This is a genomic window from Siphonobacter sp. BAB-5405 (genome assembly GCF_002872335.1).
GTDB lineage: Bacteria > Bacteroidota > Bacteroidia > Cytophagales > Spirosomataceae > Siphonobacter.
The window spans coordinates 57,672-112,322 of the sequence record NZ_NJAG01000021.1 but is presented as its reverse complement, the minus strand read 5'-3'; the positions used below and the strand labels follow the sequence as shown (position 1 = coordinate 112,322).

At 49.3% G+C, this 54,651-nt stretch carries 43 protein-coding genes and 1 pseudogene (1 of these 44 cut by a window edge); 26 read left to right on the top strand and 18 right to left on the bottom strand.

The annotated features are described in order from the left end of the window. The first annotated feature begins 580 nt into the window (after positions 1 to 580). Entirely contained in the window at positions 581 to 3,508 is a 2,928-nt protein-coding gene (locus BWI97_RS16610) for a TonB-dependent receptor (protein ID WP_102201931.1), read from the top strand. Between the two features lie 12 nt (positions 3,509 to 3,520). Beyond that, positions 3,521 to 4,972 carry a RagB/SusD family nutrient uptake outer membrane protein gene (locus tag BWI97_RS16605; protein WP_102201929.1) on the top strand — a complete coding sequence of 484 codons (1,452 nt, stop codon included), beginning with the start codon at positions 3,521 to 3,523 and terminating at the stop codon, positions 4,970 to 4,972. Positions 4,973 to 5,132: 160 nt separating this feature from the next. On the opposite strand, the gene glgB is transcribed toward BWI97_RS16605, so the two are convergent. The 3 genes from glgB to BWI97_RS16590 all read right to left on the bottom strand — a co-directional run bounded on the left by glgB (position 5,133) and on the right by BWI97_RS16590 (position 10,861). Further along, on the bottom strand, positions 5,133 to 7,124 hold the full coding sequence (glgB, locus tag BWI97_RS16600) for a 1,4-alpha-glucan branching protein GlgB (protein WP_102201927.1): 1,992 nt from the start codon (positions 7,122 to 7,124) through the stop codon (positions 5,133 to 5,135). Positions 7,125 to 7,425: 301 nt separating this feature from the next. After that, positions 7,426 to 9,894 (bottom strand): endonuclease MutS2, encoded by a 2,469-nt coding sequence (locus BWI97_RS16595; protein WP_102201925.1) that lies wholly within the window; start codon positions 9,892 to 9,894, stop codon positions 7,426 to 7,428. A 1-nt stretch (position 9,895) separates the two neighbouring features. After that, the gene (locus tag BWI97_RS16590) at positions 9,896 to 10,861 is read right to left on the bottom strand and encodes an NAD(P)-dependent oxidoreductase (RefSeq protein ID WP_102201923.1); all 966 of its coding nucleotides are present in this window, start codon (positions 10,859 to 10,861) and stop codon (positions 9,896 to 9,898) included. A gap of 301 nt (positions 10,862 to 11,162) precedes the next feature. On the opposite strand from BWI97_RS16590, the gene pdxA reads away from it, so the two are divergent. The 7 genes from pdxA to rhaT all read left to right on the top strand — a co-directional run bounded on the left by pdxA (position 11,163) and on the right by rhaT (position 18,558). After that, positions 11,163 to 12,932, top strand: coding sequence for a 4-hydroxythreonine-4-phosphate dehydrogenase PdxA (gene pdxA, locus BWI97_RS16585; protein WP_102201921.1), 1,770 nt, complete (start codon positions 11,163 to 11,165; stop codon positions 12,930 to 12,932). Positions 12,933 to 12,958: 26 nt separating this feature from the next. Further along, the gene (locus BWI97_RS16580) at positions 12,959 to 13,837 is read left to right on the top strand and encodes a YicC/YloC family endoribonuclease (RefSeq protein WP_094809201.1); all 879 of its coding nucleotides are present in this window, start codon (positions 12,959 to 12,961) and stop codon (positions 13,835 to 13,837) included. 373 nt (positions 13,838 to 14,210) lie between these two features. Beyond that, entirely contained in the window at positions 14,211 to 14,609 is a 399-nt protein-coding gene (locus BWI97_RS29240) for a DNA-3-methyladenine glycosylase (protein ID WP_369679103.1), read from the top strand. Between the two features lie 11 nt (positions 14,610 to 14,620). Then, entirely contained in the window at positions 14,621 to 14,830 is a 210-nt protein-coding gene (locus tag BWI97_RS29235) for a DNA-3-methyladenine glycosylase (RefSeq protein WP_369679102.1), read from the top strand. A 114-nt stretch (positions 14,831 to 14,944) separates the two neighbouring features. Next, a complete protein-coding gene (locus BWI97_RS16570) occupies positions 14,945 to 15,892 on the top strand; it encodes a GNAT family N-acetyltransferase (protein ID WP_102201919.1) in 948 nt (315 codons plus the stop codon). A gap of 31 nt (positions 15,893 to 15,923) precedes the next feature. After that, positions 15,924 to 17,102 carry an acetyl-CoA C-acyltransferase gene (locus BWI97_RS16565; RefSeq protein WP_102201917.1) on the top strand — a complete coding sequence of 393 codons (1,179 nt, stop codon included), beginning with the start codon at positions 15,924 to 15,926 and terminating at the stop codon, positions 17,100 to 17,102. Between the two features lie 397 nt (positions 17,103 to 17,499). Next, on the top strand, positions 17,500 to 18,558 hold the full coding sequence (gene rhaT, locus BWI97_RS16560) for an L-rhamnose/proton symporter RhaT (protein ID WP_102201936.1): 1,059 nt from the start codon (positions 17,500 to 17,502) through the stop codon (positions 18,556 to 18,558). A 60-nt stretch (positions 18,559 to 18,618) separates the two neighbouring features. Here rhaT and BWI97_RS16555 read toward each other — a convergent pair whose 3' ends face one another. After that, positions 18,619 to 19,875 (bottom strand): cation:proton antiporter, encoded by a 1,257-nt coding sequence (locus BWI97_RS16555; RefSeq protein WP_102201915.1) that lies wholly within the window; start codon positions 19,873 to 19,875, stop codon positions 18,619 to 18,621. Between the two features lie 151 nt (positions 19,876 to 20,026). On the opposite strand from BWI97_RS16555, the gene BWI97_RS16550 reads away from it, so the two are divergent. From BWI97_RS16550 to sppA, 6 genes are all read left to right on the top strand, one after another. After that, positions 20,027 to 21,787, top strand: a complete 1,761-nt coding sequence (locus tag BWI97_RS16550; protein WP_102201913.1) for an ABC transporter ATP-binding protein — start codon at positions 20,027 to 20,029, stop codon at positions 21,785 to 21,787. Positions 21,788 to 22,364: 577 nt separating this feature from the next. Next, entirely contained in the window at positions 22,365 to 22,997 is a 633-nt protein-coding gene (locus BWI97_RS16540; protein ID WP_094811858.1) for a viroplasmin family protein, read from the top strand. Between the two features lie 35 nt (positions 22,998 to 23,032). Next, the gene (locus BWI97_RS16535; protein WP_233207878.1) at positions 23,033 to 23,752 is read left to right on the top strand and encodes a tRNA1(Val) (adenine(37)-N6)-methyltransferase; all 720 of its coding nucleotides are present in this window, start codon (positions 23,033 to 23,035) and stop codon (positions 23,750 to 23,752) included. Positions 23,753 to 23,869: 117 nt separating this feature from the next. Then, positions 23,870 to 24,853 (top strand): glycosyltransferase family 2 protein, encoded by a 984-nt coding sequence (locus tag BWI97_RS16530; RefSeq protein ID WP_102201910.1) that lies wholly within the window; start codon positions 23,870 to 23,872, stop codon positions 24,851 to 24,853. Between the two features lie 85 nt (positions 24,854 to 24,938). After that, a complete protein-coding gene (locus tag BWI97_RS16525; RefSeq protein ID WP_102201908.1) occupies positions 24,939 to 25,568 on the top strand; it encodes an inorganic pyrophosphatase in 630 nt (209 codons plus the stop codon). Positions 25,569 to 25,721: 153 nt separating this feature from the next. Next, a complete protein-coding gene (gene sppA / locus BWI97_RS16520) occupies positions 25,722 to 27,491 on the top strand; it encodes a signal peptide peptidase SppA (RefSeq protein WP_102201907.1) in 1,770 nt (589 codons plus the stop codon). Between the two features lie 61 nt (positions 27,492 to 27,552). Here the strand turns inward: sppA and BWI97_RS16515 are convergent, their stop codons facing one another. Continuing rightward, positions 27,553 to 28,068, bottom strand: coding sequence for a PPC domain-containing DNA-binding protein (locus BWI97_RS16515; RefSeq protein WP_102201906.1), 516 nt, complete (start codon positions 28,066 to 28,068; stop codon positions 27,553 to 27,555). 180 nt (positions 28,069 to 28,248) lie between these two features. On the opposite strand from BWI97_RS16515, the gene BWI97_RS16510 reads away from it, so the two are divergent. Further along, positions 28,249 to 30,735 (top strand): TonB-dependent siderophore receptor, encoded by a 2,487-nt coding sequence (locus tag BWI97_RS16510; RefSeq protein WP_102201905.1) that lies wholly within the window; start codon positions 28,249 to 28,251, stop codon positions 30,733 to 30,735. A 35-nt stretch (positions 30,736 to 30,770) separates the two neighbouring features. Then, positions 30,771 to 31,835 carry a PepSY domain-containing protein gene (locus BWI97_RS16505; protein ID WP_158242776.1) on the top strand — a complete coding sequence of 355 codons (1,065 nt, stop codon included), beginning with the start codon at positions 30,771 to 30,773 and terminating at the stop codon, positions 31,833 to 31,835. Between the two features lie 136 nt (positions 31,836 to 31,971). On the opposite strand, the gene BWI97_RS16500 is transcribed toward BWI97_RS16505, so the two are convergent. From BWI97_RS16500 to BWI97_RS16485, 4 genes and pseudogenes are all read right to left on the bottom strand, one after another. Next, complete coding sequence (locus tag BWI97_RS16500) at positions 31,972 to 33,324, bottom strand: sorbosone dehydrogenase family protein (protein WP_233207877.1); 1,353 nt, start codon at positions 33,322 to 33,324, stop codon at positions 31,972 to 31,974. Positions 33,325 to 33,386: 62 nt separating this feature from the next. Next, a complete protein-coding gene (locus BWI97_RS16495; RefSeq protein WP_094811838.1) occupies positions 33,387 to 33,827 on the bottom strand; it encodes a GNAT family N-acetyltransferase in 441 nt (146 codons plus the stop codon). Next, positions 33,824 to 34,387, bottom strand: coding sequence for a class I SAM-dependent methyltransferase (locus BWI97_RS16490; protein WP_094811836.1), 564 nt, complete (start codon positions 34,385 to 34,387; stop codon positions 33,824 to 33,826). Before BWI97_RS16490 ends, BWI97_RS16495 begins: the two co-directional genes overlap by 4 nt. 35 nt (positions 34,388 to 34,422) lie before the next feature. Continuing rightward, positions 34,423 to 35,665 (bottom strand): annotated as a pseudogene (locus BWI97_RS16485) (NupC/NupG family nucleoside CNT transporter). A gap of 188 nt (positions 35,666 to 35,853) precedes the next feature. Between BWI97_RS16485 and BWI97_RS16480 the strand changes: the two are divergent. Then, a complete protein-coding gene (locus BWI97_RS16480; RefSeq protein WP_233207874.1) occupies positions 35,854 to 36,690 on the top strand; it encodes a hypothetical protein in 837 nt (278 codons plus the stop codon). Here the strand turns inward: BWI97_RS16480 and BWI97_RS16475 are convergent. The 4 genes from BWI97_RS16475 to gyrB all read right to left on the bottom strand — a co-directional run bounded on the left by BWI97_RS16475 (position 36,653) and on the right by gyrB (position 42,016). Beyond that, positions 36,653 to 37,198, bottom strand: a complete 546-nt coding sequence (locus BWI97_RS16475; protein WP_102201903.1) for a hypothetical protein — start codon at positions 37,196 to 37,198, stop codon at positions 36,653 to 36,655. The two genes, BWI97_RS16480 and BWI97_RS16475, sit on opposite strands and share 38 nt — an antisense overlap. A gap of 138 nt (positions 37,199 to 37,336) precedes the next feature. Next, on the bottom strand, positions 37,337 to 39,475 hold the full coding sequence (gene ppk1 / locus BWI97_RS16470) for a polyphosphate kinase 1 (RefSeq protein ID WP_094811854.1): 2,139 nt from the start codon (positions 39,473 to 39,475) through the stop codon (positions 37,337 to 37,339). Positions 39,476 to 39,678: 203 nt separating this feature from the next. Next, a complete protein-coding gene (locus BWI97_RS16465) occupies positions 39,679 to 39,897 on the bottom strand; it encodes a hypothetical protein (RefSeq protein ID WP_094811828.1) in 219 nt (72 codons plus the stop codon). A 139-nt stretch (positions 39,898 to 40,036) separates the two neighbouring features. Continuing rightward, positions 40,037 to 42,016, bottom strand: a complete 1,980-nt coding sequence (gene gyrB, locus BWI97_RS16460; RefSeq protein WP_102201902.1) for a DNA topoisomerase (ATP-hydrolyzing) subunit B — start codon at positions 42,014 to 42,016, stop codon at positions 40,037 to 40,039. A 268-nt stretch (positions 42,017 to 42,284) separates the two neighbouring features. On the opposite strand from gyrB, the gene BWI97_RS16450 reads away from it, so the two are divergent. Beyond that, complete coding sequence (locus BWI97_RS16450) at positions 42,285 to 43,421, top strand: aminotransferase class V-fold PLP-dependent enzyme (RefSeq protein WP_102201898.1); 1,137 nt, start codon at positions 42,285 to 42,287, stop codon at positions 43,419 to 43,421. Positions 43,422 to 43,480: 59 nt separating this feature from the next. Here BWI97_RS16450 and BWI97_RS16445 read toward each other — a convergent pair whose 3' ends face one another. Further along, the gene (locus tag BWI97_RS16445) at positions 43,481 to 43,882 is read right to left on the bottom strand and encodes a hypothetical protein (protein WP_102201896.1); all 402 of its coding nucleotides are present in this window, start codon (positions 43,880 to 43,882) and stop codon (positions 43,481 to 43,483) included. Positions 43,883 to 44,054: 172 nt separating this feature from the next. Next, the gene (locus BWI97_RS16440; protein ID WP_102201894.1) at positions 44,055 to 45,287 is read right to left on the bottom strand and encodes an alanine dehydrogenase; all 1,233 of its coding nucleotides are present in this window, start codon (positions 45,285 to 45,287) and stop codon (positions 44,055 to 44,057) included. A 319-nt stretch (positions 45,288 to 45,606) separates the two neighbouring features. Between BWI97_RS16440 and BWI97_RS16435 the strand changes: the two genes are divergently transcribed. From BWI97_RS16435 to BWI97_RS16415, 5 genes are all read left to right on the top strand, one after another. Beyond that, complete coding sequence (locus tag BWI97_RS16435; RefSeq protein ID WP_094811820.1) at positions 45,607 to 46,716, top strand: VWA domain-containing protein; 1,110 nt, start codon at positions 45,607 to 45,609, stop codon at positions 46,714 to 46,716. 64 nt (positions 46,717 to 46,780) lie between these two features. Beyond that, positions 46,781 to 46,966 (top strand): hypothetical protein, encoded by a 186-nt coding sequence (locus BWI97_RS16430; protein ID WP_102201892.1) that lies wholly within the window; start codon positions 46,781 to 46,783, stop codon positions 46,964 to 46,966. Further along, positions 46,963 to 47,358: a type II toxin-antitoxin system death-on-curing family toxin gene (locus BWI97_RS16425; protein WP_102201890.1), complete on the top strand. Its 396-nt coding sequence runs from the start codon at positions 46,963 to 46,965 to the stop codon at positions 47,356 to 47,358. Before BWI97_RS16430 ends, BWI97_RS16425 begins: the two co-directional genes overlap by 4 nt. Positions 47,359 to 47,604: 246 nt before the next feature. Next, positions 47,605 to 48,318 carry a Bax inhibitor-1/YccA family protein gene (locus BWI97_RS16420; RefSeq protein WP_094811814.1) on the top strand — a complete coding sequence of 238 codons (714 nt, stop codon included), beginning with the start codon at positions 47,605 to 47,607 and terminating at the stop codon, positions 48,316 to 48,318. Between the two features lie 237 nt (positions 48,319 to 48,555). Beyond that, positions 48,556 to 49,392: a fumarylacetoacetate hydrolase family protein gene (locus BWI97_RS16415; protein ID WP_102201888.1), complete on the top strand. Its 837-nt coding sequence runs from the start codon at positions 48,556 to 48,558 to the stop codon at positions 49,390 to 49,392. Between the two features lie 60 nt (positions 49,393 to 49,452). Here the strand turns inward: BWI97_RS16415 and BWI97_RS16410 are convergent, their stop codons facing one another. Together BWI97_RS16410 and BWI97_RS16405 are read right to left on the bottom strand one after the other, a co-directional pair. Continuing rightward, a complete protein-coding gene (locus BWI97_RS16410) occupies positions 49,453 to 50,847 on the bottom strand; it encodes a M56 family metallopeptidase (RefSeq protein ID WP_102201886.1) in 1,395 nt (464 codons plus the stop codon). Then, a complete protein-coding gene (locus BWI97_RS16405; RefSeq protein ID WP_102201884.1) occupies positions 50,847 to 51,221 on the bottom strand; it encodes a BlaI/MecI/CopY family transcriptional regulator in 375 nt (124 codons plus the stop codon). Before BWI97_RS16405 ends, BWI97_RS16410 begins: the two co-directional genes overlap by 1 nt. Positions 51,222 to 51,412: 191 nt before the next feature. On the opposite strand from BWI97_RS16405, the gene BWI97_RS16400 reads away from it, so the two are divergent. Beyond that, positions 51,413 to 52,966, top strand: coding sequence for a sigma 54-interacting transcriptional regulator (locus BWI97_RS16400; protein ID WP_102201882.1), 1,554 nt, complete (start codon positions 51,413 to 51,415; stop codon positions 52,964 to 52,966). Between the two features lie 215 nt (positions 52,967 to 53,181). Here the strand turns inward: BWI97_RS16400 and BWI97_RS16395 are convergent, their stop codons facing one another. After that, the gene (locus BWI97_RS16395; RefSeq protein ID WP_102201880.1) at positions 53,182 to 54,219 is read right to left on the bottom strand and encodes a GntR family transcriptional regulator; all 1,038 of its coding nucleotides are present in this window, start codon (positions 54,217 to 54,219) and stop codon (positions 53,182 to 53,184) included. Positions 54,220 to 54,393: 174 nt separating this feature from the next. On the opposite strand from BWI97_RS16395, the gene BWI97_RS16390 reads away from it, so the two are divergent. After that, positions 54,394 to 54,651 carry the 5' end (the start) of a family 78 glycoside hydrolase catalytic domain gene (locus tag BWI97_RS16390; RefSeq protein WP_102201879.1) on the top strand. It continues 2,475 nt past the right edge of the window, so 258 of the gene's 2,733 nt are visible here — the first part of the coding sequence; it begins with the start codon at positions 54,394 to 54,396; its stop codon lies off the right edge, out of view.

Here is a 54,651-nt window from a genome sequence, read left to right as displayed (position 1 = left end):
CTTCAGAAATGACCATTCGGGTTAAGAAAAGGCGTTCTGAACGCTTATTCAGAGCTGGCTTTTCCAATGAATTCGATGCTTCTGCTAGCCTGTACCAACGATCCTATGGCAAAAAATCGACTCAGCAATGAACCGGTTCCCGTAAATTACTTTTCACCGAATAAATTATTAGTTTTTGCACAAACGGTTGTTCATCCCGTAGCAAACGTTTGCACATGTTTTCAGGCCCAATTTCCGCCCTCCCAGGCCCTGTGAGGCTCTTTACTTTCCATTTTTTGCGTTGTACTTTCATTCCAGATTCCAGCAGGAACACGCCGCACTTCCTCTTCTTATTTCACAAACGATACTCCTATGAACTGCTTTGGGGACATTCCTTTTTCGTCTGAACACTAATCCAATTCTCGAACGCCATCTCCGGAATCGGCCCTGACTTTCGGGCGGATCTGGCTCCATGACTCCTTTTGCTGGTGAATGTCCTGCATTCACTCTAACCCTACTTTGAAGCGTTTCAAGGGCAGTATTGCTGTGCCCTTTCCTGAAGTTTTAAGTCGATTCATACATTCACTTAGCTAGAAAAACGATGAAACAATTCTCCCTGAGTTTGTTAGGGCTGATGTTCTGCCTGTGCAGTTTTGCCCAGCAGATCTCGCTCACCGGAACCGTGCGTGACGATACGGGCCAGCCCTTACCCGGCGTCAGTGTCGTGGTTCGGGGTACGCTCCAAGGCACGACGACCAACGCCAATGGTCAGTTTACGATTCAGGTCGGACCGACGGCGGTACTGGAGTTCAGCTCTATCGGGTACGAAAACGCTTCCGTACCCGTTGAAAACCGTACCACGCTGGACGTTTCGCTCAAAAAATCAGATACGCAGCTCGACGAAGTGGTGGTACTGGGCTATAGCTCCACCACGCAGAAGAACCTGACCGGATCGGCTCAGGCCATTACGCCCAAAAACCTGAAAGACGTGACGGCGAACAATCTTTCGCAGATGTTACAGGGCAAAGCCGCTGGTGTGCAGGTGGGTTCCAATTCCGGTGATCCGCGGAGTGCTCCGAAAATCATCATTCGCGGCGTAGGTACGCTTACCGCCAGTTCCGATCCCCTGTACGTAGTCGATGGCGTCATTGGCGGAATCCCCAACCCCAGCGATATTGAGTCGCTTACGGTATTGAAAGATGCTTCGGCCACGGCTTTATACGGAGCACGGGCGTCCAATGGCGTGATTGTCGTGACGACCCGGCGGGGGGCAGCGGGCAAAACGAAGCTTACGGCCCGACTTAACAAAGGGATTGGTAAACTGAATCTGGGGAATTTTCGGCTGATGAATGGTCCGGAATTATACGCCGTACAGAAACAGGCCTTCGAACGGGATCGCCCCGGTCAGAACATTAACAGCTTTCTGCCCACGCCCGAAGCTAATGCGAATACCAACTGGTTCGATCAGGCCTTCCGCACGGCGTCCAACACGCTGGCCGAACTGAACGCCTCGGGAGGCTCGGACAAGACCCGTTTTTTCATCAGCGGTAACTATTATCAGGAAGAAGGGATTTTGAAAGAAACGGGATTGGATCGCTTCGGCCTACGGCTCAATTTCAACCACGATGTAACCGAAAAACTGCACCTGACGCTCAATACGGCCGGCACATACACGCGGGGCTACGACAACAGTGGCGGTTCCCTCTACGGAGCCTACACCTATCTACCCTACGATGATCCGTATGTTGAGGGCAAGCCCTACAACCCTATTACGGGAGCTAAAACCTGGTACGGTCGTGATAATGCGAACTTCATTTACAACCAGCAGTTTGAGAAGTTCAAGGAAAATACGCTGGCTGGCGACGTGTTATTCAAAGCGGAATATGAACTCCTGCCCTGGCTGACGCTCTCGACAACCAACCGGGCCCAAACTACCTTTTACGAAACCGAGAGTACCGAAGATGCCCGGGGTAATAGTGCCGCTGACGTACAAGGTCGCCTTTCGCAGTTCAACAGTCGGGATTATACCCTGCTGACTTCCAACCTCCTGCGTTTCAAACACGAATTTGCCGGGGGCCACACGCTCGATGGATTAGCGGGGTATGAGTACCAGACCTATTACTACCAGTCGCTGGGTGCTACGGGAAAGGGTATTTTTTCCGGGCTGGATATTCTGGATGCAGCCTCCCAGCCCGAGAGCATTCAGGGTACCAAAAATGACAATGCGTTTTCTTCGTACCTGTTTCAGGCCAATTACGGCTACAACGACAAGTACATCGTGACGACCTCGTTTCGGCGGGATGGCTCATCCAAGTTTGGCCGCAACAAGAAGTTCGGAAATTTCTACGCCGTTGGTTTTACCTGGAATGTTTCCAACGAAAGCTTTCTGGCGAATCATCGCAACATCAATAACCTGAAACTTCGCCTGAGCTACGGTACTACGGGCAACGCCGACGGCATCAGCGATTACGCAGCTCAGGGCCTGTACAACCTGACCGATCAGTACGCGGGCGTGCCTTCGGCCTATCCCACACGAATTGAGAATCCGAACCTTTCCTGGGAAGTTTCCAATAATGCCAACCTGGGTGTGGATGTAACGCTCTGGAAGCGGTTGTCGGTGACGGTGGATGTGTATAATCGACTGACGAACAATCTGTTGTTCAACCGTCCGCTACAGGGTACGAGTGGGTACGCGTACATCACCGAAAACATCGGAGCCGTTCGAAACCGGGGGCTGGAGGTGGTGTTCTCCGGGGATGTCATTCAGCAAAAGAACTTCAAATGGCTGATGGAAATCAACGCGGGTATGAACCGCAATGAGCTGACGGAACTCTACGGAAACACCAGTTTTATCGCAAACAGCTTACGGCCTTACGCCCTGAACCAACCTCTGAATAGCTGGTACATGCGGCGTTGGCTGGGCGTGGATACACAAACGGGCAATCCATTGTGGGAGAAAGTCAACCCGGACGGTACGGTTGCTTCAACGGGCAATTACAACGAAGCCACCCTGCAATTCATCGGTAGTAACGCCAACCCCAAACTCTTCGGTGGAATCCGGCAGGTACTGACCTGGAAAAACCTGGAACTGAATGCCTTCTTCTCGTACTCAACCGGAGCGATGATTTACAATGGGGATCGTCAGTTGTTCGACAGCGATGGAGCCTACGATCGTTACAGCCTCATGGCTCTGTCTAACGGCTGGTCTCGCTGGCAGCAGCCTGGCGACGTGGCCACGCACCCCCGCTACGTACTGGGTGGCAATAACAACTCGCAGCGGCCTTCGTCCCGCTTTCTGGAAAATGGTAACTACCTGCGACTACGGAACATCAGTCTGAGTTATGACTTCCCTTCAGAACTCCTGCAGAAAGCTAAGCTGGGGGGCCTTCGGCTGACGGCTTCGGCGGATAACCTGTTCACCCTTACCAAGTTTTCGGGCATTGATCCAGACATTCCGGGCACGGGTGAAGTGGGTACGAAGTATCCGTTCAGCAAAAAATTCGTCTTTGGTATTCAACTGAGCTTCTAATCTTTTCTTCGTATGAAGACCTCCTCTCTTATCCGTACGCTGCCGCTTTTTCTGGGGTTGCTGGCTTCGTGCAGTATCGATAAAACGCCCTACGACGGCCTTTCCGAGTCGGAATTATTGACTAATGAACAAGGCCTGCGGGCCGCTACGGATGGTAACTATACCATTATCAAGTCGCTGGATTATACCCGGAATCTCTACATCATGAATGAGTTTCAGGGCGATAATGTGACGCTGAGCGGTACCACCACCGATCCGCTGTTTCTGACCTATACCTACCGCCATACCGCCGATCAGGGCAATGCTTTACAGATTTACCGGAAAGGTTACGCCGCGATTATCGGCTGTAATAAAGTGATCACGGCGACTACGGCGGGGCAGTCGAAAGAACTGGATCAGCTGCTGGGGGAAAACCTGTTCCTGCGGGCCATGATTCACTTCGACCTGGTACGCCTGTTTGGCCGTCCCTACACGCAGAGTCCCGAAAGCAATCTGGGTATTATCATTAAAACCGACCTGACGCCCGACGACAACGCCAGCCGGGCTACGGTGAAAGCAGTCTACGATTTCATTGTGGCGGATCTGAAAAAAGCGGCCTTGCTAATGACGATTGCCAAAAGCAGCAGTTACGCCACGGCGGAAGCGGCCCACGCCCTGCTTTCCCGGGTCTATCTCTACCAGAATCAGAACGATCTGGCAATTGAAGAAGCCAATCTAGTTATCAATAGTAAGCGTTATACCCTAGCGACGCCCACGCAGGTGCCGACTTTCTATACCCTCGAAAACGAGCAGAATCCCGAAATCATTTTTGCCATCAAGCATACGCTCCGGGACGACCGAACCTGGAGTGCCATCGGGTCCATGTACTACACCTCGCCCGGCGGCGTGGGTTGGGGCGAAGTCTACGCTTCACAAGCCTATCAGGATTTGATCAATCAGTTTCCGAATGATCAGCGGCGTTCGTTTCTGGTGCGGAAACTTACCTCGACGGGCCAACAGGAAAAGCGGAATGGCATCGATAAGGTATACATTACCAAGTTTTCCAATCAGGGCGGCATTCCTACGCTAAGTTCTCCCGTCGTTTTACGCCTGTCGGAAATGTATTTGAACCGGGCCGAAGCTTACGCTAAGAAAGGCCAGCTGGAGCTAGCCATCGCCGATGTCAATACCATCCGGACGCGGGCGGGACTGAGCGGTACGGCCTTGTTCAGTACGTGGGATTTGAAAGGATTAGCGTCAGGGTTGGATGTAGTACTACAGGAACGTCGGCTGGAGCTGGCCTTTGAAGGGCATCGGGCCTATGATCTGTACCGCAACAACCGGAGTTTGGTGCGGAATTATCCCGGCTACCATAATATTCAGACCGGTCAGCAAACGGTTCCGGCCACGGACAAACAGGTCGTCCACCTCATTCCCGAATCGGAAATTGTGCTGAATGGGAATTTGAAGCAGAATCCGTTGTAGCGTTTTTTTGGGTTTGGGGTTGTGTGTTTAGGGTTTAGCGTTCGTTGATGCTCACATTCATTATAAAATCCACAGTATTACGTTGAAAAACTCAGCGTAATACTGTGGATTCTCGTTTCACAATAACTCAAAACTCTAAACACACAACTCAAAACGCTCCTCACCAAACCTTCAACACAATCGCTGCCAGCGGGGGAATGTTTACGCTGATGGATTGCTCTTTGCCCTGCCAGGTGATGGCTTCGGACATATAGGTGCCATTTTCGTACTTGCCCGTACCCCAGAAACGAATGGCGTCGGAGTTGAAGATTTCCGTGTACATCCCTTGCATTGGTACGCCAATGCGGTAGTTGGGGCGTGGTACGGGGGTCATGTTCAGGACGATCACCAGTTTTTCGGTGGGTGAATAACCTTTCCGGCTATACACCAGCACCGTGTTTTCGCGATCCGTCGTATCAATCCATTCGAAGCCTTCGGCTGAGAAGCTATGCTCAAAGAGAGCTGGTTCTTTCTTATACAAAGCATTCAATTCCGTCACGCAGGCTTTCATACCCAAATGCGGCGGATACTGTAAGAGATGCCAATCCAGCGATTGTTTGAAGTTCCATTCCGACGTCTGACCGAATTCGCCACCCATAAACAGCAGTTTGGTTCCGGGGTGCGTAAACATGTACGTGAATAACAATCGCAGGTTCGCAAAACGCTGCCATTCATCACCGGGCATTTTCGAAACCAGAGCCTCCTTCCCGTAGACCACTTCGTCGTGCGAGAGGGGTAACATGAAGTTTTCGGTAAAACCGTAAACCGTACTGAAGGTAAACTGATCCTGATGATATTTACGATAGGCCGGATCTCGTTCGAAGTACTTCAGCGTATCGTTCATCCAGCCCATCATCCACTTCATCCCAAAGCCCAGTCCGCCCGTATACACCGGACGCGATACGCCGGGGAACGCCGTTGATTCTTCGGCAATGGTTTGCGTATCGGGGTATTCCTGATAAATGATGGTATTGAGGTCGCGGAATAGCGAAATCGCTTCCAGATTTTCGCGGCCCCCAAACACGTTGGGTACCCACTCACCCGCGTTCCGGGAGTAGTCCAGGTACAGCATGGAAGCGACGGCATCGACCCGCAGGCCATCGACGTGGTAACGGTCCAGCCAGAAAACAGCGTTTGATAACAGGAAGCTTCGCACTTCGTTCCGACCGTAGTTGAAAATATAGGATTTCCAGTCGGGGTGATAGCCCTGCCGGGGATCGGCGTGTTCGTACAGGTGTGACCCATCGAAGTAAAACAAGCCCGTGGTATCACCCGGGAAGTGGCTCGGTACCCAGTCCAAAATGACGCCAATGCCATTCTGATGCAGTTTTTCGAACAGCATCATCATCTCCTGTGGCGTACCGTATTTATTGTTAGCGGCGTAATACCCCGTAATCTGATACCCCCAGGAAGGTTCGTAGGGGTGTTGCATGACGGGCATAAACTCCACGTGCGTAAACCCGCATTCTTTGACGTGATCAACCAGACGATCCGCAAACTCGGGAATGCGTAAACGACGATCCGGGTCCTGTGGGTCGCGTAACCAGGAGCCTAGGTGAACTTCGTATACCGAAACGGGGGCGTTGAGTTTATTCTTCTCCCCTCGCGTCTGCATCCAGTCGGCGTCGTTCCATTCGTACCAGGTATCCCAAACGATACTGGCCGTGGAGGGTGGCTCTTCCCAACGCAGGGCGTACGGATCGCCTTTTTCCAGTTCTTCGCCCGAATTGGCTACGATAAAATATTTGTATACCTCGCCATTGCCCACGTTCGGAATCCAGCCTTCCCAGATACCCGAACTATCAAAGCGTACGTACAGAGCATTCGCTCCGCGATTCCAGTAATTGAAGTTGCCAATCACGGATACGTACTTGGCATTCGGAGCCCATACGGCGAAATACGTACCCGTGACGCCCTCGTGCTCCATGACGTGTGAGCCGAGTTTTTCGTACAGTTTAAAGTGTTTACCCGACGCAAACAAATGAATATCGAACTCAGAAAAGCGACTGAGCGGTTCGACGGCTTTGAAAGAAACAGAGGAAGTCGGATCAGCCGATTGCCCGGACAAACTTTCCTGAGGTTGAGGTTCTAGTTGAATGCTTGACTTCGCCATACGTGGTGTAAAACAAATGATAAAAGGCTGCAAATGAGTAACCTATTTCAGACCTGCCGCAAGGGTTTGGAAATTCCTGAAAGTCGGACTGGGGTTCTGAATACTTAACTAAAAAGCGTTCGTTTGGTTAATACCTGTTTCGATAAAAATTCCGAACCATAGGGTTGTGAAGGACCGCTGCAAAATAGCATTTTTCGACGAATGTACTAGAGAAAAAAGAGCGAAGAACCAGAAAGGAAAAAGGCTCATTCGTTCGCTAGTTTGAACGAATGAGCCTCTGTAAGCTTTGAAATCCGTAAGGTTATTTCATCTGAACTACCGTAACCCCCGCCCCACCCCGGTCGGGATGTTCGTCGGCCATACCGGCCACCTGAGCGTAGGTACGCAGGTGATTGCGAAGGAGTTGACGCAGGATACCATCGCCTTTCCCGTGCACAATTCGCAGTTCGGGGTACCCCAGCATAATGGCATCGTCCATGAAATTATCGACGGCTACCATCGCTTCTTCGCCGCGTTTGCCCCGTACGTCCAGATTGAAAGAAAAGTTAATGGCTTTTTCATTCAAATCTACACCGGTGAGCTTGGCCCGGGGTTTATCGTCGCCCGTAGCGGCTTTGAATTCTTTGCGGGAAACCTTTTCGAGACGGTTCGCTTTCACCGTCGTACGCAGATCGCCAATGGCAATAACGGCATCTTTTCCCTTCAGGTCCAGTACTTCCCCCACCGTACTCTGCCCTTTGATCCGGACCAGTGAGCCTACCGTAATAGTCCCGCCCACAACTTCCACTTCGTTCGTCGGGGTCGGGGCGGCTTTGGGTGGGGCAATCACTTCCTGCGTGAGCTTCTGGGCTGAAAAATCAGTTAGTTGCTGACGGATTTCCTTGGTAGCCAGCTTCTCAGCTCCCTGTTCGCGAATTTCCCGAATGGTATTTTCAATCTTTGCATTGGCTTCCCGAAGCAGTTCTTTCGCCTGAACCTTGGCCTCGTTGAGCAGCCGTTTTTTCTCCGTATCCAGGTAACTTTTCAGCGTCTGGTACTGCTCGGTGAGTTTGTCCAGTTCCTGTTGCCGCTGTAAATTCTGGGCGTTCCGATCTTGAAAGACCTTTTTCTCGATTTCCAGTTCTTTGGATAGCTTTTCAAAATTTACCTGATGGCGGTCCAGCTTCTGCCGGGCTGCGTCGAGTACGGGCTTGGGCAAACCAATTTTCCGGCCAATTTCAAAGGCAAACGAACTACCGGGCTTCCCGATTTCCAGCTCGTAGAGCGGTTCCAAGTGTTCGGCATCAAAACGCATCGCTCCATTCACCAGCCCTTCCGTACGGTCGGCGAAGGTCTTCAGGTTGGAATAGTGTGTGTTGATGACGCCGTAGGCTCCCGAGCGATTCAGGTCGTTGAGGATACTTTCGGCAATGGCCCCCCCCAGACTCGGCTCGGTTCCCGTACCAAACTCGTCAATCAGAAACAGCGTTTTCTTGTTCGAATGCAACAGAAAATGCTTCATGTTGGTCAGGTGCGACGAGTACGTCGACAAGTCGTTTTCCAGGCTTTGTTCATCGCCAATGTCCATGAACAGATTCCGGAAGAGACCAATCGTTGAGAAATCATCCACCGGTACCAGCAGGCCGCACTGGAACATATACTGGATCAGACCCAACGTTTTCAGCATTACCGACTTACCCCCGGCGTTGGGACCAGACACGAGCAAAATGCGTTGCGTGGCATCCAGTTTCACGTGCAGCGGTACCACCGACCGGCCCTGTTTCTGATAGCTCATCAGCAAAAGTGGGTGCCGGGCACCGTGCCAGTCCACGAGGGGTTGCTGGACGAAAAATGGAGCGTTGGCGTTCATTTCCAACGCCAGTTTAGCCTTGGCCCGAATGAAATCCACGATCCCCAGAAAGGTATACGCCCGCTTGAGTTCTTCGGTATGCGGACGCACTTTCGAGGTCAGATCGGTCAGGATACGGATGATTTCCCGGCGTTCCCGCGATTCCAGTTCCCGAATTTCATTGTTCGATTCCAGAGCGTCGGCGGGTTCCAGAAAAACGGTTTTCCCCGAATCCGATTCATCCTGTACGAAGCCGCGAATTTTACGCTTATGCTCGGCCACCAGCGGAATCACCATCCGGCCATTTCGCACGGTCATGGTTGCTCCTTCGGGTACCCATCCGTTTTGTTGGGCCGTCCGTAACATCGAATCGAGCGTCCGCCGCAGACGGGCCTGTTCAGCAATCAGTTCGCGACGAATGTGCTGCAATTCCGCCGAGGCATTGTCCCGCAACCGACCACGATCATCGATGATCCGGTCAATTTCCTTGAGTAACTGCGATAGCTCATCGCTTTTGCTCCGGCGGGGTTTATCCTCATCGTCGGTTTTGCGTTCCTGAAACGCCTGTACGGTCAGTTCCCGCAGGTACGGAAAGCTAGGTTCTTCTTTGTTCTCGAAAAATCGCTGAATGCTCTGAATGGTACGCAGCGAAAGCTTGAGATCGAAAAATTCCTCTTCGTTCAAAAAAGCCCCTTCAATGCGGGCTTTGGCAATCTGTTCGGTAACGTCGATGTAATTAGACTGCGGAAAATCCGGCTCGTGAGCCACAATTTCCTTCATTTCGGCCACCTGACCTACCATTTTCTGGATCTGGTCAAAGCGATCGGAAAAGCGTATTTTCTCCACAAACGACCGGCCCAGCGACGACAGGCAAGCCTCGCTCAGCATCTGACGAATCCGGTCGAATCCGAGTTTTTCTTCTATGTTTTTTGGGTAAAGCAAGTTAGTTTTTGGTTATTGGTTGGTTGTTGTGCGGTTGCCCAAACGCCTCCGCAATCTGCTGCACTAGCACCTCATTAATCCGGACGTAGCTTTCGTGCGTCCAGCCCGCTACGTGCGGTGTGAAGATGACATTCGGCAATTGAATCAGGGAATCAAACACTTCGTCGGGACCGGCGGGTAACTGGTGGAGTTTTTCGTTTTCCAGTACGTCCAGGCAGGCTCCCAGGATTTTTCCAGACTGTAATCCCTGCAACACGGCGGCCAGTTGTACGATTTCTCCCCGCGAACAGTTGATCAGGTAGAAAGGCTTCTGAAACTGACTAATGAAATCTTCGCGTACCAGATAACTCGTTTCTTCCGTCAGCGGAATGTGCAAACTCAGTACATCGGCCTGCTCAAAAAGCTGCTCCACCGTGGCCTGCTTGGCATAGGCATCCGAATAATGATCCCGGTATTTATCATAAGCCAGTACGTTCACGTTGAAGCCGCTCAGTCGTTTGGCAAAGGCCTGTCCGTTATGCCCATACCCAATTAAACCAACGGTTTTGCCGCCCAGTTCGGTACCACGATTGGCTTCGCGTAACCAGATTTTCTGGCGTACTTCCCGGTCGGCGGTATGGATATGGTTGAGCAGAGCCAGTAACATGCCCAGGGCATGTTCGCCCACGGCATCCATATTCCCGGCATTGGCCGCAAACAGGCGTACGTGATGGCGATCGCAGGCTTCCCGGTCAATCAGATCCAGTCCGGCCCCAGCCCGACCGATGAATTCCAGACGCGTGGCGGCCTGTAGAAAAGCCTCGTCCACGCGGGTTTTATTGCGGATCATCAATCCTTCATAGTCGGCAATCTGTTCGAGAATTTCGTCCCGCTTGGCTTTGGGTTGATAGGTATAGGCAAACCCGGCTCCGTCAAGCATTTCGAACAGGCTGGGGTGCATTTCATCACAAACAAAAATTCGTTTCATCGCAGAAGGAGTTAGCCAAAACTGGGCTGGTATTGCTGATAAAAGGTCAAAGTTAAAACTTTCGTATCGCCCATGAAAGTGCGTATTATTCAACCCATTTTCAAAGCCCAGAGTTTCCCTGAGTGAAAGGAAAGGATGGTTTGGGTGGCCCTGACACGCCGGAAATAAGCTTTACCTACTTCGGTCTTTGCCAAAAAAAGACTTCCCGCAGGGCCAATTCCCTGATGGATGCCGTAACTTCGCCCAGTTATCCTGATTTTCAAGGTCAGTATAACCCCAAATCTGACTGGATGAAACGATCATGAGCGAGCAAGCACAGAAACCGGTTATTGGCATCACTTTGGGCGATTACAACGGTATCGGACCCGAAGTAATCCTGAAAGCCTTACACGGAAATCAACTCAATAAACATTTTACGCCGGTGGTCTACGGATCGATGCGGGTATTGAACCGTTACAAGCATCTGTACGACATGAAAGACTGGCAGCTGCATCCGGCCCCCGCTGCTGATCAGATGAATACCAAGATGGTCAACGTCATCACCTGTTTCGATGACAGCCAGACCAACGTTGAACCGGGTAAAGTAGTACCCGAAGCCGGACAGGCCGCGTACCAGAGTCTGGCGAAAGCCGTTGAAGACCTGAAAGCGGGACATCTCTCGGCTTTGGTGACGGCCCCCATCAACAAGTACAACATTCAATCCGAAGAATTTAAGTTTCCGGGACATACCGAATACCTCGCCGAAGCCTTCAGCAGTTCCGAATACCTGATGTTCATGGTATCTGAACGCCTGAAAGTAGGCGTAGTGACGGGTCACGTACCCCTGGGCCGGGTTCGTTCGAACATCAATCAGGACGCGGTTTCCCGGAAGCTGACGCAGATTATCAAATCCTTAAAGGAAGATTTCGGTATTCAGAAGCCCCGTGTGGCCGTATTGGGTTTGAACCCGCACGCGGGTGAAGACGGACTTTTGGGCAACGAAGAAAAGGATGTCATCCTGCCCGTAATCGATCAGTTTCGCAAGAAAAATCATTTGGTATACGGACCTTTCCCCGCCGATGGCTTTTTTGGAGCCAGCAGCTGGAAGAAATTCGACGCCATTCTGGCCATGTATCACGACCAGGGCCTGATGCCGTTTAAGATGCTGGCTTTTGAAGACGGCGTAAACTTTACGGCGGGTCTGCCCATCGTTCGGACGAGTCCTGATCACGGTACGGCTTACGATATTGCGGGTAAAAATGTAGCCGATCCCAGTTCCATGCTACACGCGTTGTATTCGGCTCTGGACATTGTCCGGCACCGTACCGAATGGGAAAGCCTGGAAGCTCAGGGACTTGAGCACCAGAATGATGCAGCCATGACGGAACTACCCGTCACGGATGATCGGGATCCCCGAACGGAAACTTCGACCCGCTCCGCGAAGGAAGATCGTCCCAACCGGGAAGATCGCCCGAACCGCGACGAGCGGCAACCCCGCGAAGAACGAGCGGCCCGGGAGGATCGCTCCAATCGCGAAGAACGTCCCAATCGGGAAGACCGCTCTAACCGCGAAAATCGCCCACCCCGGGAAGACCGCCGTCCAGCTGCCTCACCCGTAGCGACGGACTTGCCTGCATCGGACCCGATAGCCGAACAACCCCTGGAACCCAAAGCCGAAGAGCAACGCACGAATGAACGGCCCCGGCGGGAGGATCGGCAAAATCGAAACAATCGTCCCCAGCGGGAAGATCGTCAGCAACGCCCGGATCGGCGGGAAAATCAAAACCAGCGGCCTCCGCAGGAAGCCAGTGCGGATGCGACCCCTGCCGGAAGTGAAGAACAACGTCCCAATGAACGGCCCCGGCGGGAAGACCGGCAGAATCGGAATAACAACCCCCGTTTCCAGCGAGACGAGCGTCAACCACGCCCGGATCGGCGGGAAAACCAGAACCAGCGACCTAAACCGGACGCTGAATCAGAGCCTTCGGAAAACCGGGAAGCCCAGATAAAATTATTAGCGATTTCTCAATCTTTACTGATTGCCAAAACGCCGCCAACCAACGCTAAACCGGACGAGAACCCCGAAGCCTAGTCGTTCTTGTTCATATTTTCTGTACTATGTTGAAATCGATGACCGGCTTTGGCCGGGGCGTTCTGGAAGCGGATGGCTTTCAGGTAACTGCCGAAATTAAAACACTAAATTCCAAGGGTTTAGACATTTTTTGCAGAATACCCAAAAGTTTATCAAGTCGGGAAATTGAACTGCGTAATCTCCTTTCGGCTGAACTCGAACGCGGAAAAATTGAGCTGAATATCAGTATTACCAAGACGGCCCAAGCCGAAGCCTCCGTTTCCGTAAACCGTCCGCTCGTAAAGGCGTATTTTCAGGATTTACGGGAAAGCTTCTACCACCTGAGCAATAGCTTCGACGACCTGGAAATGTTCAAGCTGGCTCTAACCTGGCCGAACGCCCAGAATACCGAAGTAGTCACAGAAAGCTCGGAAGACGAGTGGAAAACTGCTCTGGAAGCTGTGCGTCTGGCCCTGACCGAATGCCAGGCCTTCCGCGAACGCGAAGGACAGGTACTCGAAGGTATTTTCAGCGACTGCATCAACGGGATTGAAAAAGGTTTACAGCAGGTTGCTGAACAGGATGGACTGCGGATTCCGGCAGTACGCGAACGCTTGCTGAAAACCATTACGGATTTACTCGGGGAAGACGGTTTCGATAAAAATCGCTTCGAGCAGGAACTGGTCTACTACGTCGAGAAATACGACATTTCCGAAGAAAAAGTACGTCTGCAAACACACCTCGATTATTTCCGGGAAATCATCCAGGAAGGCAACGGCAAAAAGCTGGGTTTCATGGCTCAGGAAATTGGACGGGAAATCAATACCATCGGCTCAAAAGCCAATGATGCGGGCCTGCAGCGACTGGTCGTAGGCATGAAAGACGATCTGGAGAAAATTAAGGAACAAACGGCGAACGTGTTGTAACTATTCCCATACCCATGTTCCCCGTATTGCATACGGAGCTATGTACATTGAATCCCTTCGGGTTAAGGTAGTTGGTATAGTAGACGTTTATAGTAATGTAGGGTAGGTTTATACTTTGTACTGGTGCAAGTTTCCAAACCTGTACCTACCATCTGGCAGTTTCCAACTGCCTTTGCAAATCTCAATCCGGCATCCCCGCATTGCATACGGGGCTATTTATATTGAACCCCTTCGGGGTTGAGGAGATTGATAAAAGGTAACGTTTCTAAACTTACAGCTAGACTGCTACTCTTTGTAAACGTCAGAGCGTATCCTACGGCGTATGGAATGGTTTTATTCCGTACGCCGTATTTGTGTTTTATTTCCGTACTCTATGCCGCTCACTACCGAATTCTATCAGCAACCTTCCCTCGATTTAGCCCGTAATTTACTGGGATGTGTATTGGTTCATAACAGTCCCGAGGGCCGCACGGCGGGGATTATCGTCGAAACGGAAGCGTACCTAAAAGACGATCCGGCCTGCCATGCCTACACGCGAAAGACGGTTCGCAATGCCCCCATGTTCGGTCCAGTAGGCATGATTTACGTGTATCAGATTTATGGTCAATATTACTGCGTCAATATTTCCAGTGGTGGCGAAGGTATTGGCGAGGCTGTTCTGATCCGGGCTTTGGAACCGACGGAAGGGCTGGATTTGATGGCGGAACGCCGTATTGCCGCCCAGCAACGAATTCAACAGTTTTTCGGAAAACCTACGCCGATCGGGTACTGAAACCGACGCAGTTGTGCAAGGGTCCGGCGAGTCTGGTACACGCCATGGCTATTACCAAGGAGATGAATTTCTGGATGATTCAGGATAGTCCGTTGTTTATCGAACCGGCCGTTTTACACGATTTCGACGTGGTCCAGACGACGCGAATTGGCATTAAAGTAGGCGTAGAACTCCCCTATCGTTTCTACGTGAAGGGTAATGCGTTTATTAGTAAGAAATAGAGGGCTATACTAGGCTACCTTTAAAGAATCTGTTACCTAATTTCCCTTGGTCAACGTCACAATCAACCAACAACTCGTAACCAGAAACCAGGATTTTTGTACTTTGCTCCTCTTATGGATGCTACGTATACAGTACGGATCGTTGAGTTTTCAGAAGCTATTCCGACCCTCCCCTTTGAACGTTATTTGTTTAATGAACCCCTTCACCTTCAAACCCAGGTACAGCCGGGCGACCGGGTACTGACCTTTTTTTTACTGAAAGCGGAGCAGATACAGGCCCGGCTTACGGTATTTATGACGCCCGAAAAAGCCATCAGTCCCCGCCGGGCGACGTTTGGTGGAATCGAAACGAATACTGACGTTCCGCTTTCAGCGTTGCAGATATTCGTACAGGCTGTTCTTTCCGAAGTTTCAACTGTACCTTTTCTTGAACTCCGCAGTTTTCCAGATGGACTCAATCCCGATTTAGCTTCTCATCTGCATCGTCTGTTTACAGAAGCTGGTTTTCGGGTCACGACCACCGAACTGAATCAGCACCTTCCGGTTTCTTCCTTACCCATTGAACAGCACTTACACACCTCCACTTTACGTCGATTAAGGAAAAGTGAGCGGGAAGGTTTTACGTTTTCTGAATGGGTGGAACCCGACTGGCCGCAGGTACACGCCTTCATAGCCGAAGCCCGGCGGCGGAAAAACCGTCCGATGACCCTGTCGCTGGAGCAATTACAACAGTCAATTCAGCAGTTGCCCGACATTTTTCGGGTGTTCACCGTGCGACAGGATACCGTGCTGGCGGCTTTAATCGTAACGGTTCACATCAATAATCGGATTCTGTATACCCTGTATCCCGCCGATGATCCGGCTTTTTTAAGCTCCAGTCCGCTTATTCTGGCGTATGCGGGTTTGTATCGGCTTTGTCAACGCGAAGGGTACGAACTTCTGGATCTGGGAATCTCCACGGAGAACGGCGAACGCAACGAGGGTCTCATTCGTTTTAAAAACAATCTTGGAGCGATTGAATCAGAAAAACGCACGTACACGTTCTTCTTTCCCAGAAAGTAAATAAATTGTCTTCAAATCATTCAACAATTTCATGGACGCTTACATTGTAGCCGGTTTCCGTAGCCCCGTCGGTAAAGCTCCCAAGGGAGGTTTACGCTTTACTCGCCCCGACGATCTGGCGGCTACGGTTATTAAACATACCCTTTCAACGATTCCTCAACTGGACCCCAGCCGCGTCGATGACCTCATCGTCGGCAACGCCGTACCCGAAGCCGAACAGGGCATGCAGATGGGTCGGTATATTTCGCTACTGGCCCTTCCCGAAACCGTTTCGGGCCTGACGATTAACCGCTACTGCGGTTCCGGTTTGGAAGCCGTGGCCATGGCCGCGAGCAAAATCCACGCGGGCTGGGCCGATTGCATTATTGCGGGCGGTACGGAATCCATGTCGCTGGTGCCGGTGATGGGCTGGAAAACGGCTCTCAACTACGACATTGCCAAGAATCACGCGGACTACTACCTCAGCATGGGGCTTACGGCGGAACAGGTCGCTCAACAGTTCAAAATCAGCCGGGAAGCTCAGGATGCCTTTGCTCTGGCCAGCCATCAGAAAGCGTTGAAAGCTCAGGCAGAAGGGATTTTCGATGCAGAAATCGTTCCGATTCCAGTGCAGGAAACCTTCTTTGATCCCCTGAGTGGCAAGAAAAAAACGAAAGAATACGCCGTAGCTCTTGATGAGGGTCCCCGGGCGGATACGAGTCTGGAAGCGTTAGCGAAACTGAAACCCGTTTTTGCGGCCAATGGTAGCGTTACGGCGGGCAATTCCTCGCAAACCTCCGATGGAGCGGCCTTTGTCGTGGTCATGTCCGAGCGGCTGGTGAACGAACTGGGCCTGCAACCCATTGCCCGGATGATGAGCTACGCTACGGCAGGCGTCGAACCCCGGATCATGGGTATTGGCCCCGTGGCGGCCATCCCCAAAGCTCTGAAACAGGCCGGTTTGAAACTGGACGATATTGAGCAGGTGGAACTGAATGAAGCTTTCGCGGCCCAGTCGCTGGCGGTGATTCAGGAACTGGGGATCAATCCCGAGCTGGTCAATCCCAACGGTGGAGCCATTGCCTTAGGTCACGCTTTGGGATCTACCGGAGCCCGTTTATCGGTGCAATTGCTCCACGAAATGCGTCGGCGGCAGCAAAAATACGGCATGGTCACGGCCTGCGTCGGCGGTGGCCAGGGCGTAGCCGGTATCTACGAGTTTTTAAATTAGACTTCTCTTCATCAAGCCTAAAACCCCGTCCCAGGTACTCGGACGGGGTTTCTATTTTTTAAGGTTTTTGATCGTGCTTGTTCGGCATTCCATCGCATCTTTTCTCTTGATTCATACCCGCTTACGAACGGCCTGCGTTGTATACCCAGTTTGTGTGCTACACACGAACACACGTTTTGCGTGTAGTATAGAAAAAGGTTGAAGGTTCGTCGGAATGCCATGGATTACTGATCCGTGGCATTTTCATGCGACGCTCAGATTCGTTTTATTGACAGAAAAAGTATTCAAATATTTCAAGCAAACACCCGAAAAAGCCTATTCCCCCGACAGTACGGGATGGTTAAAATCCCCGAACTTCCCTAGCTTTGGGAATTACGAATACCTCTACTCTTTCTTTATGCAGGCTCTCTTTGGTGTCATTTTCCACTTCATTGGTGGGTTCGCTTCCGGCAGTTTCTATATTCCTTTCAAACGCGTAAAAAAGTGGGCCTGGGAAAGTTACTGGATCATTGGTGGTCTATTCTCCTGGCTAATCGCTCCTTACGTGGCCGCCTGGCTTACGATTCCTGATTTCATGGCCATCATTCGGCAAACCGATAGCGATACGCTGTTCTGGACCTACGTGATGGGACTGTTGTGGGGCATCGGTGGCCTTACGTTTGGGTTATCCGTGCGTTACCTGGGCCTCTCCCTTGGCCAGTCAGTGGTACTGGGCTTTTGCTCAGCCTTCGGTGCTTTGATTCCCCCGATTTACCGCGATTTCTTTACCCAGGAAACCGAAGGAACGATTACGCAGATGATTAATTCTACGGGTGGCAAAGTAGTACTCCTGGGCGTACTCATCTGTATCATCGGCATTGTGATTTGCGGACGGGCGGGCGTCATGAAAGAAGCCGATCTTTCCGAAGAAGAGAAAAAAGCCAGTGTACAGGAATTCAACCTCTGGACGGGTCTGATTGTAGCCACCTTCTCCGGTATTCTGAGTGCCTGCTTCAACTTCGGTATCGAAGCCGGAAAGCCGATGGCTTTGAAAGCGATCACCGCGGGTTGTAATCCGCTGTTTCAGAATAATGTCATTTTCGTCGTCGTACTCTGGGGTGGTTTAACGACCAACTTACTTTGGTCGTTATTGCTAAATTTCCGCAATAAAACCTTTGGTAACTATACCGATTCCAAGACACCGCTGCTGAATAACTACGTGTTCTCAGCCATCGCGGGAACGACCTGGTTTCTCCAGTTCTTTTTCTACGGTATGGGTGAAAGCAAGTTGGGCAACGGAGCCAGCTCCTGGATTTTACATACGGCCAGTATCATCATCATTTCCAATCTCTGGGGTCTGTACCTGAAAGAATGGAAAGGCGTACAGCCCGCTACGTATCGTACGATTCTGACGGGAATCGCGACTATCATCCTGTCGGTTATGGTCGTTGGCTACGGAAATTATCTGAGTGAATAAAGGCATTTTTCTTTTAACGAAAAGCCCCTTCCGAACGCGTTCGAAAGGGGCTTTTCGTTGTTAACTCCCCGCTGGCAGATCCGAAGTATCGGATAGCTCCGGAGCCGCAATCACTTTTCCGGTTTGTCGTCCGTAGTAAATCAGACCTGCCGACATGATGACATTGGTACTGATGATCGTGAACAATAGTACCCCGCTGAAATCCGGTAGAACCATGGTAGCTGGTATCCCAAAAAAGATCAGGATCGTAATCAGGCCCCGGGGAGCAATGAACAATTCCGGCAATAAGGGAATATTTAAAATCCACTTCAGATACATGGCTCGCATGGCGTACAGTGTCGTTACCATGATCCCACCAATCAACCAGACTTTGGGATTAGTAAGCGAATGTAAATCAATCGAGAAACCAAACAGTACGAAGAAGTACGTACGAATCAGGAAGGCACTTTCGGCTGTAATGGACTTGAATACGGGTAATTCTTCGTCCAGTTTATCGTGAATGAGGTATTTACGCAGGAAGTTAGGAATGACCAGATTGATGTTGTTCATCATTAACCCAAACGCCAAAATCAGTAGCAGCGGCGACAGGTGAAAGAGCTTGGCCAGCGAGTACACCAGAATGAGTAGAGCAATGATGAGGAAGAACTTGACGTGCTGTGTAATCCGGCTCATCAAATACACCAGTACGATACAACCCAGCAGCGACATCAGCAGAATACCAACGACTTCCACGATGAAATGCAGCATCGACGCCATGGTCAGTTCGTCATTCATCAATACAAAATTGAAGAGCATGATACCCAGAATATCGGAGAACGAACTTTCGTAAGTAATGAATTCTTTTTTGCGGGGGTCCGTCAGGTTGGCTACACTGGGAATGGCAATCGCACTACTGATAACCGCCAACGGTACCGCATTCAGCAGTCCACGGTGAAAATCGCCGTACGCAATAGCCAGTGGCGTCGCCATCGTGAAAGCCGTAGCCAGCAAAATTCCTAAAGCTGCCAGTAAGGATTGCCAGATCAGCTTACTCTTTTTGCGATCCAACTCTAGCTCCATGGCTCCTTCCAGTACAATCAGAATGAGTCCAACCGTACCCAAAACGGGCAGCGTATCATTGACCCGGCCCACGTAAAAACCCCGGCTATCGGCGAAAAGCCGCAACCCTACGCCTAAACTAATCAGTAGTAAAACGGAAGGAATGTTCGTTTTCTTAGTAATGAAGTTAAACAGGTAAGAAACCAGAATCAGACTACTGCTGATGATCAAAATCCAGTTGGAGTTCATTCGTTGAAACTTTTGTACGGATAATCGCATTGTATCCCTGCATGTGGCCCGGTGGACAGCCTATCTACCCGCTACGGCGACAGAAAGGCTCCGGTGAGACCCCGCGTATCTATCACGGGGAAATCGTTACCTTCGCTCAGGGATTGCATACCCATTTTAGAAATAATAATCTTTTCCTCACGTGGCCGAAGAAAAAGTTAGTGGTAAGATCGTAGACTGGAAAATTATTCAGCGATTATTTCAGTTTATCAAACCTTACAACCTACAGTTTATCAGTTTGGTGGTACTGATTCTGTTGGGAGCCGTATTAGCTCCCCTGACACCCCTGCTGATTCGTTATACCATTGACCATCACATTGCCGTCAGTGATTATCAGGGCCTGACTACCATGCTTATCGCCATGGTAGCTTTGTTAGTGGTCCAGGGCCTGACGCAGTTTGCCAGTAGTTACCTGTCGGGTTGGCTGGGTCAAACCATCATTCGGGATATCCGGGTTCAACTCTACGAAAAAATTCTGTACTTGCGGTTAAAATTCTTCGACGATACACCCATTGGCCGACTGGTTACCCGTACCATTTCGGACGTAGAAACACTCGCGGATGTCTTTTCCGAAGGTCTGGCCAGCATCGCCGGAGATATTCTGCAACTCATATTGATCATTGCGGTGATGATGTACGCGGATTGGCGGCTTTCACTAATCAGTCTGAGTACGGTTCCGCTGATGTTGATTTCCACGTACATCTTCAAGGAGAAAGTCAAGAAGTCGTTTACTGAAGTACGGACGGCGGTGGCTAACCTGAACTCCTTTGTTCAGGAGCACATTACGGGCATGAATATCGTTCAGATTTTTAGTGCGGAACCCATCGAACAGAAGAAGTTTGAGACGCTCAATCAGGAGCACCGTAACGCGAACGTCAAGTCTATTCTGTACTATTCGATTTATTATCCGGTAGCTGAGGTGATTGCGGCCATGGCTACGGGGATGATTGTCTGGTACGGAGCGAAGGAGGTTATTGGCCTGCAAACCAGCTACGGTACCATCACCGCCTTCATCATGTTCATTAACCTGTTTTTCCGACCCATTCGGATGCTGGCGGACCGCTTCAATACCTTGCAAATGGGTGTCGTTAGTACCGACCGTATTCTGAAACTGTTAGATTCCGAAGAATATACCCAGAATGAAGGAACGTATACGCCCGCCGAACTTCACGGAAAAGTAGAGTTTCGGAATGTCTGGTTTGCCTACAATGACCCAGAATACGTTCTGAAAAACATTGCTTTTACGGTTGACGCCGGAAAAACCATCGCTTTGGTCGGAGCTACGGGAGCGGGTAAATCATCGACTATTAACCTGCTGAGTCGTTTTTACGAAATTCAGAAGGGTCAGATTTTGATTGATGATGTCGATCTGAAAAACTACGAGCTGGGCTGGTTACGAAGCCGGATCGGCGTGGTATTGCAGGATGTATTCCTGTTTTCGGATACAATCGAACGTAACATTACGCTGGGCGATCCGACGATTACGCGGGAGCAGGTCATTGAAGCCGCTCGCCTCGTGGGAGCTGACGAATTCATCCAACGTCTGCCGGGTACTTACGATTACAACGTCATGGAACGCGGGGCTACGCTTTCCGTAGGGCAACGGCAGTTAATTTCGTTTGTACGAGCTTTAGTACGAAATCCTCGAATCCTGATTCTAGACGAGGCTACGGCTTCCGTAGATACGGAGACCGAAGAACTGATTCAAGCGGCTATTACTAAGCTGATGAAAGGTCGTACGGCGATCGTAATTGCTCACCGCCTCAGTACCATTCAGAATGCCGATCAGATTCTGGTCCTCGACAAAGGTCACATCGTTGAAGCCGGACGACACGAAGAACTGCTCGAAAAAGAAGGTCCTTACGCTAATCTGCATCGGATGCAGTACAAGGAGTTGGTGTAGTTTTCAGTAGCCGGTTTACTGTTTTCAGTGGTTCATTGCATTTTATACTCGGGTTGTAAAAGATCAAGGCTTCGCTTGCCTATCTTTTACAACCTGAATTGTTTTAGTATCCTCGTACCACTCAAGCATTCCTAAAAACCTGAATATCGCTCTGCTGTTTATTTCCGTTGAGATTTGGAAAGGGCGATTTCAAACAGGTACATATCCCAGCTTGTCAACGGCAACGTACCATCAAACGCTACGCACCACTTGCCCCACTAGTTTAACCAGGTTTCCAAAATAAAAAAAGAAAAACCTGGTAATAACCACTAACCCCGAAGGGGTTCAATATCCATAGCCCCGTATGCAATGCGGGGAACATCCCGCCCGGTAGGCACAGCCTACCAACTTAAAAAGTCCGTAGTACATACTACGGACAACCCCTCCCGCTACCTTTACCAGGTTTATCCTACTTAAACGGAAAACGGAAAACGGAAAACGGAAAACGGAAAACGGAAAACGGAAAACGGAAAACGGAAAACTCAAAACCGCAGCGGTGGCCGCTCAAAACTCCCTAAACTCCCCTTACCTTTGCCCCGTGAGTAAGAAAACCAAATATTACGTAGTCTGGCAGGGACGGCACCCCGGTATTTTCGATAACTGGGAAGACGCCAAAGCCCAGATCGAAGGCTTTAATGGAGCCCAGTATAAGTCGTTTGAAGACAAGCAGCAGGCCGTTATGGCCTTTCGGGAGAATCCGTACAAACACATCGGAACGGCCAAAAAACAACCCGCTGCCCCTAAAAATGCCTCACTGGTGGGCAAACCCATCACTCCCGCCCTGGCCGTGGATGCGGCCTGGAATACGGCTTCCGGTGTGATGGAATACCAGGGAGTCGAGTATCCCTCGGGTACGCTCATTTTTCGCATGGGTCCGTTTGCGGATGGTACGAATAATGTAGGGGAATTTCTGGCGATTGTGCACGGACTGGCTCACCTGAAAAAGCACAATAGTCCGCTGCCGCTTTACTCCGATTCGCGGACGGCTATTAGCTGGGTACGCAACAAACACGCCAACACTAAGCTTCCCGAGACCGATCAGAATAAAATTCTTTTCGAGCTGATCGACCGGGCCGAAACCTGGCTCAAGAACAATACCTTTTCAACGAAAATTTTAAAGTGGGAAACCGAATACTGGGGTGAAAATCCGGCTGATTTTGGTCGGAAATAATCTTTACATTCGTTTTCTTCAGTAGCGTATAGACCTTGGCTCGTAATTCATACTTCCGTTTCAAACAATTCACCATCTGGCAGGAGCAGACGGCCATGAAAGTCTGCACGGATGCCTGCGTGCTGGGTGCCTGGACGCCCGTAGAGAAGAGTCATCGCATTCTCGACATTGGTACGGGTACGGGACTATTGCCACTCATGCTTGCCCAGCGACTAACTCCCCCCTACCACATCCACGCGGTTGAAATTGATCCGAGTTCGGCTTCGCAGTCTCGTACCAATGTGCAGGAAAGTCCCTTTGCTGAAACCATACACATTTACGAAACGTCCATTCAGTCCTTTACGTCTGAGCATCCGTACGATCTCATTATTTCCAATCCTCCTTTTTTTCAGAATTACCTGCGTTCGCCCAACGAAGGCCGAAACCGGGCAGCCCACGACGAACGGCTATCTTTCGCCGAACTAGCAGTGGCAGTTGACAAACATCTGGCCCCCGAAGGTCGGTTTGCCGTTTTACTGCCCGTATTCGAAACCGATTTACTAGCGAAGGAATTACGTCCCTACGGACTGCATATACAGCAGCAACTGGCGTTAAAAAATGATCCCGGAAAACCCGCCTTCAGGCTATTGACGCTCTTTACCCGGCAGGCCACTCCCGCAGAAATTACGCCCGAAGTACTTTGTATCCGCGATGAAACGAATGAGTACACGCCGGATTTCGTAGCTTTGCTGAAAGATTACTACCTGATTTTTTAAGAGGTGAGCGTTTTAAGGGGAGAGCGGTCCGCACCATTTTCCGAAATGAAATGAATTTCGCCGTTCGAGGGTTATTCTTAAAACGCCAAACGTTTCCGTTTATCGGACTTTACGCAAATGCCACCATATCCTTTGCAACTATCCGTAGTCATCCCCCTGTACAACGAAGAGGAGTCGCTTCCCGAACTTTGTGCCTGGATTGAACGGGTAATGAATCAACATCAGTTTACGTATGAAGTGATTCTGGTAGATGATGGAAGTAACGATCATTCCTGGCGGGTGATTCGCCAGCTTTCTTTTGAAAATCCGCAGATCAAAGGGCTACGTTTTAGCCGGAACTACGGAAAGTCTGCCGCTTTACATACGGGATTTCAGGCCGCTCAGGGTCAGGTTATTATCACCATGGATGCGGATTTACAGGATAGCCCGGACGAGATTCCGGAGCTTTACCGCCTGATTACCGAAGATGGCTACGACCTGATTTCGGGCTGGAAGCAGAAACGTTACGATCCGCTCACGAAGACGCTACCGACCAAGTTGTTTAATGCCGTCTCCCGCTGGGTTTCGGGCGTACACCTGCACGATTTTAATTGTGGTTTAAAAGCCTATGACGCACCCGTTGCTAAATCGGTACGTCTATACGGCGAAATGCACCGAAATATCCCCATCTTAGCTAAATGGAATGGCTTTGGGAAGATCGGTGAGAAGGTCGTACAGCACCAGGCTCGAAAATATGGTAAAACCAAATTCGGTTTAGAGCGTTTTATATACGGGCTGCTCGACATGCTGACCATCGTGTTCGTCAATCGCTTCGGCAAACGACCCATGCACCTGTTCGGCAGTTTCGGAGTTATCTCCTTTCTGCTGGGCTTTGTAGCAACGCTTTGGCTGGCCTTTGATAAAATTTACAGTGTTTCCGCAGGTCATAAGTTTCGAAACCTGACGGACGATCCTAAATTTTTCTTAGCTTTAACGGCTATTATCGTTGGCTTTCAGCTGTTTCTCGCGGGCTTTCTAGGCGAACTGATGGCTTCCAATTCCGAACGAACCACGGAATATAAAGTCAGGGAAAAGGCAGGAATCGGAGAAAAAGTGGGATGATTTCCAGAACGAGTACTTCTATTTATATAATCAGCTAATTTTAGCCACTATTGTCTGTTAAACCGCATTAAATCGGTTCTATTGTATGAGTTTTTCGACGCAAATTGCACACCCCTGGCACGGGGTTCCCATCGGGGAAAATGCCCCTGAGGTAGTCACCGCCTTTATTGAAATTGTACCTACGGATACGGTCAAATACGAGATTGACAAAGAAACGGGCTTTCTGAAAATTGACCGCCCTCAGCTTTTCTCCAATTACATGCCTTGCTTGTATGGATTTCTGCCCCAGACCTATTGCGGCGATGCAATCGCTCAATACGCGACGGAGCAATCCGGCCGGGATATTCCCGAAGGCGACGGTGACCCACTCGACATTTGTGTATGGGCCGAAAAAACAATTCCCCACGGAAACATCATTCTTCAGGCTATCCCCATCGGCGGTATTCGCCTGATTGACAAGGGTGAAGCAGATGATAAAATCATCGCCGTACTGAAAAATGATGCCGTATATGGTAGCTGGACGGATCTGAATGACTGCCCTAAAAGCGTTTTGAACCGTCTTGTTCACTACTTCCTGACGTACAAAAACATTCCTGGCGAAGCCAAAGCCATTATCGAAATCGACAGTGTATACGGTCGTGACGTGGCTCACGAAGTGATCCGGAAAAGCCGTCAGGATTATCAAACCCTGACTTCCAAAATTCCGGTAATCTAACCGCTGAGTTCACGTTGGTTTTCAGCCTTTCATCCGCGGGAATTCCCGTTCAGACTTTTTCAAGCCCGTTGCAAAACGGGCTTGTTATTTTTGGAGTTATACGATACAAAACCAAGACTATTCCTTTTACCAAAACATTAGTAGTCATTCCATATGTTGCAATTTTTGAAATACGTACTGGCTACCCTGGTGGGTCTGGTGCTTTTCTCCATTCTTTCGGTATTCGTGCTGCTGGGTATTGCTTCCATAGCCGGATCGGGAAGTAGTGATGTGGTGATTGAAGAAAACTCCATCCTGAAGCTGGACCTGAATAAAAGCTTTACCGAACACGATAACAAAACCAACCCCTTTTCCGACCTGGGTGGTCCCTTTGCTAATACAGAAGTAGTAGGTGTTGTTCAGTTGAAAGAAGCACTGACAAAGGCAAAAGCCGACTCCAAAATCAAAGGTATTTATCTGAAAGCGAATAGTCCGAGTGCGGGCTGGGCGGTGCTCGAAGAAGTACGGGCCGCTTTGAACGATTTCAAGAAATCGGGCAAATTTGTGTATGCGTACGGCGAAACGTATAGCGAGCAGGGCTATTACCTCTCGTCGGTGGCCGATAAAGTATACGTGAATCCCGCCGGTGGACTTGATTTCAACGGACTGAACGCCGAGTACGAATTTTATAAAGGCACCTTTGATAAGCTTGATATTAAACCCGTTGTATTCCGCGTAGGAAATTATAAAAGTGCCGTGGAGCCTTTCTTACGGGAGAATATGAGTGATGAAAACCGCGAGCAGACTCGGTCATTCCTCAATTCCATTTACAACCAAGTGCTTGCCGAAATCTCGGAAAGCCGGGGTGTTTCGGTACCCGAACTGAAAACGGTAGCGGATTCTTTGCAGGCTTACGAACCACAGGATGCTCTCAAGCACAAACTGGTTACGAACGTGGGGTATTACGATGAATTTGAATCAGCGATTCGGAAAAATCTGAAGCTTAAGGAAGACGATAAACTCAAGTACGTTGGACTGAGCAAATACCTGAAAACCTCCAATGACTCCAAAGCTCCGAATACGGACAACAAAATCGCCGTGATCATCGCCCAGGGCGACATCGTGGACGGTGATAATGACAGCGATAATCAGATTGCTTCGGAGAAGATGGCAGCCGAAATTCGCAAGGCCCGTAAAGACAAGAATGTAAAAGCTATCGTCCTGCGGATCAACTCGCCGGGTGGTTCCGGCTTAGCTTCAGAAGTGATGTGGCGGGAAATCCAGAAAGCGAAAGAGCAGAAACCCATCATTGCGTCCATGTCTACGTACGCGGCTTCGGGTGGGTATTATATGGCCATGGGTTGTAACAAGATTGTGGCTCAACCCACGACGATTACGGGTTCCATTGGCGTATTCTCCTTGTTCTTCCGCGTCGATGAATTCACCAAGAATAAGCTCGGCATTACGTTTGACCGCGTCAACACCAACGCTCACTCCGATTATCCTACCCTAACCCGGGAAATGGACGAATTCGAGAAGAACCGCTTCCAGAAATCGACCGATCGTTTCTACGAAGTCTTTACCGCAAAAGCGGCTCAGGGACGTAAAATGCCGGTTGAAAAACTTCGGGCGATTGCCGGAGGTCGCGTGTGGTCAGGACTGGAAGGAAAACAGAACGGTCTGGTCGATGAACTCGGTGGACTGGAAAAAGCCATTCAGATTGCCGCCAATGAAGCCAAACTCAAAGCCGGTGAATACCGGGTTCGGTATCCGGCGAAGAAAGACTTCTACCAAACTCTTTTCGATACAGCTGAAGAAGAGCAGGAAGCACGCGTCATGCTGGCCACATTTGGCGATTTGGCACCTTACGTACAAAAGCTCAAGAAATTACAAACCCTCAACGGTATCCAGGCTCGTTTGCCTTACGAGGTACGAATCCGATAATACGATACTTTTGAAGAAAAAGCCACTCCCTGATCGGGGAGTGGCTTTTTTTGTGTAGCACTCAGGGTTCCAAATGCAGGACATTCGCCCCCAGGGGTTGTTCCATCACCCGTTCCAGTTTTTTATCGTGAACGGTAATTAGAATTTCGACGGAGCCCGTCCCTACGCTGGCTGCCAGAATATGTCCTCCGTAGGCCGCAAAGGTCTTGTCCGTTACGACGCCGTGCGTATGGAGCGAAACTTTCCCTTTCTGCCAGGCAATCGTCCCCGTCATACTCGCCAGCTCTACCCCTTTGAATTCCTGTGGATCGTATTCCTTGGTTTCAAAATTGAAAAAACCAAAGGTTACGTTCACGAATCCCATACCCGTAAACGAAGCCGAAGGAATCTTCTCTTGTTCAGCAAAAGCTTCGAGCTGCTTCAATACATCATCATCCTGCCGTAAAACCATCAGATAACCGGCGGGCACTTTGGTATAGCGTTTCATGGAATCAGACTTTTTCTGCTGGGCCGTACTCGTTCCCAGAGCTAACATACTAACGGTCAGTAGAGTGATACAATAGTTCAAATTTTTCATCAGCTGAATGTTTTTCTAGGGCCTTAAAAAAACAGTACGAACCCATCTAGCCCGAGCTTCTGCTTCCCTCCGATTAATGTAGACACATTAATTCCCTATATACGTCTGGTACATATCAGTTACGCGATTATTTTTGCACTGTTTTTATTTAATCTAAATAACAACTAACTCTATGTATCGATGAAATCTATCTTTCTTTCCCTGGTTTACCTTGCCTTATTAGTATCCTTTCAACTGGTCCAGGCTCAGGATCAGAAAAAAAATGCCGATTTGCCCAACGGTGTCATTCAGGGGCTAGTCAAAGATGCTTCGGGTCACTTCCTGCCCGCTGTTCATATTACGGTTCCTTCGCAACGTGCGGGTACCAGTTCCAGTGAAACAGGCGTCTTTCAATTACAACTCGAATCCGGACGCTCCTATACCCTCCATTTTAGCAGCGTGGGCTACGAAACGCAGAAACATACCGTACGTCTGCCCGCAACCGGTGGTATTGACCTAACGATTGTACTGGCCTCGACGAGTACCGCCTTGCAACAGGTGGAAATTGTAGGTCGTAAGGAAACCACCTACAAAACCAGCTCGACCTTTATCGGCAGTAAATCGGCTACGCAGATCAAAGATTTACCACAGTCGGTTTCCTACGCCAGTAAAGAGCTGATCGCTGATCAGGGTCTGATGCGAGTGGGTGAAGTAGTAAAAAACTTCAGTGGCGTGACTCAGTTTACCTTTTACGATGATTTGACCATCCGTGGATTCCGGATCAATGGTCAGTCCAATACGCAACTATTGAATGGGCTGCGTACCAGCACGGGTTTCTGGAAGCAACCCCTGGCCAATTATCTGGAACGGGTAGAAGTACTGAAAGGCCCGTCATCCGCATTATACGGCAACGCTAGCCCCGGCGGAACGGTGAACCGGGTTACGAAGAAACCACTCGATGAAAACCGGAAATCCGTTAGCGTATCCCTGGGTAGTTTTAATACCTTACGAACCTTGCTCGACTTTACGGGTCCGGCCAATAAAGATAGTTCGCTGCTGTACCGCATCAATCTGGGTTACGAAGATGCCCAGTCGTTCCGGGATTTGCAGTTCGACAAAAACCTAATTATCGCTCCTTCGTTCTCCTTCCTGCCTAACGACAAAACCCGGATCAATTTTGATCTGGTGTACAACAACTCCAAAAGCCGTCTGGATCGTGGCCAGTCGATCATGAATACCAATGATTTGTACTCCACACCCACTTCCCTGGCTTTGAGTACCGGCAATGACTACCTCAATGAGCAGACGTACAACGTTTCGCTGTCGTTGAGTCGGAAGCTAACCAACTGGCTCAGTTTCAATGCGGCTTACATGAAGACCGGTTATTCGGAAGATTTGTATGAGCACCGTTCCGCCAACGCTTATGGCGTGGATGCTACTGGAACTACGCAACCTGACAAAATCGCCATGCAGGTATTCATGCGGAAACGAAACCGCTATATCGATAACTTTTCCGGGTACTTCAACCTGGAAGGATCAACGGGGCCTTTGGAACACCGCGTTGTAGTTGGGTATGATTACGGCAGTGAAAAACTGCCCACGGGCGGTTCACAATTACAAGCCAGTGGGTACCGCAATGCCGCCAATAATGGATTCATTGCCACCTACAATCCGGCGAACAAATCCCGCTATTTACTGGATGCCAGTGGGAATCCGGTGCCAAACGTTCCTCACTTTGATTTAAGCAATATTCTGAACTCGCAACGGATTCAGGACGATAGCAAGCTGTTTTACGCTCAGCGTTCGTTTGATCCTACTTACTACTATTTGAACGCCGGTTATATTCAGGATCAGATCAAGATTGGTCGTTTGCAGGCCTTACTGGGCGTACGGTACGAAAACTACACCGACTTTGACAAGTATAAAACCAAGGATGAGAAGAAGACAAATCAGTCGGCGTGGCTGCCTCGTTTTGGTTTAGTATTTACGGCTACTTCGAACATCAATCTGTATGCTACGTATGTACAAGGCTACAACCCACAAACGGCTTCTAACATAGCCAACCCCAACGCAGGAGGTCCATTTAAACCCCTAGAAAGCAACATGGTTGAAGTGGGTGGTAAATCCAGTTGGTTCGACGAGCGACTGACGGCTTCGTTTGCGGTTTATCAAATCAAGCAGAAAAATACGCTTTATAACGCTAACGATCCGCAGAATCCGGATTTGCTGCGTCAGATTGGGGCTGAAGAATCGCGTGGGTTCGAGTTCGACATTATTGGCCGGATTCTCCCAAACTGGAGCGTCATTGCCTCTTACTCGTACAACAAAGCACAGATTACAGAGACATTAACCGAAGCTGAGCGTAACATTCAGAAACCCAATGCTCCGCGTAACATGTTCAACTTCTGGACCCGATATTCCATTCCGCAGGGTGCCCTGAAGGGCCTGGGCGTGGGCTTCGGTACCAACTTTGTGGACAAACGTAATCTGTCCATCAGCCTTGACCAGAGCATTCCTTCGTTTCAGATCTTCAATGCCGCTCTGTATTATAACGTAGGTCGCGTTCAGTTGCAATACAACCTCAACAACCTGACGAATAAGACGTACTGGGTAGGTGGGTACGATTACATCCGCCTTTTCCCCGGTGCTCCTTCCAATTCGTTAGTAACCATTAACTACACGTTCTAATGGCAAAGGGTAGATTCAGAACCGTTACGAGGTTAGTGCATCTCTGGCTTGGTTTACTGACCGGCCTGGTGGTTTTCATCGTTTCGATTACCGGCACTTTGTACGTGTTTGATGAGGAATTGTTCCGTCTTTTTCACTCGGAGTTGTACCACCTCAAACCTACGCAACAACCTCTGAATCTATCCCAGCTTCGAACAATTGCCCAGCAGGCGATCCCCGGAAAAAAGATCACTTCGGTCGAAATTTCCGGGGATCCTACCGACCCGTACCTGTTCATGGCCCAGCAGATAGCTCCTGCCGAAAAAGCCGGACTGACGTACTTCACTCAACTCACGTACTGGGATGACGTATTCATCGATCCGTACCGGGGAACCGTACTGGGCGTCGTCGACCGGAAGTACGAGTTTTTTAATCTGGATCGGCAATTGCATCAGCATTTACTCTTGGTTAAGCCCATTGGCAGTTTCATCGTTGGGGGGTCGACGCTGATTTTCATGGTCATGCTTCTTACGGGCTTTGTCCTGTGGATACCCCGCCAGTGGAAAAACCTGAAGAATCGATTGACCGTGAAGACGAGCGGCCATTGGAAACGGCTCAACTATGATTTGCACAATACGCTGGGCTTTTACATTCTGCCCGTGGTTTTATTCATTGCGATTACGGGGCTGGTCTGGTCGTTTAAATGGTGGGAAGGCGGTATCTATCGTTTAATGGGAGCCAAGGAAAAACCAGCTTTTGGCCGGGAATTCAAGACGCCCTCTACCCAACTACCCACGGCTCCGGCGGAAGATCTGGCCTTCGCACAAATCCGTCATTCTGTACAGGATCAGTACAAAATAATCGGTATCAATTATACGGACAAAGCTGACAAACCGCTGAACTGTTACTGCATTCTAAGGAATAATTCCGACGGCTGGCGGGGCTTTAGTTACTTCTTCTTCGACAGTCGTACGGGAGAATTTTTTGATCAGATTGATCACGAAAAAAAGCCTCTGGCGATGAAGTGGCGAAATTCAAATCTGGATTTACATACGGGCCGGATTTACGGTTGGCCTACGCAGGTACTGTTTGTGATCATCAGTCTGATCTCTGCTTCCTGACCGGTTACGGGTTTTCTGATCTGGTGGGGAAAACGTAAAAAGAAATCCGGATCATTCAAGTCAAAACGACCTAAATCATCCGGATTACCCGTTCCGCAGCCCTTACGGGAAGCGTAGATTTTAGTACGAAAACGGCTTACTTAGCCGCGACTCGCCATACTTTTCCGCCCCCATCGTCGGTGACTAACATCGAGCCGTCTTTGAGAATGAAGGTTCCTACGGGTCGTCCGTATACTTCACCCGATTCAGGATTGGCGATGAAACCCGTTAGAAAGTCCTGAGGTTTACCCGCTGGTTTTCCATTTTTGAAGGGAACAAATACTACTTTGTAGCCGACCAGTTCAGAGCGGTTCCAGGAACCATGTTGGCCAATAAATGCTCCCTGCCGATAAGCTTCAGGAAACTTATCGCCTTTATAAAACGCCAGACCTAAAGAAGCCGTGTGCGAACCCAGATCAACATCGGGTACCACCGTTTTCTTCACCAATTCCGGATTTTTGCCAGCCATGCGTGGATCTTCGTGGGCTCCCCAGTAAGCGAAAGGCCATCCGTAAAAAGCTCCCTCTTTCACGTGAGCAAGGTAATCGGGTACCAACTCATCACCCAGTTCGTCGCGTTCGTTGACGGCCGTCCACAGTTGTTTGGTGCGGGGCTCCCAGTCCATTCCTACGGGATTACGTAAACCACTGGCGAAAATTTTCTCCCCTGTACCATCGGGATTGATTTGCAGAATGTTAGCCCGGCGTACTTCATTTTCCATGCCGTGCTCGGCCACATTACTACCCGATCCTACGGAAATATAAATCTTCGAACCGTCGGCGTTGGTCAGCAGATTTCGAGTCCAGTGGTTATTGTAGCCACCTGCGGGCAGTTCCAGAATTTTCTGTCCTTTGGCCGTAATTTTCGTATCGCCTTCGTTATACGGAAACTTGTAGACGCCGTCCGTATTGGCTACGTACAGATCGTTTTTGATCAATACTACCCCGAAAGGCTGGTTAAGACCCGAAAGGAACGTTTCCCGCATATCGGGCTTCCCATCTTTGTTGTTATCCCGCAAGAGGGTGATTCGGTTGGCACTCAGTCCGTCATCCGAACGGGATTTGATTTTACCAGAAACTTGTTCCTGAACGCGTTTGGCTCCTTTCGTTTCCGTATTGGATTCCACAATCAGGACATCCCCATTCGGCAACTGATAGGCCCAGCGGGGACTTTTAAGATTTCCTGCATATTCGGTAACGACAAATCCGGCGGGTACCTGGGGCATCTGTCCATCCGACCAGCCAATGATATTACTGAACTTATTCTTAGGCTTCGAAGGTTCGGGCAACTGTACGGTAGGTTCAGCAACCGGGGTGGTAACAGCAGTAGAATCGGTTTGGGACGCGTCATCTTTGGATTTCTGTACACACTGCGTGCACATAACCACCATCATGCCGGCTCCTAATATGCTTAAGGCTGAAAAGCTGGAGTGAAAACGATTTGCATTCATATTCATATGGGTAGATAAGCAATTGTCTCCCCATCCCCGAAAAATAAACATGCCAGCTTACCCTAGGCTAAGCGTTTACGCATGGTATAATGCTGTATTTCATTGAATAGTAAATAACTCGTTTGCGTAACGTCATACCCCAGAGACTGGTAAAAGGGAACGGCATTTTCCCGAGCTTCAAGAATGATTTCCATAACACCCATTCGCTGAGCCAGCGTTTCGAGATGAGCCATCAGTTTTTTACCTACGCCCTTGCCCTGAGCGGCTTTTGAGACGGCCACACAGCGAACCTGCCCCCTGCCATCGGCATTGGTATGCAGGCGGGCTACTCCTAAAGTAATACCGTCGGTGTCATAGGCAGCCACGTGGATGATGTCCGTCTGATCGTCGGGCAATACTTCACTGCCCGGGGGTTGATTCCAGGGTTCGCGTAACACGTCATAGCGTAACTGGTAATACGCTTTCCATTCTTCAGCGGTTTGGGGAGAACGAACGTCGATCATCGTTTTTGGAAGGTAAATACTTGAGAAATAGGTGAAGTGGACTCAGCCCGTTGATACACAAAGCCCTGGTTTTCAAAGACTGTCCGAAGAGCCAAGGGTTCATAGAGTGGTTTTCCGCAGCCTTCGTGTACTTCGCCGGGATATTGAGCCAGGGGTTCTTCCACAAAAAGCCAGCCGCCAGGTTTCAGTACCCGCCTCATTTCGGCTATCATGGCTTCTTTTTCAGAAAATTCGTGAAAGGCGTTAATCACCAGAAGCTTGTCCAGTTGCTCATCGTCGAGCGGAATCTTTGTTTCAGTACTGATGTATAGAATAAACTGGCTGGTACACGTTTTCCTATACTGTTTTTCCCAGTACTGCACCGCCGCCTGAATTTCTTCTTCATTCAGCATTTCCGGTACCAGATCCATCAATACAAAGGTCAGTTGATCCACCTGTACGCCCCAGCCTGCTTCCCACAAGCCGCCACCACAGCCGAGACTGCCGATGACTTCACCGGGTTTGAAATGAAAGTAATCCAGCAACTGATTCATACGCCGAAAACACAGATGGCGGGTCATGTGCCCGCCATCTCTTGTTAAGTTTTACGTCAGCTTCAGAGCAACAAACCGGCAATGGTCGCACTCATGTAGCTGGCCAGGGTTCCACAGATCAGAGCTTTAAAACCCAGTTTAGCCAGATCCGAACGCCGCGTGGGAGCCAGCTCACCGATGCCCCCTACCTGAATGGCAATGGAGCTAAAGTTGGCAAATCCACAGAGAGCAAAGCTAGTAATGGCAATGGTTTTGGGGTCCAGCGTTTCGCGGATTTTCACCAGATCCAGGTACGCCACGAATTCATTTACTACCATTTTCGTACCCATCAGGGCTCCGGCTTCTTCAATGTGCTCGCTCGGCACACCCATACACCAGGCAAAAAGGGAGAAGATTTTTCCTAAAAACCAGTTCAGGCTTAAATCGCTCATCCCAAAAACGTAGTAACCGATCCGCCAGAAAATGGCATCCACCAGAGCAATCAATGCAATGAAACCGATGAGCATCGCTACTACGTTGAAAGCCACTTTCAAGCCCTCTCCCGCTCCGGCAGCAATGGCGTCCAGCAGGTTGGCGTGATGTTTCTTGACTTCCAGTTTCACAACGCCCTTGGTAGCCGATTCTTCCGTTTCAGGATACACGATTTTGGAAATAACCAGGGCTCCGGGAGCCGCCATCAGACTGGCCGCTAATAGATACGAAGCGTCGACGCCCAGTTTAATGTACGTCGCCATAACCCCTCCGGCAATACAGGCAAAGCTACCCGTCATGGAAGACATCAGCTCGGATTTGGTCATGTCTTTCAGGTAAGGCTTGATCATAATCTGAGCCTCCACCTGACCTACGAAAGCACTGGATACGTTGGAAAGAGCTTCCGCCCCACTCACGCCCATGAGCCAGTACATGCCCCGGGCCAGTACGGAAATGATGCGTTGCATAATACCCAGGTGGTACATCATGTTCACCAGTACGGCCACAAAAATGATCGTAGGAACAATCTGGAAAAAGAAAATGAAGTTGTTAGAAGCTCCGAAAACGCTGGTTAGCAGGGGTGAATTAACCAGGGGACCGAAAACGAAGGTGGCTCCTTCGCTGGCTTTTATCGAGTAATTTTTTGACGAGCTCGCCGATGGCTCCAAAAAGCTGTTGCCCGGCGGACGTTTTTAAGATGAAAACAGCCAGACCGACCTGAAGGGCCAGACCAATGCCTACTGTTCGATAATTGATGGCTTTTCGGTTATTGGATAAGGCAAAGGCGATGCCCAGAATAACAATAATGCCAATCAATCCGGTAAATCGATCCATATGGTAAGTGGAAGCTACTGCTAGTGTGTGATGAAACCCTGCGAAATTAACCCATTTCGACCCGAAGACAAAACCAATCCTTCGCTTTACGTTCCACAAGAGCCCCGCTTTTCGACAGATGGATAAATTTTTCGGCTGAAACAACTTTTCCGCCCTTTTCTCCGAGTACCCTAGATGAATCGTAAACGATGAACTCTATGTACCTGAAAAACTTTCTTTACACCCTGGCAGCCGCTGTTTTATTAACCGCCTGCTCTTCTGATTCCAAAAATGACCAGACGCCCGCTACGGACGTTTCCATTCAGTCCACATCCTTGGGACAGGTGCTGACGGACTCCAAAGGAAAAACGCTGTACTTCTTCGCCCGCGACGTCGCCGGAGCATCGGTATGCGAAGGCAACTGTTTGGGCGTATGGCCTGTGTTCTACGCGGAAAATCCTAAACTGGCTTCGGGCCTCGCCACCGCTGATTTCGCTACGATTACCCGGGCTGACGGTAGCAAGCAAACGACCTACAAAGGCTGGCCGCTGTACTATTACCAGAATGATGCTGCCGCTGGCGATACCAAAGGGGATAAGGTGAACAGCGTCTGGTTTGTCGCCAAACCGCATTTTAGCGTCATGCTCGGCATGGCTCAGCTGCTGGGTAATGATGGAAAGAAATATACCGGAACGTACGCGGAAGGAACGGGTGAAACGCTTTTCCTGGTCGATAGTCTGGGCCGTACCTTATACGCCTTTGCTCCGGACAAACGGGATACCAACACCTATACCAAATCCGATTTCAGTAACAACGCAACCTGGCCCTTAGCCGAGTTTTCCGCGAAAAACGTTCCTTCACTACTGAATGCGGCTGACTTTAAAACCATTACGGTTTTTGGCCGTACCCAACTGGTGTATAAAGGCTGGCCGTTGTATTACTTCGGTCCGGATAATATGCAACGGGGAATGACGAAGGGCGTTAGCGTACCGCGTCCGGGCGTTTGGCCTATCGTAAATCAGAATTCCGCTGCGGCTCCACAGTAGCCTTTTTTCGACGGAGGAAAAAGAACAAAACCCACGAAGCAATCAGCAGACAAATCGTAATCTGAAACGGGTAGTTGGACTGGTTTTCCAGTGCTTCTGCCCGTTTTCGGTTTCGCTCGGCCTGTGACCGCAACTGCTTGTTTTCTTCCATGAGAGCTCCGCTTTCGTCGAGGTACGAATTGACACGTTTGGAGACGTCGGAGTTTTTACGGCGAAGCTCCGTCACTTCGGCCTGTTTCATCCGGTTCAGCTCGGTAAGAATTTCGTTGTCTTTATTCAGAATTTGCTCCAGCGTAGTGATGATATTCCGTAGGTCTTTCTTGGATTGGCCGCCGAAAAAGGCATTTCGCTCCTGTTGATCCTGAGCCCATTGCTTATACAAACCCTGCCGTTGGGATACCAGAATGTTCAGCACCGAGTCAGGTCGGGCCACATACGAATAGCGAATATTCTGGGCCTGCGTAGTAATGGCAATACATCCCAGGAAGAAGGCAATGAAATAACGCATAGCTAATCAGCGGTCTGATAAGAGTTGATCCTCGTTTTCCGAAGTACGAATGGATTTCTTTTTGATACTAAAAAGCGATGAAGATTGTTTTGTATCCAGGATACAAAAACCTCTTCACCGCTTTTGAATTATACTCGCTTAAAACACTTGTGCTTCCGGCAGACTGGCTTCGGTCACTTCGAAGAACTTCTCATGAATATTGAAAACCTCTTCGTCGGCCTTCCGGGGGCATTTCGCGTACGTACCGTCTTCTTTGAGCGTATACGCATTGACGTTATCTTTCATGTTGTACTCCAAAATCTGTACCGCCTGTTGTTGTACTTTCGGGTTTACCAGTAAAAACAGGGACTCGATTCGTTTATCGAAGCTCCGTACCATCAGGTCAGCACTACCGCCGTAGATTTTGGGGTCGCCTTCGTTATGGAAGTAGAATAACCGCGTGTGCTCCAGGAAATCGCCAACGATCGACCGTACAGTAATGTTTTCAGACAGCCCTTCCCGACCCGGACGCAAACAGCAAATGCCGCGTACGATCAATTTGATGGGGACGCCCGCCTGCGAAGCCAGGTACAGCTCGTCGATGGTTTCGCGGTCTTCCAGCGAGTTAATCTTCAGACAAATCCCCGAAGGTTTCCCTTCTTGGGCATTCGCTGCTTCGGCCCGAATCAATTCGATGAGGTTATTCCGCATGTCACCCGGAGCCGTAATCAGGTTCTGGTAACTGCTGGGTAAGGAGTGACCCGTAATTACGTTGAAAAACTCCGCCACATCACTCGTGTACACTTCATTGGCCGTCAGCAAGCCAACATCCGTGTACAGCTTGGCCGTATCCTCGTTATAGTTTCCACTCGATAAGTGGGCATAGCGTTTCACGCCATCCCCCTCGGCCCGTACAATCAGCAACAGCTTGGTATGCGTCTTGAACCGACCAATGCCATATATTACGAAGCAACCCGCTTTTTGCAGACGCTCGGCTTCGCGAATGTTATTTTCTTCGTCAAAACGAGCCTTTACTTCAAAAAGTACGGCTACGTTCTTCCCATTTTCTGCGGCTTTAAGCAAAGCAGCCGTCACGCGGGAATTTTTCGCAACGCGGTAAACGGTCAGCTTGATACTGAGTACGTTCGGATCTTCAGCGGCCTGTTCGAGCAGGTGTAGTACCGCTTCAAAGTTGTTATACGGGTGGTGAAGAAAAATGTCCCGCTCCCGTATGACGGAAAAGATATCGTCGATCGGCCCTCGGGGTAGCCCCAAAGCCGGTACGGGCGATGGAGATTTGGGAAGTTCATCGCGAAATTCCGGGTGGCGAATAATCTGCCACATGGAAGTAAAGTCGATGAGCTGATCCGCGTAGAAAATATTCAGATCGTCGATTTCCCATTTCTTCTTCAGGATGTTGATCACCCATTCCGAACAATTGGGTTCTACGGCCACTTTTACTACGCGGCCCAGACGACGGTTTTTCACTTTCTGGCGAATCTCGTCCACAATATCATCTTCGACATCGTCAATGTCATCAACCGCAAAGTCCCCATTGCGGATAATCCGTAACAGACTAACGTTCAGAATTTCGATGTTGCGGTACAACTTGTGGATCTCGTGCCGCACAATTTCTTCCATCGGCAGAAATACGACTTCTTCTACCCGATCGATTACGAAGAAACGCGGCAGATTTTGTGGAATCTGAATGAACGAAAGCTTTTTCTCGGCCTGATCTTTCTTGGTTACGTACGGGTTTTTCGTCACTACTGCAAACGTCAGCGTACGCGGAATCAGGCTGGGAAAGGTGTGCGTCTGATCGTACACCATGGGTGTCAGCATCGGAAAAATGGTACGGTCGAAATGCCCGATGGCTGCCGCCGCTTCTCCTTCCGTCAAGTCGCTCCAAGTCGCCAGACGCAGTTCATTTTCGGGAAACAGCGGTAGTAGCTCTTCCCGAAAAATCCGATTACGCTCTTCGTAAAACTGTTGACTCATCGTCAGCAGCGTTTGTCGGAAGGGCCATTCCCGTAAGCCGGAATAATCGATTCGTTCTTTCTTGTAATCCAGGTAGTTATATAAACTTCCCAAACGGATGGAGAAAAACTCATCCAGGTTGGAAGCCGTGATCGCTAGAAATTTAAGTCGGTCAAATAAGGTTCGCTGGGGATTCCGAACCTGGTCAAGTACCCGTTCATTGAAGGCCAGCCAGCTTAAGTCGCGGCTGAGGTACGGGGATTGTTCAATGGTTGAACTAACTTTTTCCTGGCTACGTGCCAGACGCTTCTGATCTTCCATAAAGGTACGAAAACGAATCAGCCGTCGAAATAACGACAAAAGGCCCGAGGTCCGCGAGCCTTTCGATAAACGGTGATATATTGAGTTTCTTCTCGACACAAAACAAACCTATTTTATCGCTGAGCCGGACGAATATTCGATTATGGTTTTGTTAAATAACCAGACCATCCGGTCAGACCTTCGTTACAAAAACGAGCATAACCCTAGTTATTATTATTTAACTGGGATTTTATTGCCGCATATTCCGACCCAATGTTAGCCATCTCCTTAACCAGAAAAGTCTGCAATTGTTCGTTAAAAATAGCCTTATCTTCCGGAGAAAGGGAAGCGTATAAATCTTTCAATTCCTGGTTAATAACGGCTCGTTCCTCATCGCTGGCGTTGATGGAACGGATGTGGTATGATTTGAAATCGAATGTCATACGGAATCGCATTTTACGTAGGTCGTACCTACCGACTAATGAGCATCTAAAAACGAGCAGGCGTTGCCTACCCAAATTTTCATAAAAAAAGTGGCGGGCGTTTCCACCCACCACCCGTAACTATTGCCAAATCAAACCGTTAAATATCGATTTTGGCGTATTTAGCGTTGCGTTCGATGAACTCGCGACGGGGAGCTACTTCATCTCCCATCAGCATTGAGAATACGTGATCGGCTTCAGCGGCACTCTCGATGGTCACCCGCTTCAGCGTACGCGTATCGGGGTTCATCGTGGTTTCCCAAAGCTGTTCGGCATTCATTTCACCCAAACCTTTGTAGCGTTGAATCCCTACTGAATCCGGACGATCGCCACCGATTTCCATAACGGCTCGTTCGCGTTGTTGTTCCGTCCAGCAGTACCGGCTTTGTTGACCTTTCTTTACCTGATACAAAGGAGGCTGAGCAATGTATACGTATCCCTGATCAACCAGATCCTTCATGTACCGGAAGAAAAAGGTCAGAATCAGCGTACGAATGTGACTACCATCCACGTCGGCATCAGTCATGATCACAATCTTGTGGTACCGCAGTTTATCCAGGTTCAGGGCTCTTTCGTCGCCTTCTTTGCCAAACTGTACCCCGAGAGCGGTAATCATGTTTTTGATTTCCTCGTTCTCATAAATCTTATACTCCTGAGCTTTTTCTACGTTCAGGATCTTACCGCGTAAGGGCAGAATCGCCTGGAAGTTCCGGTTCCGGCCTTGCTTGGCCGTACCCCCAGCGGAATCCCCCTCGACGAGGAATAATTCGCACTGTTCCGCATCCGATTCCGAGCAGTCCGCCAGTTTACCGGGCAAGCCACCGCCCCCCAGTACCGTTTTACGCTGAACCGCTTCACGAGCCTTGCGGGCCGCAATCCGGGCTTTGGCCGCAATGACTACCTTATCGACAATCGTCTTGGCTTCTTTGGGGTGCTCTTCCAGCCAGGTTTGTAACATGTCGGTTACTACCTGGGAAACCGCTCCGGAAACCTCACCGTTACCTAATTTCGTTTTCGTCTGTCCTTCAAACTGAGGCTCGGCTACTTTCACGGAAATGACCGCCGTTAAACCTTCGCGGAAATCTTCGCCCGAAATCTCAATTTTCTCTTTGGCCAGCATGCCGTTTTTATCGGCGTAGTTTTTCAGGGTACGCGTGAGTGCTCCCCGGAAACCCGCTACGTGCGTACCGCCTTCGATGGTATTGATGTTGTTAACGTAGCTGAATACGTTCTCGGAATACGAGTTGTTATACACCATCGCCACCTGTACCGGAATCGACGCTTTATCCGACGACTCCATGTAAATGGGATCAGCCAAAAGTGCTTCCCGCGTACCGTCGAGGTATTTCACGAACTCGATCAAACCGCCTTCGGAGAAAAACTCTTCGGTCAGAGGCTCACCCGCTTCATTCAGATCCCGTAAATCAGTCAGGAAGATCCGAATGCCTTTGTTGAGGAAAGCCAGTTCCCGTAAGCGTTGGGCAACGGTTTCGAACTTGTATTCCGTGATGGTAAAAATGGTGGCATCGGGCTGAAAACGAACCGTTGTACCCGTACGTTCACCCGCGTCACCCACGACTTTAACCGCGTACTGGGGAACGCCGATTTTATATTCCTGCTGGAAGATTTTTCCTTCGCGGTAAACGTTAACTTTCAGGTCCGTAGACAGGGCGTTCACGCAGGAAACCCCCACGCCGTGCAAACCACCTGAAACTTTATAAGAGCCTTTGTCGAATTTACCACCGGCGTGGAGAACGGTCATAACCACCTCCAGAGCCGACTTTTTCTCTTTCGAGTGCATCCCCGTAGGAATACCCCGGCCATTATCTTCAACCGTAATCGAATTGTCTTCGTTGATGGTTACCCGGATCGTATCGCAGTACCCCGCCAGAGCTTCGTCAATCGAGTTATCTACTACCTCCCAGATCAGGTGGTGAAGTCCCTTCGTTCCTACGTCTCCGATGTACATGGAAGGCCGTTTCCGTACGGCTTCGAGCCCTTCCAACACCTGAATATTATCGGCACCATAATCGTTGCGGGCCGTTACGACCTTATCTTCTTCCAAAACTTCGTTGGTCATAAATACTTGGTTTTTAGACTACTGGGCAAACAATAAAACTCGCCTCACCTTTCGAAATAAACTTGGTAAAAATACAATTTTTTTACCACAAAACCGTGCTTTTTCCAAAGAAAATCACAAATAATTCGGGCGTTTTTTGCGATTTTTTGAAGCTGAAAAAAGAAAGTCGGAATTCCCCGGCCGTTTACTAAGTTTGAGTAGGACTTTTCCGGAAAGTGAAGGCCAAAACGTCCACTCATCCGCTCGCATCTACCAACTCGTTTCTTCCATGCTTACCTGCCAGAAACCTCTTTTTTCGCTCCCCGAAGCCATTCATTACCTCAACGGAGCCTCCATGTCGCCCCTGCTTAAAAGCGTTGAAGAAGCGGGTATTCAGGGCCTCTTACGCAAATCGCAACCCCACACGATTCATCAGGAAGATTACTTTACGGATGTGGACCGCGTCCGGCAACTGTTTGGACAACTGGTACACGTTCCGTACGAACGCGTCGCGATCATTCCCTCCGTTTCGTACGGAATGGCGATTGTGGCAAAGAACCTGAACGCCCGGCCCGGTCAGCATATTTTGCTCGTAGCCGACGAATTCCCCTCGGATGTATACGCCTGGGAAGAAGTTTGCCAAACGCAGGACATTTCCCTAAAAACGATTAGCCGGACGGGCGACGGTAAAAGCTGGAACGAAGCCGTTTTAAACGCCATCAGCGAAGAAACCGCCTTGCTGATGATCGCTCCGATACACTGGTCGGACGGAACGCGATTTGACATCGAAGCTCTCAGCAAACGCTGTCGGGAAACGGGCACGTTGTTCGTACTCGACGGTACGCAGGCGGTGGGAGCCCTGCCACTTGATTTGACTGAGGTATCGGTGGATGCACTGATCGTTGGCGGCTATAAGTGGCTGCTGGGTACGTACGGGATGGGACTGGCGTATTTCGGTCCCGCCTTTGACGAAGGCCGCTCCATTGAACAAAGCTGGATTAATCGCAAAGGCAGTGATAATTTCCGCTTACTGATGGCCTATACGACAGAGTTCCGGCCCGGAGCTAGTCGCTACTCGATGGGCGAACAAAGCAATTTCATCCAGATACCGATGCTGGCGACGGCTCTGGAGCAAATCCTGGCCTGGACGCCCGAAGCCGTGCAGGCGTACAGCGAGGCGTTGGTTCGTCCGCACGTGGCCCACTGGCAGGAACTGGGTTTCTGGATTGAAGCAGAAGCGTATCGAAGCTCCCACCTGTTCGGACTCCGGCACGAAGGGCTGGATATGAACCGTTTGCGGACGGAGCTGGAACGCCATCAGGTATACATTTCCACGCGGGGTACTACCCTGCGTATTGCGACGCACGTTTACAACGAAGCGGCGGATCTGGAAGCCCTGACGGAAGCATTGTCGGCCAGCCTTTGACTCAACAAAAGCGGCCCGACGAATGATTCATCGGGCCGCTGGCTTTGGTATTCTGTTCCCTAATCTTCGGGATACGGAACGAAAATGAACTTGGTAAAATCGGAGTCAATGATAAACAGACAGGCGTACTCGGCAGGGTCTTTGTAGCTTTCCTTGAAAAGCTCCTCGCCGTCTTCCCCGATGATTTCCCGCTGGAGGAATTCTTCGAGAAACGTAGCCGAGTAGTACCACTGATTATCGTTCATTTCTCCCCGGCCAATCAATACCGAACCAAGCGGTTGCGGCTGCTGACAGGCCACAAAAATGGGATAATTGGAAAAGCCCCGCTGCCGGATCTGGTGGGCGGCTTCCTGAATAAATTCGGATACTTTCACAAAGTCGGCCGTAATCATGCCGAGGTATTTCCCACTCAATTCCGGCGAATTGGGGGCATTGGATAGTGCTTCGGGTTCGTCAATCATTTTTTTAGTTTTCAGTTTGCGGTTTACAGTTTTCAGTTGTCCTGTCCAGCAAATAATGCATTCCAGATCACTAACTAAAACAGACAATTGTACACCGTTCTCGTTATCACCTTTACTATCAGTAACTTACCTTTTTCACTGAAAACAGACAACTGTAAACTGTCCACTAAACTCATCTTCTCGCGGCTAGTAATAGACCTAAATCTTTATAGCGTAGATTGAACAGGCGGGCGATGTGGGCGTTGGTTACCGAACCGTTGTGCACATACACCCCTTTCATGAACCATTTATTGGCAAACATCATTTCCTCGATCCCGCCCAGCGTGCCCGTTTTCAAAAGAAAAGGCGTAAATACGTTGCTCAGGGCGATACTGGCCGTGCGGGCCACGCGACTGGGAATATTAGGCACGCAGTAGTGAATGACACCGTGTTTCTTGAAAGTCGGATTTTTATGACTGGTCATTTCCGAGGTTTCAAAATTCCCTCCCTGGTCAATGGATACGTCGATCACTACAGAGTTCGTACGCATCCGTGAAATCATATCTTCCGTTACGACCATCGGACTGCGACCTTCTTCACTCCGGATGGCTCCAATCACCACGTCTGCCCGCTGAATGGCATCAGATAGTACCTCAGAGTGAATGATACTGGTATAAATGGGCTGACCCACCGCGTACCGCAATCGCTGTAACCGGTACATATCTTTGTCAAAAACCTGTACCTGAGCTCCCAGTCCCAGAGCCATTCGGGTGGCGTATTCGGCCACCGTACCCGCTCCCAGTACCACGACTTTGGTCGGAGGAACGCCCGTAATGCCGCCCAGAATAATGCCTTTACCTTCGTGTACGCCACTGAGGTATTCGGCGGCGATCATCATCACGGTACTACCCGCAATTTCGCTCATGGTACGAATGATGGGCATGGCTCCGGATTTGTCTTCGATGTATTCGAAGGCAATCCCGGTGATCTGTTTTTCGTTGAGAGCCGCAAAATATTCCTGCGTACGGTTGGGAAGCGTCAGGGCTGAGATCAGCGTACTGCCTCGTTTGAGATATTTGTATTCATCTTCCGTAGCGGGCTCTACTTTCAGAATCACATCGGCGGCGTAGGCTTCTTCGGGCGAGTAGACAATGCGGGCACCGGCTTCGCGGTAATCGTGGTCACTGAACTGAGCCCCCTCACCCGCTCCACTCTCCAGAATCACCTGATGACCATTCCGAACCAGTAACGAAACCGCTTCGGGTACCAGAGCAATGCGGTGATCGAGAAATGAAATTTCTTTGGGCAACCCAATCAGCAGGGAATGCTGCGTGGTTTTGATGGAAGCCAGCTGCTCCTGGGGATACAAAAGTGTCTGCTGAGCCAGGGCTTCAAAACCGGATTGCTGTGTTTTAGGAACGCTCATAATAAAGCAGTTAACCCGTTAGTTTAGGGGATACGGCGAATCGTTTGGAGCGTACTATCGCCGTTTTCTAGTCGTTGTAAATGTGTATCTCTCAATCGGATCACGCAAAGATAACCTTTTACGCGGGAAGCCCGGAGCAAGTTTTAGCCACTGGACAAACTCAATCCCTGAAAAATGGGTTAAATTAGTAGAAAGGACGATGTTGGTACGTGAATCGCTTTTCTAAACCGCCTATATCTGATAAATCAGCTTACGGGCCTTGATTACTCGCTAAACTCAAGCCGACAGGTTCTGCCTGACGCTTCTATCCAAGACATTTATGCTCGGTCACCGTTTTTCCGAATTTGTACCCGACATTCAGCAGGATTCCCAGCAGGCCAAGTTTGACCAGTTGCTGGATATTTTTAATCAACTGCTCACCATGACCAGTGGCGACGTGGCTCAGGCGATGTCGTGGCTGACGCAACTGGACAAACAATACAAGCTTACCGACGAAAACTACGGCATCGGGGATTTCTTCGAAGACCTGAAAAAGAAAGGCTATATCACCGAAGAAAACGCCGAGGGCGAAACCGTACTGACGCCGAAAGGTGAACAATCCATCCGGAAACAGTCGCTCGATGAAATCTTCGGGAAACTCAAAAAATCACGCTCGGGCGGTAATCACCGGACTTCGCACGCGGGTACGGGTGACGAAGCAACGTCGGATCGCCGGACCTTCCAGTTCGGGGATTCACTCGAACAAATCGCCATGACCGAATCCATTCGGAATGCCCAAATCAACAATGGCATTGGCGATTTTATGATGACCGAAAATGACCTGGAAATCGTCGATACCGAATATAAGGCTCAGACGAGTACGGTATTGATGATCGACATCAGTCACTCGATGATTCTGTACGGGGAAGACCGGATTACGCCCGCGAAAAAAGTAGCCATGGCCCTGTCGGAACTGATTATGACGAAGTACCCCAAGGATACACTCGACATCATCGTTTTCGGTAACGACGCCTGGCAGATTCAGGTGAAAGATCTGCCCTATCTGGAAGTGGGTCCGTACCACACCAATACCGTAGCCGGACTGGAACTGGCGATGGATTTACTCCGCCGTCGGAAGAATAAAAACAAGCAGATCTTCATGATTACGGATGGTAAACCGACCTGTTTGAAAGAAGGCATTCGCTACTATAAAAACAGCTTTGGTCTGGACCGTAAAATCCTGAATAAAACGCTTACACTGGCGGCTCAGTGTCGCCGCATTAAGATTCCAATTACCACGTTTATGATCGCCCGGGATCCATACCTCCAGGATTTCGTTCGCAAGTTTACGGAAACCAATAATGGCCGGGCCTATTACTCAAGCCTGAAAGGATTAGGTGAATTTATTTTTGAAGATTTCGAAAGGAATCGGAAAAAGAATGTACGATAAGGAATTATTGATTTATCTTGATTGGGATTTAGAAATCCCAATCAAGATTTAACTTTATAGAAGTATGGAAACTCAGGAATTAAAGAAAACTATTATTGAATTGGTTGATAAAATGCCAGATACAGTACTTCGCGAGCTATATGAGTTATTGACGCAGAAATCCAGGCAACATGCTTCTGATGAAGAAGTTGATGCGGCGACTAACTACATACTCAAGAAAAATGCAGAATTATATCGCCGGCTTGCATGATTAAATTACTATCCCTAAGGCAGTTAATCATTATTCATGAGAAATTAATTAGCCAGTCTGGTGGCGGCTCAGGCATTAGAGACGAGGCAGGTTTGAAATCGGCAGTTGCTCAACCAGAAATGACATTTGGAGGCCAGGAACTTTATCCAGGCCTTGCCGAGAAAGCGGCAGCTCTGTGTTTTTCTTTAACCATGAATCACCCTTTTGTAGATGGTAACAAAAGAATTGGTCATGCAGCTTTGGAGATTACTCTAAAAATCAACGGTTACGAACTTTCTGCTTCGGTAGATGAGCAGGAACAAGTCATACTAGACCTCGCCTCCGGCTTACTGGATCGCGAAACTTTTACTCGCTGGGTACTAGCCAAACTAGTTCCGTTTCAGGAGTTTTGAAACCTTTGGTACGCTTGAAGATTTAGTAGTTGGCAGTCGGAATAATCACTCGTTTCGGTACACTTATCCAGTTACAGAAAGCAATTCATCAGGTCGCCTTTACTTCATTCGCTTACCTCTACTAGATTTACTTCAAACGCTCCCTTTTCCACTACTACTTCCAATCTTCCCTTTGTGGATGAGTATGTTTGATTTTCAGGAAAATCCCCTTTTCTTGGCGACTGTTTAGTAAACCTCCCTTGTTTTATGGCAAATCCGCTTTTCTCAGAAAAAACCTTTGACAAAATTTCCGTGGCGTCAGATGACGTCATGACGATGCAGGGCACGTTAAACAAAATCGCCCTTTTATTAACGCTTACCATCAGCGTAGCGGCAGTAACCTTTTACGCCGCCCTTCAGGGTCAGCAATGGACCTCGCTTCTATTACCCGCAGGAGCCATTGGTGGCCTGATTATTGCTCTCGTACTAGCTTTTAAACCTACCCTTGCCCCAACGCTGGCTCCGCTCTACGCCGTGCTACAGGGGGCTTTTGTTGGTAGTATTTCCAGTCTGTTTTCCGGATTGGCATTTATGGCGGCCGTACTCACCTTCGGTGTACTGGCGTTGCTGTTAGTCGTCTACCAAACGGGCCTGATTCGTGTTACGCAAGGGTTTATGCGGGGCGTGATGGTTGCTACCGGAGCCGTGGCTCTGCTTTACCTGCTGACATTCGCTCTGAGCTTTTTCGGTATCCTGGTACCTTATATTCATGAAGCGGGCTGGATCGGTATCATTTTCTCGCTGGTAGTGGTAGGCATTGCGGCCATGAACTTACTGATCGATTTTCACCTCATCGAAGCGGGCGTGGCTCAGCAGGCTCCCAAGTTTATGGAATGGTATTCCGCTTTTGGTCTGCTGGTAACGATCGTCTGGCTGTATCTGGAAATTCTGAAACTCCTGGCGAAGCTGAATCGCCGATAAGTTACGCAACTAACGCCCCGCTGCCCCTGGTCATGCGGGGCGTTTTTGTTTTCGGGCGGAACGATTACCGTCCCTTTTTTCTACGTTAGAAAAGCTACGAACCGCCTCTGATCAGAAATTCAACGTACGTTTGTCCTTGTGACGCCTGAGTAAATACCCGCTTTGTACAGGGTGACGTACGCAAACCAACCTCTTTCTCGAAACACATCCATCATTTCTTCTATCTCTTCTAAACCCATGAGATTATACAAAACCCGCCTGGGCATCGTTCTGGAAGCCAACGAACAATATTATCCCATCGAAGCAACTGACTGGGATCAGCTCATTAACCAGGATAACCTGCACGAAGTATTGCAAACGATTACCACATCGGTAAGCTCCTCCCCGGAGTTGCACCACTGGCTGCATACGGATTTGCTGGCTCCCATCGGTCGGCAGGAAGTCTGGGCCGCCGGGGTTACGTACCTGCGGAGTCGCGATGCCCGAATGGAAGAATCCCAAGATGCCGGTGGCGGTAGTTTTTACGACCGCGTATACGACGCCGAACGGCCCGAAATCTTCTTCAAGGCTACTCCCGAGCGAGTCGTAGACCCACTAGGTACGGTACGCATTCGGAAAGATTCACACTGGAACGTTCCGGAGCCGGAACTGACTTTGTTCATGACTTCTTCGGGAAAAATTGTAGCGTACACTTGCGGCAACGATATGAGTTCACGGGATATTGAGGGAGAAAATCCCCTGTATCTACCTCAGGCTAAATCGTACGATGGTAGTGCAGCCTTGGGACCCTGCCTGTACGTACCCGGTACGCCGATTGATCCGCATACGCACATTCGACTGGAAATTCACCGGAACCGGGAAAGTGTGTACGATAATAAAATTTCCATCAGCCAAATGAAGCGGCAGCATACAGAGCTGGTTTCGTTCCTGTTCCGCGAATGTTCGTTTGCTTACGGCTGTTTTCTGATGACGGGAACGGGTATTGTTCCCCCGGATGATTTCACCCTCCAACGTGGTGATGAAGTACAGATCACCATTGATGGCATTGGTACGCTGGTGAATACAGTGGGTTAATGATCTAACCAAGGATTGCAAAGACAATAATTTCCTTGTAATCCTTGGTCAGTGAATGTCTCATTTACGGCCTTTACCCCACATTCCATCACGAGCTACAATGACGTAATTGGGCTTACCAATTCGTCTTTTTTCCTGCTCATCAAAATAACGGTTGGTCATCAGGTCAATCTGGTAACTATAGTTAGGGTTTCTTGCTTTACCGGTCAGCTTACTTGCCAAAGCATATGAAAAATCTTCTGGCTTATAGTTATTTAATACTGAATTAGCCACTCGTTTACCGTCAATCCATACGCCACTCGTTTTGGGGTTCTTCCATATATCTAAATCTTTCTGAGTGGGAGATTCCCGTTTCATCGGTGGAACCTCGTGCACGGTCACCTTCTGTTGCTTCTGCTGTTCCTCATTCATTTGATAATAAATGGTCTTAAGTCTCTCCTGATCTTTTTCAGGTATACTTCTGTACCGATAGCCACTGTTCTTAGGAGCCAATAATTGATTAGCTATTGCTTCGTATTCTCTTAGTAAAGCTTCAGAAACTCCCTTTCCTACAGTTACTTGCGAACTTTTTTGAGAGGTTACGGCTGGCCTCTGCTGAGCTTTCACATACTCTAATTTACTAAATAAAACAAAGGCTGTTACCAGGATAGGAATCAGACTAACCTGTCTGATTAAGCGTTGAAACCGGGAAGTCATTTTCGTCATCATGAGTAGTCTTTTTTTCGTGGTTACATAATTAAACGAGCTGGTAAGAAATAAGCCCTGACTCACTTTACTCACTAATAAACGCTGGTACTTTTTCACTTCCGGATCGATGGATAAGACCGCGTGATCCGCCAGGTACTCATGATTCATCCGGATCATTTTCTGGTAGACATACACCGCCGGATTGAACCACCAGCATACCTGTACTAACTCCATGAACAGAATATCCCAGGTATGCCGCTGCCGGATATGGGCTAATTCGTGTTGCCAGATCTGTGCTTCTATTTCCTGCTTTTGATAGCTACGTTTACTGACGAAAACGTAATTCATGAAACTATACGGCAATTCATCTTCGTCCAGTAAAACAATCTTCACCGAATCCCTGATTACCATTGCTTTCCTGATTTTCCATACCACGGCCAGTACATTTTTCAGAAAGCGAATGCCGAGTATACCCGTAACGAGGGCATATACTAACCATGCATGCTGTTCGAACGTAACAGCTTGCTTTTCAACCGTTATCAACGGCCTATTTACTTCGTTGCCAGTCAATCGGTATACTACTTCTGTTGCGGGAATTACCTCCGAATTATCCAGTTCTATCGTCAGTAATGGAATCGATAAGGAGGCTCCTATACTCATTAATAAATAGAAACGATTGAACACAAACATGGTCTCCCGTTCCAGCAATATTTTGTAGATCAATACGAACAGGATGGAGCAGAGTATAGACTTCAGAATATAGTCCATTACTTTTTCTTTTTAGTGATTTCTTCGTCAACGATTCGCTTTAAATCTTCCAGTTCATCAACCGATAAATCAGAGGCTTTCGTAAAAAAGGAGGCAAACTTTAACGCTGAGTTTTCAAAATAACTTTTAATGATTCCTTTCACGTGTTTAGCGAAGTAATCATCCTTCTTCACCAGGGCGTAATACTCCCGGGAATTACCGTAGACGGTGTAATCCACGAAGCCTTTTTCCTGCATTCGTTTCAGTAAGGTAGCCACGGTAGTAACGGCGGGTTTCGGCTCCGGATACAGTTCCAGTAAGTCCTTCATAAATACTTTTTCCTGTTGCCAGATCAACTCCATCAGTTGCTCTTCGGCTTTCGTTAACTGAGCCATATTCTACATTCATAGATTTTACTCTACAAACGTAGAATAAAAAATCAATATCTCAAATGATTTCGAATTTTTTTGTATTTCGCCTGCTTCTTGCATCGTATATCTTTGGGTTAATTGCCCATCGGTACGGCCAGCCCAAACCTTTTTGATTCTGAAAACGTTACCCACTTACGTAGCTAAACCCTTTTTTGATGTCGTATCACTCGCTTTCCGTTTCCGATAAACTCACTATTACTACGCTGGGTCAGCTCAAGGCGGCTGGCTATCAGCCTGAATCCATTAAAGACGAACTTCGTCGCAACCTCATCACCAAAATGCGTTCGGGAGAAGAAGTGTTTCCCGGCGTATACGGCTACGAAGACACCGTAATCCCGGATGTCGAACGAGCCCTGCTTTCCCGGCACCATATCAACCTGCTGGGTCTTCGCGGACAGGCCAAAACCCGGATTGCCCGTCTGATGATTTACCTGTTGGACGAGTACATTCCCGTCGTTGAAGGTTCTGAACTCAACGATGATCCCCTACAGCCTTTATCACGTTACGCGGTGGATCTGATTGCCGAAAAAGGCGACGAAACGCCCGTGATCTGGCTGCACCGGGATGAGCGGTATACGGAAAAACTCGCTACTCCCGACGTATCCGTTGCCGATTTGATTGGCGATGCCGACCCGATCAAGGCGGCTACGCTGAAACTCCCCTACTCGGATGAACGGGTGATTCACTTTGGTTTAATTCCGCGTTCGCACCGGGGCATTTTTGTGATCAACGAATTACCGGATTTGCAGGCCCGGATTCAGGTGTCACTCTTCAATATTTTGCAGGAAGGAGACATTCAGATTCGTGGTTTCAAACTCCGCTTACCGCTGGATATTCAGTTTGTCTTCACCGCGAATCCCGAAGATTATACCAACCGGGGTAGCATTGTAACGCCCCTGAAAGACCGGATCGACAGCCAGATTCTGACGCACTACCCGCGTACGCTAGAGATCGGTAAACGCATCACGCGTCAGGAAGCGAAGGTGAAAGAAGGTCAGGAAATCGTCTCGATCAATGAAGTAACGGAAGACTTGATCGAGCAAATTGCCATTGAAGCCCGTCAAAGTGAATACGTCGATGCCAAGTCGGGGGTATCCGCCCGGATGACGATTTCGGCGTACGAAAATCTGGTTTCTGCCGCGGAACGCCGGGCTTTGCTCAACAGTGAAGAGCGTACGTACGTGCGTCTTGCGGATCTGTACGGAGTCATTCCGGCGATTACGGGTAAGGTAGAGCTGGTGTACGAAGGTGAAGTGGAAGGGCCCTATATCGTGGCGATGAATCTGGTCAGTAAAGCCATTAAAACGCAGTTTCTGCAGTACTTTCCCGATCCGGAAAAGCTGAAAAAACAGATCAAAAATAAGAAGAATCCGTTCCAGAAAGTACAAACCTGGTTTGGCGAACACTCGCTGGACTTACTGAGCGATCTGTCCGATAAAGATTACCAGAACCGACTGCTGGCCATCGATGGCCTAGATGATCTGGTGGAAGAATTTCACCCGGAACTCACGGGCGACGAAAAATTCTTCTTCATGGAATTTGCCCTGCACGGAATGGCCGAGTTTTCGCTTATCAGTAAGAAACCCCTCGACAAAGGCTTACAATTCAAGGATCTGACCGACAGTCTCATTGCCGGCATGAACTTTGACGATGACGACGAGGAGGAAGATGATGACGAAGAAGATTTCGGCGGTCGCCGGAGACGGTAATGGGTCGTTTTTAGTTGATTACCAAAAGGGTACGCCGTTCAGAAACAGCGTACCCTTTTTTCTATGTTTTGCGTTAGATGCAGTCGGTTTATTTGTTCCCCGCATGGTATGCGGGGGCTATTCAGATTGAACCCCTCCGGGGTTAGGGTACTCGCTGAAAGAGGGACGAACACTGGTGCAGGTTTCCAAACCTGTACCGTACCTCCCATATTTTACTACACCGACTGCCGAACAATCAACCGGAATGGATTCGCTAACTTTTGGGTCGAATTGTTGAGAATCAGTTCGGCGGCCTGTTTACCCATGGCTTCAAAATCCGTGGAAAGTACCGTGATTCCGTCGAGAATGATTTCCTTGAGCGGATTTTCGTTGTAGGAGATAATCCCTACTTCCTTGCCTACCCGATAGCCGTTGGTTTTCGCCTGCTTCACCAGCGTCACCAGATCGTCTTCCATTAAGTTAATGTATACATCGCCCGGCGACATCACTTCTTTCGATACGTCCGAAATGATCTTGTAGGGAAAGCCGTATTCGGTACAAAATTTCTGAAAACCAATCAGGATTTCGCGGGCGTGGTAGGTATACAGCGGAAAAACCAGCTTGAGTACCTGATACTTTCGTAACAATTCCTCCCCTTCGGTTAGAGCTGTAAAAATGTCCCGTTCAAAATCCTGATACACCGCCGCATACGGGCCTTCCACACCGGGAACCAGTTTATCCAGAATCAGTAGCTGATCCTTGGGAAACTGATTAATCAGTTCCGCCGCCGTTTCGCCACCTTCCAGAAAATGAGCAATGATGACGTAATGCGTATAATGCCCGGCTCGGTTCTGAATCAGTTCTTTAAACAGTCGGAAGTTGTTGTTGTAGATGTAAAAATCAACCGCCGTTTCTTCGCCCAGCATCTCCACCATCGCGTCGTAGATGATTTTTTTGTGGGGACTTAACTTATTGAAAAGTAGAAAAATCCGACGCTTCTGCCGGTAGCTGGCACTGGCAATATAAAAGCCCTTTCCGGGCACGGAGCCCAGAATCCCCAGCTTCTTGAGTTCATTATACGCCTTTTCAGCCGTATCCCGGGAAATGTCATACAGCATCGACAATTCATTAATCGACGGCAATCCCTGCTTGGTCTTGATCAGCCCCTTCTCGATGGCCGCGATTACTGAATTGACAATCTGCTTGTATTTAGGGGTCGTTGAATACTCATCGATCTGGATGATTTCAAAGACCTGACGAACCGTTTGTTTCATGCGAATAGGAGGCAATCTGAACCGTAAAGATCGTAAGTTACGTCCTAAATACCCCATAGAATATTTTCCGTGTGGCTTGAGTAGAAAAAAACCACTGGCTACACTTACCGAATAGACAGGTTACGTACATTTAAACTCAAGCCTGTATGGTTAGTATTTAATCACTCTAAACTTATGCTTAAACGTTTTCTTCACACCTGGCTGTGCCTGGTTTTAGTTGGGCTCTTGTCACAGGTTCAGGCCCAACAGGCCCCTCACAAACTTCGTTACGAATACGGCGATATTCGCCTGGGAACCGGCGTCAGGAAGCCTCGCCTAAGCTGGCAGCTTGCATCTACGCAGGCCGGAGCCCGCCAGACGGCCTATCAAATCCTGGTAGCCTCCTCCGCAGAAGCTCTGGCTAAAAATCAGGGGGATGTCTGGGATTCGGGT

Coding starts and splice junctions, on each gene's coding strand:
- BWI97_RS16610 (WP_102201931.1), top strand. CDS start 581: ATGAAACAATTCTCCCTGAGTTTGTTAGGGCTGATGTTCTGCCTGTGC.
- BWI97_RS16605 (WP_102201929.1), top strand. CDS start 3,521: ATGAAGACCTCCTCTCTTATCCGTACGCTGCCGCTTTTTCTGGGGTTG.
- glgB (WP_102201927.1), bottom strand. CDS start 7,124: ATGGCGAAGTCAAGCATTCAACTAGAACCTCAACCTCAGGAAAGTTTG.
- BWI97_RS16590 (WP_102201923.1), bottom strand. CDS start 10,861: ATGAAACGAATTTTTGTTTGTGATGAAATGCACCCCAGCCTGTTCGAA.
- pdxA (WP_102201921.1), top strand. CDS start 11,163: ATGAGCGAGCAAGCACAGAAACCGGTTATTGGCATCACTTTGGGCGAT.
- BWI97_RS16580 (WP_094809201.1), top strand. CDS start 12,959: ATGTTGAAATCGATGACCGGCTTTGGCCGGGGCGTTCTGGAAGCGGAT.
- BWI97_RS29240 (WP_369679103.1), top strand. CDS start 14,211: ATGCCGCTCACTACCGAATTCTATCAGCAACCTTCCCTCGATTTAGCC.
- BWI97_RS16570 (WP_102201919.1), top strand. CDS start 14,945: ATGGATGCTACGTATACAGTACGGATCGTTGAGTTTTCAGAAGCTATT.
- BWI97_RS16565 (WP_102201917.1), top strand. CDS start 15,924: ATGGACGCTTACATTGTAGCCGGTTTCCGTAGCCCCGTCGGTAAAGCT.
- rhaT (WP_102201936.1), top strand. CDS start 17,500: ATGCAGGCTCTCTTTGGTGTCATTTTCCACTTCATTGGTGGGTTCGCT.
- BWI97_RS16555 (WP_102201915.1), bottom strand. CDS start 19,875: ATGCGATTATCCGTACAAAAGTTTCAACGAATGAACTCCAACTGGATT.
- BWI97_RS16530 (WP_102201910.1), top strand. CDS start 23,870: ATGCCACCATATCCTTTGCAACTATCCGTAGTCATCCCCCTGTACAAC.
- BWI97_RS16525 (WP_102201908.1), top strand. CDS start 24,939: ATGAGTTTTTCGACGCAAATTGCACACCCCTGGCACGGGGTTCCCATC.
- sppA (WP_102201907.1), top strand. CDS start 25,722: ATGTTGCAATTTTTGAAATACGTACTGGCTACCCTGGTGGGTCTGGTG.
- BWI97_RS16515 (WP_102201906.1), bottom strand. CDS start 28,068: ATGAAAAATTTGAACTATTGTATCACTCTACTGACCGTTAGTATGTTA.
- BWI97_RS16510 (WP_102201905.1), top strand. CDS start 28,249: ATGAAATCTATCTTTCTTTCCCTGGTTTACCTTGCCTTATTAGTATCC.
- BWI97_RS16500 (WP_233207877.1), bottom strand. CDS start 33,324: ATGAATGCAAATCGTTTTCACTCCAGCTTTTCAGCCTTAAGCATATTA.
- BWI97_RS16495 (WP_094811838.1), bottom strand. CDS start 33,827: ATGATCGACGTTCGTTCTCCCCAAACCGCTGAAGAATGGAAAGCGTAT.
- BWI97_RS16490 (WP_094811836.1), bottom strand. CDS start 34,387: ATGACCCGCCATCTGTGTTTTCGGCGTATGAATCAGTTGCTGGATTAC.
- BWI97_RS16480 (WP_233207874.1), top strand. CDS start 35,854: ATGAACTCTATGTACCTGAAAAACTTTCTTTACACCCTGGCAGCCGCT.
- BWI97_RS16475 (WP_102201903.1), bottom strand. CDS start 37,198: ATGCGTTATTTCATTGCCTTCTTCCTGGGATGTATTGCCATTACTACG.
- ppk1 (WP_094811854.1), bottom strand. CDS start 39,475: ATGGAAGATCAGAAGCGTCTGGCACGTAGCCAGGAAAAAGTTAGTTCA.
- BWI97_RS16465 (WP_094811828.1), bottom strand. CDS start 39,897: ATGACATTCGATTTCAAATCATACCACATCCGTTCCATCAACGCCAGC.
- gyrB (WP_102201902.1), bottom strand. CDS start 42,016: ATGACCAACGAAGTTTTGGAAGAAGATAAGGTCGTAACGGCCCGCAAC.
- BWI97_RS16450 (WP_102201898.1), top strand. CDS start 42,285: ATGCTTACCTGCCAGAAACCTCTTTTTTCGCTCCCCGAAGCCATTCAT.
- BWI97_RS16445 (WP_102201896.1), bottom strand. CDS start 43,882: ATGATTGACGAACCCGAAGCACTATCCAATGCCCCCAATTCGCCGGAA.
- BWI97_RS16440 (WP_102201894.1), bottom strand. CDS start 45,287: ATGAGCGTTCCTAAAACACAGCAATCCGGTTTTGAAGCCCTGGCTCAG.
- BWI97_RS16435 (WP_094811820.1), top strand. CDS start 45,607: ATGCTCGGTCACCGTTTTTCCGAATTTGTACCCGACATTCAGCAGGAT.
- BWI97_RS16430 (WP_102201892.1), top strand. CDS start 46,781: ATGGAAACTCAGGAATTAAAGAAAACTATTATTGAATTGGTTGATAAA.
- BWI97_RS16425 (WP_102201890.1), top strand. CDS start 46,963: ATGATTAAATTACTATCCCTAAGGCAGTTAATCATTATTCATGAGAAA.
- BWI97_RS16420 (WP_094811814.1), top strand. CDS start 47,605: ATGGCAAATCCGCTTTTCTCAGAAAAAACCTTTGACAAAATTTCCGTG.
- BWI97_RS16415 (WP_102201888.1), top strand. CDS start 48,556: ATGAGATTATACAAAACCCGCCTGGGCATCGTTCTGGAAGCCAACGAA.
- BWI97_RS16410 (WP_102201886.1), bottom strand. CDS start 50,847: ATGGACTATATTCTGAAGTCTATACTCTGCTCCATCCTGTTCGTATTG.
- BWI97_RS16405 (WP_102201884.1), bottom strand. CDS start 51,221: ATGGCTCAGTTAACGAAAGCCGAAGAGCAACTGATGGAGTTGATCTGG.
- BWI97_RS16400 (WP_102201882.1), top strand. CDS start 51,413: ATGTCGTATCACTCGCTTTCCGTTTCCGATAAACTCACTATTACTACG.
- BWI97_RS16395 (WP_102201880.1), bottom strand. CDS start 54,219: ATGAAACAAACGGTTCGTCAGGTCTTTGAAATCATCCAGATCGATGAG.